The 57,671-nt window shown below is 58.6% G+C and carries 45 protein-coding genes (2 of these 45 only partly in view); 20 read left to right on the top strand and 25 right to left on the bottom strand.

What is annotated here, in order from left to right:
• Window positions 1–1,097, bottom strand: partial view of an allantoinase PuuE gene (gene puuE, locus ACR3E6_RS19070; protein WP_480488776.1) — the 5' portion only. 316 nt of this gene lie to the left of the window's left edge; only the first 1,097 of its 1,413 coding nucleotides appear in the window; the start codon lies at window positions 1,095–1,097; its stop codon lies beyond the left edge, outside the window.
• Window positions 1,098–1,243: 146 nt separating this feature from the next.
• Here puuE and uraH point away from each other — a divergent pair, with 146 nt between their 5' ends.
• Entirely contained in the window at window positions 1,244–1,597 is a 354-nt protein-coding gene (gene uraH, locus ACR3E6_RS19065) for a hydroxyisourate hydrolase (RefSeq protein ID WP_171636440.1), read from the top strand.
• Between the two features lie 5 nt (window positions 1,598–1,602).
• On the opposite strand, the gene ACR3E6_RS19060 is transcribed toward uraH, so the two are convergent.
• Window positions 1,603–2,523 (bottom strand): LysR family transcriptional regulator, encoded by a 921-nt coding sequence (locus tag ACR3E6_RS19060; protein WP_171724587.1) that lies wholly within the window; start codon window positions 2,521–2,523, stop codon window positions 1,603–1,605.
• Between the two features lie 101 nt (window positions 2,524–2,624).
• Between ACR3E6_RS19060 and ACR3E6_RS19055 the strand changes: the two genes are divergently transcribed.
• A complete protein-coding gene (locus ACR3E6_RS19055; protein WP_480488774.1) occupies window positions 2,625–3,857 on the top strand; it encodes a urate hydroxylase PuuD in 1,233 nt (410 codons plus the stop codon).
• A 54-nt stretch (window positions 3,858–3,911) separates the two neighbouring features.
• On the opposite strand, the gene ACR3E6_RS19050 is transcribed toward ACR3E6_RS19055, so the two are convergent.
• A complete protein-coding gene (locus ACR3E6_RS19050) occupies window positions 3,912–4,814 on the bottom strand; it encodes a LysR family transcriptional regulator (RefSeq protein WP_480488772.1) in 903 nt (300 codons plus the stop codon).
• Window positions 4,815–4,969: 155 nt separating this feature from the next.
• Here ACR3E6_RS19050 and xdhA point away from each other — a divergent pair, with 155 nt between their 5' ends.
• The 8 genes from xdhA (at window position 4,970) to ACR3E6_RS19010 (ending at window position 17,331) form a co-directional block, all read left to right on the top strand.
• Window positions 4,970–6,433, top strand: a complete 1,464-nt coding sequence (gene xdhA, locus ACR3E6_RS19045) for a xanthine dehydrogenase small subunit (RefSeq protein WP_480488770.1) — start codon at window positions 4,970–4,972, stop codon at window positions 6,431–6,433.
• A gap of 15 nt (window positions 6,434–6,448) precedes the next feature.
• A complete protein-coding gene (xdhB, locus tag ACR3E6_RS19040; protein WP_480488768.1) occupies window positions 6,449–8,767 on the top strand; it encodes a xanthine dehydrogenase molybdopterin binding subunit in 2,319 nt (772 codons plus the stop codon).
• Between the two features lie 3 nt (window positions 8,768–8,770).
• Window positions 8,771–9,649, top strand: a complete 879-nt coding sequence (gene xdhC / locus ACR3E6_RS19035; RefSeq protein WP_171118080.1) for a xanthine dehydrogenase accessory protein XdhC — start codon at window positions 8,771–8,773, stop codon at window positions 9,647–9,649.
• Between the two features lie 43 nt (window positions 9,650–9,692).
• A complete protein-coding gene (locus ACR3E6_RS19030) occupies window positions 9,693–11,294 on the top strand; it encodes a xanthine/uracil/vitamin C permease (RefSeq protein ID WP_480488766.1) in 1,602 nt (533 codons plus the stop codon).
• Window positions 11,295–11,772: 478 nt separating this feature from the next.
• Window positions 11,773–13,869: a hydantoinase/oxoprolinase family protein gene (locus ACR3E6_RS19025; RefSeq protein WP_480488764.1), complete on the top strand. Its 2,097-nt coding sequence runs from the start codon at window positions 11,773–11,775 to the stop codon at window positions 13,867–13,869.
• Window positions 13,869–15,533, top strand: a complete 1,665-nt coding sequence (locus tag ACR3E6_RS19020) for a hydantoinase B/oxoprolinase family protein (RefSeq protein ID WP_480488762.1) — start codon at window positions 13,869–13,871, stop codon at window positions 15,531–15,533. Before ACR3E6_RS19025 ends, ACR3E6_RS19020 begins: the two co-directional genes overlap by 1 nt.
• On the top strand, window positions 15,530–16,597 hold the full coding sequence (locus tag ACR3E6_RS19015; RefSeq protein WP_480488760.1) for a pyridoxal phosphate-dependent aminotransferase: 1,068 nt from the start codon (window positions 15,530–15,532) through the stop codon (window positions 16,595–16,597). The genes ACR3E6_RS19020 and ACR3E6_RS19015 overlap by 4 nt, the downstream gene beginning before the upstream one ends.
• A complete protein-coding gene (locus ACR3E6_RS19010; protein WP_171724597.1) occupies window positions 16,594–17,331 on the top strand; it encodes a maleate cis-trans isomerase family protein in 738 nt (245 codons plus the stop codon). The genes ACR3E6_RS19015 and ACR3E6_RS19010 overlap by 4 nt, the downstream gene beginning before the upstream one ends.
• A 190-nt stretch (window positions 17,332–17,521) precedes the next feature.
• On the opposite strand, the gene ACR3E6_RS19005 is transcribed toward ACR3E6_RS19010, so the two are convergent.
• A complete protein-coding gene (locus ACR3E6_RS19005) occupies window positions 17,522–18,877 on the bottom strand; it encodes an MmgE/PrpD family protein (protein ID WP_171724598.1) in 1,356 nt (451 codons plus the stop codon).
• Between the two features lie 229 nt (window positions 18,878–19,106).
• Between ACR3E6_RS19005 and ACR3E6_RS19000 the strand changes: the two genes are divergently transcribed.
• Window positions 19,107–19,994, top strand: coding sequence for a LysR substrate-binding domain-containing protein (locus ACR3E6_RS19000; RefSeq protein ID WP_480488758.1), 888 nt, complete (start codon window positions 19,107–19,109; stop codon window positions 19,992–19,994).
• 370 nt (window positions 19,995–20,364) lie between these two features.
• Complete coding sequence (locus ACR3E6_RS18995; protein WP_480488756.1) at window positions 20,365–21,669, top strand: UDP-glucose dehydrogenase family protein; 1,305 nt, start codon at window positions 20,365–20,367, stop codon at window positions 21,667–21,669.
• Between the two features lie 72 nt (window positions 21,670–21,741).
• On the opposite strand, the gene ACR3E6_RS18990 is transcribed toward ACR3E6_RS18995, so the two are convergent.
• Entirely contained in the window at window positions 21,742–22,743 is a 1,002-nt protein-coding gene (locus ACR3E6_RS18990) for a sterol desaturase family protein (RefSeq protein ID WP_480488754.1), read from the bottom strand.
• A 107-nt stretch (window positions 22,744–22,850) separates the two neighbouring features.
• Between ACR3E6_RS18990 and ACR3E6_RS18985 the strand changes: the two genes are divergently transcribed.
• A complete protein-coding gene (locus tag ACR3E6_RS18985) occupies window positions 22,851–23,741 on the top strand; it encodes a LysR substrate-binding domain-containing protein (protein WP_209835089.1) in 891 nt (296 codons plus the stop codon).
• Here ACR3E6_RS18985 and ACR3E6_RS18980 read toward each other — a convergent pair.
• From ACR3E6_RS18980 to ACR3E6_RS18970, 3 genes are read right to left on the bottom strand one after another with little or no spacing between them, the layout of a single operon-like run.
• Window positions 23,714–24,802, bottom strand: coding sequence for a helix-turn-helix domain-containing protein (locus ACR3E6_RS18980; protein WP_480488752.1), 1,089 nt, complete (start codon window positions 24,800–24,802; stop codon window positions 23,714–23,716). The genes ACR3E6_RS18985 and ACR3E6_RS18980 overlap by 28 nt on opposite strands.
• A gap of 38 nt (window positions 24,803–24,840) precedes the next feature.
• Complete coding sequence (locus ACR3E6_RS18975; RefSeq protein ID WP_480488750.1) at window positions 24,841–25,578, bottom strand: hypothetical protein; 738 nt, start codon at window positions 25,576–25,578, stop codon at window positions 24,841–24,843.
• The gene (locus ACR3E6_RS18970; RefSeq protein WP_245218156.1) at window positions 25,575–26,099 is read right to left on the bottom strand and encodes an RNA polymerase sigma factor; all 525 of its coding nucleotides are present in this window, start codon (window positions 26,097–26,099) and stop codon (window positions 25,575–25,577) included. Before ACR3E6_RS18970 ends, ACR3E6_RS18975 begins: the two co-directional genes overlap by 4 nt.
• A gap of 96 nt (window positions 26,100–26,195) precedes the next feature.
• Here ACR3E6_RS18970 and ACR3E6_RS18965 point away from each other — a divergent pair, with 96 nt between their 5' ends.
• Window positions 26,196–27,134 carry a c-type cytochrome gene (locus ACR3E6_RS18965; RefSeq protein WP_171636478.1) on the top strand — a complete coding sequence of 313 codons (939 nt, stop codon included), beginning with the start codon at window positions 26,196–26,198 and terminating at the stop codon, window positions 27,132–27,134.
• A 444-nt stretch (window positions 27,135–27,578) separates the two neighbouring features.
• A complete protein-coding gene (locus ACR3E6_RS18960; protein WP_480488748.1) occupies window positions 27,579–29,363 on the top strand; it encodes an ABC transporter ATP-binding protein in 1,785 nt (594 codons plus the stop codon).
• A 353-nt stretch (window positions 29,364–29,716) separates the two neighbouring features.
• Here the strand turns inward: ACR3E6_RS18960 and ACR3E6_RS18955 are convergent, their stop codons facing one another.
• From ACR3E6_RS18955 to ACR3E6_RS18910, 10 genes are all read right to left on the bottom strand, one after another.
• Entirely contained in the window at window positions 29,717–30,670 is a 954-nt protein-coding gene (locus ACR3E6_RS18955) for an ABC transporter ATP-binding protein (protein WP_480488746.1), read from the bottom strand.
• Entirely contained in the window at window positions 30,667–31,644 is a 978-nt protein-coding gene (locus tag ACR3E6_RS18950; RefSeq protein WP_480488745.1) for an ABC transporter ATP-binding protein, read from the bottom strand. The genes ACR3E6_RS18955 and ACR3E6_RS18950 overlap by 4 nt, the downstream gene beginning before the upstream one ends.
• Window positions 31,645–31,648: 4 nt before the next feature.
• Entirely contained in the window at window positions 31,649–32,551 is a 903-nt protein-coding gene (locus tag ACR3E6_RS18945) for an ABC transporter permease subunit (protein ID WP_152460560.1), read from the bottom strand.
• Window positions 32,551–33,558: an ABC transporter permease subunit gene (locus ACR3E6_RS18940; protein ID WP_171724607.1), complete on the bottom strand. Its 1,008-nt coding sequence runs from the start codon at window positions 33,556–33,558 to the stop codon at window positions 32,551–32,553. The genes ACR3E6_RS18945 and ACR3E6_RS18940 overlap by 1 nt, the downstream gene beginning before the upstream one ends.
• A complete protein-coding gene (locus ACR3E6_RS18935; protein WP_480488742.1) occupies window positions 33,558–34,652 on the bottom strand; it encodes a M24 family metallopeptidase in 1,095 nt (364 codons plus the stop codon). Before ACR3E6_RS18935 ends, ACR3E6_RS18940 begins: the two co-directional genes overlap by 1 nt.
• 68 nt (window positions 34,653–34,720) lie before the next feature.
• Window positions 34,721–36,304 carry an ABC transporter substrate-binding protein gene (locus ACR3E6_RS18930; protein ID WP_171724609.1) on the bottom strand — a complete coding sequence of 528 codons (1,584 nt, stop codon included), beginning with the start codon at window positions 36,302–36,304 and terminating at the stop codon, window positions 34,721–34,723.
• A 298-nt stretch (window positions 36,305–36,602) separates the two neighbouring features.
• Window positions 36,603–38,660: an adenylate/guanylate cyclase domain-containing protein gene (locus tag ACR3E6_RS18925; protein WP_480488740.1), complete on the bottom strand. Its 2,058-nt coding sequence runs from the start codon at window positions 38,658–38,660 to the stop codon at window positions 36,603–36,605.
• A 185-nt stretch (window positions 38,661–38,845) separates the two neighbouring features.
• The gene (locus ACR3E6_RS18920) at window positions 38,846–40,822 is read right to left on the bottom strand and encodes a DEAD/DEAH box helicase (protein ID WP_480488738.1); all 1,977 of its coding nucleotides are present in this window, start codon (window positions 40,820–40,822) and stop codon (window positions 38,846–38,848) included.
• A 387-nt stretch (window positions 40,823–41,209) separates the two neighbouring features.
• The gene (locus tag ACR3E6_RS18915) at window positions 41,210–43,591 is read right to left on the bottom strand and encodes a 1-deoxy-D-xylulose-5-phosphate synthase N-terminal domain-containing protein (protein WP_480488736.1); all 2,382 of its coding nucleotides are present in this window, start codon (window positions 43,589–43,591) and stop codon (window positions 41,210–41,212) included.
• 14 nt (window positions 43,592–43,605) lie between these two features.
• Window positions 43,606–44,805, bottom strand: a complete 1,200-nt coding sequence (locus ACR3E6_RS18910; RefSeq protein ID WP_171724612.1) for a methionine gamma-lyase — start codon at window positions 44,803–44,805, stop codon at window positions 43,606–43,608.
• Between the two features lie 115 nt (window positions 44,806–44,920).
• On the opposite strand from ACR3E6_RS18910, the gene ACR3E6_RS18905 reads away from it, so the two are divergent.
• Window positions 44,921–45,373, top strand: coding sequence for an Lrp/AsnC family transcriptional regulator (locus ACR3E6_RS18905; protein WP_171636498.1), 453 nt, complete (start codon window positions 44,921–44,923; stop codon window positions 45,371–45,373).
• A gap of 319 nt (window positions 45,374–45,692) precedes the next feature.
• On the opposite strand, the gene paaZ is transcribed toward ACR3E6_RS18905, so the two are convergent.
• From paaZ to ACR3E6_RS18875, 6 genes are all read right to left on the bottom strand, one after another.
• Window positions 45,693–47,723, bottom strand: a complete 2,031-nt coding sequence (gene paaZ, locus ACR3E6_RS18900; protein ID WP_480488734.1) for a phenylacetic acid degradation bifunctional protein PaaZ — start codon at window positions 47,721–47,723, stop codon at window positions 45,693–45,695.
• 118 nt (window positions 47,724–47,841) lie between these two features.
• Complete coding sequence (locus ACR3E6_RS18895) at window positions 47,842–49,029, bottom strand: cytochrome P450 (RefSeq protein ID WP_480488732.1); 1,188 nt, start codon at window positions 49,027–49,029, stop codon at window positions 47,842–47,844.
• Window positions 49,029–50,381 carry a TRAP transporter large permease gene (locus ACR3E6_RS18890; RefSeq protein ID WP_171636504.1) on the bottom strand — a complete coding sequence of 451 codons (1,353 nt, stop codon included), beginning with the start codon at window positions 50,379–50,381 and terminating at the stop codon, window positions 49,029–49,031. Before ACR3E6_RS18890 ends, ACR3E6_RS18895 begins: the two co-directional genes overlap by 1 nt.
• Window positions 50,381–50,884: a TRAP transporter small permease gene (locus ACR3E6_RS18885; RefSeq protein WP_152460571.1), complete on the bottom strand. Its 504-nt coding sequence runs from the start codon at window positions 50,882–50,884 to the stop codon at window positions 50,381–50,383. The genes ACR3E6_RS18890 and ACR3E6_RS18885 overlap by 1 nt, the downstream gene beginning before the upstream one ends.
• Window positions 50,885–50,941: 57 nt before the next feature.
• Window positions 50,942–51,961, bottom strand: coding sequence for a TRAP transporter substrate-binding protein (locus ACR3E6_RS18880; protein ID WP_171636506.1), 1,020 nt, complete (start codon window positions 51,959–51,961; stop codon window positions 50,942–50,944).
• A 70-nt stretch (window positions 51,962–52,031) separates the two neighbouring features.
• The gene (locus tag ACR3E6_RS18875; protein WP_480488729.1) at window positions 52,032–54,047 is read right to left on the bottom strand and encodes an FAD-dependent oxidoreductase; all 2,016 of its coding nucleotides are present in this window, start codon (window positions 54,045–54,047) and stop codon (window positions 52,032–52,034) included.
• Window positions 54,048–54,168: 121 nt separating this feature from the next.
• Here ACR3E6_RS18875 and paaG point away from each other — a divergent pair, with 121 nt between their 5' ends.
• The 4 genes from paaG to ACR3E6_RS18855 are packed head-to-tail and all read left to right on the top strand — an operon-like array spanning window position 54,169 to window position 57,317.
• Window positions 54,169–54,954, top strand: a complete 786-nt coding sequence (gene paaG, locus ACR3E6_RS18870) for a 2-(1,2-epoxy-1,2-dihydrophenyl)acetyl-CoA isomerase PaaG (protein ID WP_480488727.1) — start codon at window positions 54,169–54,171, stop codon at window positions 54,952–54,954.
• Between the two features lie 2 nt (window positions 54,955–54,956).
• On the top strand, window positions 54,957–55,382 hold the full coding sequence (paaI, locus tag ACR3E6_RS18865) for a hydroxyphenylacetyl-CoA thioesterase PaaI (RefSeq protein WP_171636641.1): 426 nt from the start codon (window positions 54,957–54,959) through the stop codon (window positions 55,380–55,382).
• 24 nt (window positions 55,383–55,406) lie between these two features.
• On the top strand, window positions 55,407–56,717 hold the full coding sequence (gene paaK, locus ACR3E6_RS18860; protein ID WP_171636512.1) for a phenylacetate--CoA ligase PaaK: 1,311 nt from the start codon (window positions 55,407–55,409) through the stop codon (window positions 56,715–56,717).
• A gap of 3 nt (window positions 56,718–56,720) precedes the next feature.
• Window positions 56,721–57,317 carry a TetR-type transcription factor C-terminal domain-containing protein gene (locus ACR3E6_RS18855; RefSeq protein WP_171636514.1) on the top strand — a complete coding sequence of 199 codons (597 nt, stop codon included), beginning with the start codon at window positions 56,721–56,723 and terminating at the stop codon, window positions 57,315–57,317.
• 99 nt (window positions 57,318–57,416) lie between these two features.
• Here the strand turns inward: ACR3E6_RS18855 and ACR3E6_RS18850 are convergent, their stop codons facing one another.
• Window positions 57,417–57,671, bottom strand: partial view of an aldolase/citrate lyase family protein gene (locus ACR3E6_RS18850; protein WP_480488724.1) — the 3' end only. Its footprint extends 801 nt past the window's final position; only the last 255 of its 1,056 coding nucleotides appear in the window; its start codon lies beyond the right edge, outside the window — the gene reads right to left on this strand; the stop codon is at window positions 57,417–57,419.

Below are 57,671 nucleotides of genomic sequence, written 5' to 3'. Positions count from 1 at the left end.
AGAACGCCAAGGCGCTGCTCGGGCGAGGCGGAACGGAACACACGCGCCAGCGCGTTGTGGACACCAGCGGCATTGTCATGCGTCGGGCCCATTTCCAGTTCATACGCACCTTCGGCAATCCACGGGCTGTGCTCGAACACGCCGCCGAATTCCGACACAAAGGTTGGTCGATCCATTTCGGACGGGGTCAGACATTGCACCGGCGGGTGTTCAATGGCCCAGTGTTCGGCAATCTGCTCGCGCGTTGCGAACCAGACACCTTCGTGTTTCCTGAAATAATCAAGTGCGCGTTTTAGCGCCATGGCGCGACCGGGGCGACCGATCAGACGGCAGTGCAACCCAATCGAGAGCATCTTGGCCGCGCCCGCCTCACCCTCGGAATAGAGCATGTCAAAGCTGTCTTTCAGATAGCTTTCAAACTGTTCCCCATTGGTGAACCCCGCCTGAATTGCAAAGCGCATATCGTTGCAGTCCAGTGTATAGGGCATGATCAGTTGATCCTTGCCCCCTGCCTTGATCCAGTATGGCAGATCGTCGGCGTAGCTGTCGGCGATATAGGCAAAGTCGCCTTCCTGAGCGGCCAATTCGACCGTATTCATCGAACAGCGGCCCGTATACCAACCACGGGGCGGCTGACCTGTAACCTCTGTGTGCAGGCGGATTGCTTCGCGGATCTGGGAACGTTCTTCTTCTGCGCCCATGTTCTTGTGTTCAATCCACTTCAAACCGTGGCTGGCGATCTCCCACCCGGCATGCTTCATCGCCGCAACCTGTGCAGGTGCACGTGCCAAAGCGGTTGCAACACCGTAGACGGTGACAGGCAGATCCTGCAAAAGGCGATGCACGCGCCAGAACCCCGCGCGGCTGCCGTATTCATAGATCGATTCCATGTTCCAATGCCGTTGCCCCGGCCAAGGGGCGGCGCCGGTGATCTCGGACAGAAACGCTTCGGATGCGGCATCGCCGTGCAGAACGTTGTTTTCACCGCCCTCTTCGTAATTCAGCACGATCTGAATGGCGATTTTGGCGTCGTTCGGCCAGTTTGCTTTGGGAACTTGCCCACCGTAACCGGTCATGTCTCGTGGATAAGGCTTCACATCGGTTTCCTTCTTCTTGAATTGATCAATACCCCAGATAATCAAAGATGTTTTTCAAAAAATGCAGAAAGCAGCTTCCCACAGACTGCCTTTGCTCCTGGATGCGAAAACAGACTAGTAACTGTATAACTTGAGGAGTAGCGCAAATGACCGGTTACCTTACAACACATGTTCTGGATACGGCCCGGGGGTGCCCCGCCGAAGGATTGAAAATCGAACTGTTCCGCATTGAAGGTGCAGACCGCCAGTTGCTGAAAACTCTGTTCACCAATGACGACGGCAGGACCAACGAACAAATTCTGCCCGAAGCAGAGTTTTCAACAGGTGACTACGAACTTGTCTTCCATGCCGGGGATTACCTTGATGCCTGCGGCACACCACCTGAAAACCCGCGCTTTCTGAACGTCATCCCGATCCGGTTTGGAATGTCCGAACATTCGCATTACCACGTGCCTCTGCTGCTTTCGCCCTTCGGGTACTCGACCTATCGCGGCAGCTGAGCGACCTACCGGGCCGTATTTGCCGCCGCAATCGACGACCCGATGCGTTCGATTATGAATTCCATGAAAAGCCGCGTTTTGGGGTCCTGCATACGGCGGTGCGTAAACAGACATGCCATCTGAATCGGTTCTGGCGGCGTCTTTTCCGCCACCGGAACCAATGTCCCGGCCTTGAGATGTTGAGCGATCTCAAAAATCGGCTTCAACGCGATACCATGTCCGCCAAGGGCCCAGTCTGTCAGCACGTCGCCATCGTCTGACTCGTAGCGCCCGGAAACCCGGAACCGTTTTGGCCCCGTATCGGTCCTCAAAAGCCATTGAAACTCGGTCGCGCCCGGGAACCGCAAATTGAGACATTCGTGCTCATCGGCGATCAACGCGTCCCCGCTTTCGGGCATCCCGCGCCTTTTGATGTATTTCGGGGATGCACAAAGCACTCTTTCGACATCCGCGATCTTGCGAATACGCAGGTTGCTGTCCTCTGGCTGACCAAGAAAAAATGCCAGGTCCAGACCTTCGGTTGTCAGATCAACCTTTCGGTCGGTCAGCCTTAACCGGACGTTCACCTCGGGGTACTCGGCAAGAAACTTCGGGACCTGCGGCGCAATCAACCGACGCCCGACTCCCAACGGCGCCGCGACATAGAGTGACCCTTTCAGGTTTTCGGTCAGATTGACGATCTGGGCTTCGGCACTTTCGACCGCTTCAAGGATCTCTGCCGCGCCGCGATAGAAAGATTTTCCCTGCTCGGTGGGCGTCAGGCTGCGTGTCGTGCGTTGGAACAAACGCACGCCAAGATGCTCTTCCAGTTGCGATATACGCGCCGACGTGACGGCTGGCGAAACCCTCAGATCACGGCCCGCGGCGGACATGCTGCCCAATTCATAGACCCGGACAAAGGTTCTGATGTTATCAAGGTAGGACATTTTTTTGCATTTTTTGATACTGCTTGGTCTTTACCAGCAATACCAGAACAAAACACACTCGCATAGAGTAACCGGAAGCAAAGAATCTTAGGAGCAAAGCCATGTATGACTTGGCCGTAATGTGGGAGTGGATCGCCTTTTCCGTCCGCTGGCTGCATGTGATCACCGCGATGGCGTGGATTGGGGCGTCATTCTACTTTATCGCGCTGGACCTCATGCTAAAGCCGAACCCAGCCCTTCCGGACGGGGCCTACGGCGAAGAATGGGAAGTACATGGCGGCGGCTTCTACCACACTGTCAAATACCTGGTTGCGCCCTCGCGCATGCCCGAGCACCTGACCTGGCACAAATGGCAGAGTTACACGACCTGGCTGTCTGGTGCGGCGTTGCTCATGATCATATACTGGGTCGGGGGCGAGTTGTTCCTGCTTGATCCGACCAAAGTGGACCTTGCGCTGTGGCAGGGGATTCTGATTTCCGGCGGATCGCTGACCATTGGTTGGCTTCTCTACGATCAGATGTGCAAATCCAAGCTGAGCGATCACCCGACCGTTCTGATGCTGCTGTTGTTCGTGATCCTGGTGATCATGTCCTGGGGTTACAACCAGATCTTCACCGGTCGTGCCGCGCTTTTGCATCTTGGCGCCTTCACTGCAACGATCATGACGGCCAACGTGTTCTTTCAGATCATGCCGAACCAACGGATCGTGGTCGAAGACCTCAAGGCCGGTCGGACACCTGATGCCAAATACGGCAAGATCGCCAAGGTACGATCCACGCACAACAACTATCTGACTTTGCCGGTCGTGTTCCTGATGTTGTCGAACCACTATCCACTTGCTTTCGGCACCGAGTATTCCTGGATCATCGCCAGCCTGATCTTTCTGACGGGCGTCACCATCCGTCACTATTTCAACACGATGCACGCAACTGGGAAAGGCCCGCACTGGACCTGGGGCGTGACGGTTCTGCTAATGGTCGTGATCGCTTGGCTGTCTTCGGTGAGAAACACCGAGACATGGGAAGACGCCGAAGCGCGCGAGCTGACACCATACGAGCAGAAATATGCGTCCGCCGCGGGCTTCGAAGATGCCTATGACACGGTCTTGGGCAATTGCTCGATGTGCCACGCCCGCGAGCCGGTGTACGGCACCATGAAATGGGCCCCGAAGAAAGTTTACCTTGAGACACCCGGAGATGTGGCCCGACATGCTGACCAGATCTATCTGCAAGCCGGGATCAGCCACGCAATGCCGCCACCATCGGCAGTGCAAATGGATGAAGAGGCACGCCAAACCATCATCGCATGGGTGCGTGAAGTCAGAAACCAATAGGCGCGTGCGCGCGAAACCATGACAGCGAACCGGGCCGTGATGCCCGCTTTTTCTTTATGCGAAAAAGCGTTTGCTGTGCTGTGCGATATGTTCGACGAACAGGCGCACCTTGGGATCTTGCAGCTTTTTGTGCGGATAAAGACACCCGAAAATCGTTGGCAAGGGGGGCGTCTCGGGCAGGACCTCGACCAGCCGTCCATCCTCGAGAAACTCCCGCACGTCAAAGCGCGGCTTGTTGACGATCCCACGACCGGACAAGGCCCAGTCGGTCAGAACATCACCATCGTCTGCGTCGTATTTGCCGCCAACTTCAAGCTTTCGCGGCCCCATGTCAGTGCGAAGAGTCCAATAGTATTCCGGAGACCTAGGATAACGCAGCAACAGGCAGTTATGGGGCATGTGCAACAAATCATCCGGTGTTTTGGGCATCCCAAACCGCGACAGGTAATCGGGCGAAGCGCACAGAACACGATCACAATCCGCGAACTTCCGCAGTTTCATGGTTGAATCGCCAGGCTCTCCAATGAAAAAGGCGATGTCCAGACCGTCGGCCAGAATGTCCACCTTGCGATCGGACAGGCGCATGCGAATCTCTGTTTCCGGGTAACGATCCGAGAATTCCGGCACCAGAGGCGCAACGATTCTGCGCCCGACACCCAAAGGCGCGGTGATGCGGATCGCCCCCCGCGGCGCGTCGGAAAAGCTGGCGACACGCGCTTCGGCGTGATCAAGCGCCAGCAGGACCGCCTTGGCTTCATCGTAGAAAACCGTCCCCACTTCGGTTGGGGTCATCGATCGGGTGGTTCGGTTGAACAGCCGCACACCCAGATGGTTTTCAAGCTCTTTCAACCGTTTGCTGGCCACCGCCGGGGTCAGCCGAAGATCACGCCCGCCAGAGGTGATGCTGCCCAGCTCCATCACGCGGACAAAAACACGCAGACTTTCGATGTAAGACATTGGATCCTCCCAGCAGCGAAAGAATGCGGTATAGCCCCATCTTTTTCAACGATCTGTTGAAAGTATTTGCCATTTGCAGCGATTTTCCATCTCAATCTTTGCTCCTATGGTTCCACTGACCACCCTCCGGAAGGCAGGGGCAGAGGGAGAATTCCATGACGCATCGCACCCACATCCAATTTGTCCTCAATGGCAAGGATGTCTCCGTCCCAGACGTGTCGGCAGGCCAGACACTTCTTGATTTCCTGCGCCTGGAACGCCGACTGACAGGAACGAAGGAAGGCTGCGCCGAAGGCGACTGCGGCGCGTGCACCGTGCTTGTCGGACGGCTTGGGCGCTCGGGCCTGCGCTATGCTCCGGTCAATGCCTGTATCCGGTTTCTTGCCTCTGTCGACGGCTGTCATGTCGTGACGGTTGAACATCTGTCCGGGCCTCAAGGCCGGCTGCACCCGGTTCAACAAGCCATGGTCGATCACCATGGCAGCCAGTGCGGGTTCTGCACACCGGGCTTCGTCATGGCCCTTTATGCGCTTTGGATGCAAACTCCGGAACCGACCGAAGTACAGGTTGAAACCGCATTGCAGGGCAACCTGTGCCGCTGCACCGGGTATGAGCCGATCATCCGAGCGGCCATTGCCGTCAGCCGCTACGGCACCCCGTCATCTGATCATCTGAACACCGAACGCGAAACCATGACCGCGCGTCTGGCGGCCCTGAAGGACGGGCGGCGCGTGGTCTCCGGACCCGAAAACAACCTGAGCATTCTGCCATCCAGCGTCGATGATCTTGCCGAATGCCTGCAAGCTTATCCAAACGCCACGATCGTGGCCGGAGCCACCGATGTGGGCCTGTGGGTGACCAAGTTCCTGCGCGACATTGGCCCCGCCATCTTCACCGGTCATCTCGAAGACCTGAAAACAGTCGAAAGACAGGGGTCTCTCCTCCTGATCGGTGCCGGCGCCAGCTACACCGATTGCCAGGACCTTCTGTCTGAACACCTGCCACACCTGTCCTCCTACTGGGATCGCATCGCAGGGTGGCAGGTGCGGAATATGGGAACCGTAGGTGGGAATATCGCCAACGGCTCACCCATCGGGGACACGCCGCCGGTTCTCATCGCGCTCGGCGCGGAAATCACTCTGCGGCGCGGTTCCGAACGCCGAACCCTGCCTCTGGCTGACTTCTTCATCGACTATGGCAAGCAGGACCGTCTGCCAGACGAATTTGTCGAAAGCATCCGCGTGCCCCTGCCCCGACCCAATGATCTGGATGCGGCTTACAAGATTTCCAAGCGCCGAGACGAGGATATTTCTTCTGTGGCCGCCGGGCTGCACATGAGCGTCACAGACGGGATCATCAGCGATGTGCGCATTGCATTTGGGGGCATGGCCGCCACGCCTAAACGCGCATCGACAGCCGAGGCGGCGCTGAACGGCCAACCCTGGGCACGCGAAAGTTTCGAAGCCGCCGCTGAAGCGCTGGCCGAGGATTTCGCGCCTCTCACAGATTGGCGCGCATCGTCGGACTATCGGATGCTGACCGCCCAAAACCTTCTGCGCCGGTTCTTCCTTGAAAACGACCGTGAAACCGACACCCCCGTTCAACTGGCTTGTGCCTGATCAGGAGACGACAACATGAAAGACAACGTTTCCATCATTGGATCGGCTCACACCAATGTAAACCATGACAGTGCGGTCAAGCACGTCACGGGGCAGGCCGACTACACGGACGACATTGCGCTGCCACAAGGCGCGCTGCACGCGTATCTCGGGGTCTCTGACGTCGCGCATGCCAAGCTTTTGGACATCGATTTCACCGACGTTCTGGCCACGCCCGGCGTTGTCGGTGTGCTGACCGCAGACGATGTGCCGGGGGCCAATGATATCAGCCCGACACATCTGAACGATGAACCGGTTTTCCCGACCGATGCCATTCAGTTTCATGGGCAGCCTTTGTTTGCCGTTGTTGCCGAAACCCGCGAAATCGCGCGCCGGGCCGCAGAACTGGCAAAGATCAACTACGAAACCCTGCCTCACGCGCTGGACCCGATTGCCGCGCAGGAAGCCGGATATCCGCATGTCACAGCCCCCCTCAAGCTGGAACGCGGCGACGTCGCCCCGGCGCAGACTGCGGCACCAAACCGGATCAAAGGCCGCATGAATGTTGGCGGTCAGGACCACATGTACCTCGAAGGTCACATCGCCTTTGCCATTCCGGGTGAAGACGATGATGTGGTCGTACATTGCTCCACCCAGCACCCGTCCGAAGCGCAGCATATGGTGGCGCATGTCCTTGGGGTACCGTCCAACGCCGTTGTGGTTAACGTTCGCCGCATGGGCGGCGGATTTGGCGGCAAGGAAAGCCAGATGAACCTGTTCTGCGCGGTTGCCGCCATGGCCGCCAAAAAGTGGAACCGCGCCGTGAAAATCCGCCCTGACCGGGATCAGGACATGACGGCAACCGGTAAGCGCCATGATTTTGTGATCGATTACGACGTCGCCTTTGACGATGATGGCCGCATTCAAGCAGTCGAAGGCAGCTTTGCCGCGCGTTGCGGATTCTCGGCAGACCTGTCGGGACCTGTCACCGACCGGGCGCTGTTTCACGCGGACAACGCCTATTTCTATCCGAACGTCCGTCTGAACAGTCATCCAATGAAAACCAACACGGTGTCGAATACCGCGTTTCGAGGATTTGGCGGCCCGCAGGGTGTGATCGCGGCAGAGCGGATGATCGAAGAGATTGCCTATGCCACCGGGAAAGACCCCCTGGATGTACGTAAGGCGAATTTCTACGGCACCAAAGACCGTAACGTGACGCCGTATCACCAAGTGGTCGAAGACAGCATCCTCGACCGGCTGATCGGAGAGTTGGAAGAGACATCGGAATACCGCCAGCGCCGTCAGGACATAATTGAATTCAACAAGACATCGCCAATCCTGAAAAAAGGCATCGCGCTGACACCGGTCAAGTTTGGCATTTCGTTTACCGCGACCTGGTACAATCAGGCTGGCGCTCTGGTTCATGTTTACAATGACGGTTCGATCCATCTGAACCACGGTGGTACCGAAATGGGGCAAGGTCTCAACACCAAGGTTTCGCAGGTCGTGGCCGAGGCCTTTCAGGTTGACTTCAGCCGGATCAAGATTACCAAAACAACCACCGAGAAGGTTCCGAACACCTCGGCCACTGCAGCCTCCAGCGGGACCGATCTTAACGGCATGGCCGCGTTGAACGCGGTCGAGCAAATCAAAGCACGTCTGGTGAAATTCGCCGCCGAAACCTGGAATGTCGCCCCCGAAGAAGTGGCCTTCCACGCCAATCAGGTGCATATCGGCGACGAGGTTCTGCCCTTCGATGTGTTCATCAAACAGGCCTATCTGGCGCGCGTGCAACTGTCGGCGGCCGGGTTCTACAAGACGCCAAAAATCCACTGGGACCGAGCCAAGGGACAAGGCCGCCCGTTCTACTACTTCGCCTATGGGGCGTCCTGTTCAGAGGTCACGATTGACACTCTGACCGGTGAATACCGCGTGGATCGCACCGATCTGCTGCACGACGTCGGACGTTCGCTGAACCCTGTGCTGGACAAAGGTCAGGTCGAAGGCGCATTCATTCAAGGTATGGGATGGCTGACCACTGAAGAGCTTTGGTGGGACGATGCCGGTCGCCTGCGCACCCATGCCCCGTCGACATACAAGATCCCGCTCGCGTCAGACCGCCCGCGCATCTTCAACGTGAACCTTGCCGATTGGTCGGAAAACCGCGAGCTGACCATCAAACGCTCCAAGGCTGTCGGCGAGCCGCCGTTCATGCTGGGAATTTCGGTGTTCGAGGCCCTGTCGATGGCCGTGGCCTCGGTCGCTGATTACCGGGAATGCCCCCGCCTTGACGCGCCAGCCACGCCCGAACGTGTGCTGATGGCAGTCGCGCGGCTGCAAGCCGGGTCCTGAGCCATGGTTGCCCCGGGTTCTCTGAACGAATTTCTGTCCGCGCAGCATAGCGTGATCCGCGTTGCGTTGACCCGAGTCCGCGGGTCTTCGCCGCGCAATGAGGGGACAGAAATGTTCGTCGCGCCCGGGGCGTTGTGGGGAACCATAGGCGGTGGACAATTGGAATTCCTCGCCATCAACGCCGCGCGGGACATGCTGCGTGACGGTGCGTTGCATCAGGATCTGGACGTGCCACTTGGCCCCGAGATCGGGCAATGCTGCGGCGGACGGGTCGAACTGAACCTGTCCCGTATGCGTGCGTCCGACAAATGGGCCGCGACGGAACGCGCGGCCCGGAACGAAGATGCTTTGCCTCATGTCTATGTCATGGGGGCGGGCCACGTGGGGCGTGCCCTCGCCAATCAGTTTCAGCATCTGCCGGTGCGCTGCATCCTCGTCGATACCAGACCCGAAGAGATCGCGCTTTGCGCCGCAGATGTCGAAACCCGGGTCAGCGCGATTCCCGAAGCCGAAATCTGGCGCGCGCCCGCAGGCAGCGCCTTTGTCGTTCTGACCCATGATCACGGGCTGGATTTTCTGCTGACGACCGCCGCGCTGGAACGAAATGACGCCGCTTATGTGGGGATGATCGGTTCCGCCACAAAGCGGATAAAGCTCAGGAACTGGGCGCAGAAACACTGTGACGGACAGTCCATCGAACATTTGAAATGCCCCATCGGGGCTAGCGGTAGCCGCGACAAGCGGCCCAGCGTCATCGCCGCCTTCGTGGCGGCCGAAGTGATGGCTGAATTGACCTCTGAAACTGCCGCGACCGCCCTGACCGGGGCAAACCAGGCACCCCTGCGGGGCCACCATCACGACCGGAAAGGGAGATCGGCCTGACACCTGTCGGGCCAAACCGGTCACATCAGAGGAGGAGACCGTCATGGACGGGAGGACCTATGAATACAAGCTGTTTACCCGCAGCGATTTCAGCGCTTTCTGGGCGCTGTTTACCGACAACCTTGTCAACCTGCTGATCCTGTCCGGGGTCTGCCAATTCGTTTTTCAAATGCCTGCGGACATCGTCTTTGGCCGCATCGTTCCCGGCGCTGCCATCGCGATTTTGGCCGGTGTCGCTGTCTACACTTACCTCGCCAAACGGGCGGCAAACGCGCAGGGCAAAGACGTAACCGCGTTGCCCTACGGCATCTCGACGCCGGTTATGTTCGTCTACCTGTTCGGGGTGATCGGACCCATCTATTGGGCGACAAATGATCCAATGCTAGCCTGGCAAGTAGGCATCGGCGCCGGGTTCATGGGCGGCATCGTCGCGGCTCTGGGCGCCGTGGTTGGACCGTATCTCAAGCGGATCACGCCACGTGCGGGGATGCTGGGGACGCTGTGCGGCATTGCCCTGGTCTTCATCGGCTCTGTGCCGCTGGCCGAAGTGTTCGAGAACCCCATCATCGGCTTTACGTCGCTGCTGTTCATCCTCTGGGGTTTGATCGGCCGTTTCCGCCTGCCGGGCAATGTTCCGGCCGGCCTTGTCGCGATTGCTGCCGGTACCGTGATCGCCCTTCTGCTTGGCGAGTCCAAAATTGATGTCAGCGGCATCGGGTTCTACCCGCCGATCCCGTATTTCGGTGACCTGATCGCCGGTGTGCAATACCTGTTCGCCAACCCTGAGCTGTTCCTGGTGCTGATCCCCGTGCAGATCTACAATTTCATCGAAACGATGAACAACGTGGAATCCGCCGAAGCGGCAGGCGACCATTACCCTGTCGGGCTCTGCCAGGTGACGGACGGCGCAGGCACGATGCTGGGTGCTCTGTTTGGTTCGCCATTCCCGACAACCGTCTACATCGGCCATCCGGCCTATAAACGGCTGGATGCCCATGCGGGGTATATTGTCGGTGTGGCCGTTGTAATTGCCGCCGCCGCCTTTCTGGGGTTCCTGTCCTTCCTCGCGGGGCTGATCCCGATCGCCGCAGCCGCACCGGTACTGGTCTTTGTATCAGTCAGCCTGATCACCAACACGGCCTGGGCTGTGAAACCGATGCACATGGCTGCGGTATCCTTCGCGATCCTGCCCCATATCTCGGCCTTCCTGATGGTCAAATGGGGATCGTTGATGAACGCGCTGCGCAGCAGCGGTGTCGAAGGGCTGCCATCCTTGGGAGATCCTGATCTGACCTCGGCCCTTCTGATGGAAGGGGCTCATTACGAGGGGCACCTTGCCCTGAGCCAGGGGGCGATCATCACCGGTCTGGTCTGGGGTGCCATCGTGGCCGATGTGATTGACGGGCGCTTCCGGATGGCCGGCGCGTTTGCTGTCGCAGGTGGGCTGATGTCTTCGATCGGCATCATCCATTCCTACACGCTACAGATGCCTCAGTTCGACGGGATAACCATCGGCTATCTGATCATCGGTGCGTTTCTGTACGTCTACCCGGTGTTCGCCCCCAAAGAGGATCTTGAGCATCGCATCATCGTGCCGGACGAGCCCGACCTCATCGATGACGATTCACCCGCTCAGCAGGCCTGATCGGCAACGGGGCAGTCGAATGGCTGCCCCAGAAACCATCCCTTCCCGTTCAATCGTGGCCGTTCAAGAGGCAGAGTTTGCCCTGCGGTCGCTTGCAGATCTTTCTCCCGCCTATCTCAGAGTGACGGCATGTGGTTCGAATGGGTCTTGCAGAGGATCACCCTTGCGAACCACACATCTGCATCGGCTGGGTCACACAAAATAGACGACCACAGGTGATGTGCGAGGGGTCAAGACCCTCAACTGCAAGCCCCGCAATCGGCCAAGCGTGACGAATTTTGTCGTTTGCAGGCATTTTTGTCGCTTTCCGGCTTGTTGCGCTATGCTGGTGTGAACAAGAATACCTACGTATGAAGAGTTGTTTTCCAAATCCCATGGACCGCCGTGCCACCGGCTGTGACCTTGTGATCCCAGCCTGATCTCAGGGCCTCTGGCCCATATGCATCACGCTGTGATTACGGATTTTTCGGATAACCTCATGACAACTCAAGCGCTGCGCCTGGCCATCGATATTGGCGGCACGTTCACGGATACGGTTCTTGTCTCTGGCGAAGAGACGATACTTGCCTCGACCAAAACCCTGACCACGCATCACAACCCCGCCGACGGAGCCATGCAAGGCGCAACGCGCGTGATGCAACAGACAGGGCACCGTCTGAGCGAAGTCACCGGTTTCATTCACGGCACCACGCTGGCCACCAACGCGCTGATCGAAAAACGCGGCGCGGTCGTGGCAACCGTGACCACCGAAGGGTTCAGGGACATTCTGGAAATCGCCTACGAGCGGCGCTATTCGCAATATGACATCAATCTGGAGAAACCTGATCTGCTGGTGCCGCGTGAGCGCGCGCTGACGGTCCGCGAGCGCGTTTCGGCGGATGGCAAGGTGTTGATTTCGCTGGAAGGCACAGCCATCGACGCGTTGTTGAAGGATATCGACGCCAGCGGAGCGGAAGCCATCGCCATCTGCCTGATGCACGCATATGCAAACCCCGAGCACGAGCGCAGGCTGCGCGATACGCTGGCGGACAGGCGCCCCGATCTGACCGTCTCGATTTCGTCGGACGTCAGCCCCGAAGCGCGCGAATTCGACCGGCTGTGCACGACCGTCGCCAACGCCTATATCCAGCCTCTGATGGCAACGTATCTGGCCCGGTTTGTCCGACAATTCGAGGCCCAGGGCGTCACCTGTCCGATCCTGATGATGACAGCGGGTGGTGGAATGTGCACCATGCGAACCGCCGCGCGGTTTCCGATCCGGCTGGTGGAATCCGGTCCTGCCGGTGGTGCCATTCTGGCTGCCCGCGTCGCCGCCCGCGCCGGTCTGGATCAGGTTCTGTCCTTTGACGTCGGCGGTACCACCGCCAAACTATGCCTGATCGACAACGCCCGTCCCCAGACCTCGCGCCAGTTCGAAATTGCCCGCGCCGCTCGGTTTATCAAAGGGTCCGGAATGCCGGTACGAATACCGGTCATCGAAATGATCGAGATCGGCGCCGGAGGCGGTTCGATTGCCGGGGTTGACCGGCTAGGACGGTTGACCGTAGGGCCAAAATCAGCCGGATCCGAGCCCGGCCCCGTCGCCTTCATGCGCGGCGGAACCGACCCCACGGTGACGGACAGTGATATTGCACTGGGATATATCGTACCCGACACGTTTGCCGAGGGGCATATTCAGCTTGATCCCGAAGCTTCGAAACGGGCGCTGAGCCGGGTGATCGGGTCAAAGCTGGATCTGGATGCCGTAGGCGCCGCCGATGGCGTCAGCCGTATCGTCGACGAAAGCATGGCCAGCGCGGGTCGGATGCATGCGGTGGAATCCGGCAAGGACCTTGGCCCACGAACAATGATAGCGTTTGGGGGCAACGGGCCATTGCACGCCAGCCGGGTCGCGCGATCCGCCGGGGTCTGCCGCATCGTGATCCCGCCCGATCCCGGTGTCGGATCGGCCGTCGGCTTCCTGTTCGCTCCGGTGTCTTTCGAGATCGTCCGCTCGCGCTATTCGTTGCTGGGCAGCATGGACCTGAACGGGATCAACACGCTGTTCGAAGCCATGATTTCCGAGGCTAGAGAGGTCGTCTTCCAAGGGGCCGGCGATGTCCCGACCCAGACGCTGCGCACTGCCTTCATGCGCTACAACGGACAAGGGCACGAGATCGAGATCACCCTTCCCGACCGCCCCCTGACCGCCGAAGATATCGTGCCGCTGACCTCTGCATTCGAACAGGAATACCGCAAGCAATTCTCGCGCCCGGTGCCGGGGATGCAGATCGAGATTCTCAATTGGGCGGTACGTGTCGCGACCTGTGACAGCGTCGTGCCGACGGTTCCTGAAACGCCCCGGTTGAAGACAATCTCGGCGCCGGAAACCCGTCCGATCACCTGTGACGTGGACGGAGTGTCGAAACCAGCGGCCTTCGTTGCCCGAGCGGATCTGAAGCCCGGCGACCACCTTCACGGCCCCGCATTGATCACCGAGCCGCAGACAACCACGCTCGTGTCCGCCGACTTCTCGGCCCATGTGGATGCCATTGGAAACCTCGTCCTCGTTCGGGACCAGAAAGGAGGCGCATGATGTCGTCCGATCTTTCACACGATCTTTCGCCCGCCCGATTGCAGGTGATGTGGAATCGTCTGCTGGCCGTGGTCGAAGAACAGGGTCAAACCCTGATCCGCGCCGCCTTCAGCCCGATCGTACGCGAATGCGGCGACATCTCTGCCGGGATATTTGACGCCGATGGCCGGATGCTGGCGCAAGCCGTGACCGGCACGCCGGGGCACATCAACACCATGGCCGAGGCGGTGCAGCACCTGCGCCGGGCTTTCCCGGTTCAGTCCATGAAGCCGGGCGACATCTACATGACGAACGACCCATGGCTTGCCTCGGGGCACCTGAACGATTTTCTGCTGATGATGCCCGCATTCAAGGATGGCAAGGTGGTGGGCTTTACCTCCTGCACGTCGCATCTCGTTGATCTGGGTGGGTTGGGCATGGGCCCCGAAGGTTCCGACATCTATGACGAGGGCCTGCTGATCCCGCCCTGCAAGCTAGTTGAGCAGGGCACCCCCAACGATTTGCTGCTGGACATCATCCGCGCCAACAGCCGCGAACCCGTCGCCAACGATGGCGACATCTATGCACTGATCGCCTGCTGCGAAGCCGGGGTTGCAAGGCTGCTGTCGATGATGGAGGAATTTGGCCTCGACGATCTAGGGACGCTCGGCTCGTACATCATCGACACGTCGCGCCGCGGCACGCTGGAGGCCATCGCCGACGTACCCGAAGGTGTCTACAAGAATGTTCTGAAGATGGACGGCTATGAGAATGAGCTGGAACTGCACGCCACCCTGACCGTAAGGAAGGACGGCATGCATGTGGATTTCTCGGGCACTTCGGGCTGTTCGCGCAAGGGCATCAACGTGCCGCTGAACTATGCCACCGCCTATACGGTGTTTGCCTTGCGCTGCATTGTCGGCGCGGACATTCCCAACAATGCGGGATCGCTGGAGCCGTTTACCATTGACGGGCCAAAGGGCTGCATCCTGAACGCGCAGCGCCCGGTGCCGGTTGCGATGCGGCATACCTTGGGTCAGGTCACGCCCGATCTGGTTCTGGGCTGCCTGCATCAGGCCCTGCCCGATGCGGTCCCGGCCGAAGGTGCAAGTTGCATGTTCGACCTGCCCATGCGTCACGCGCCCGAAGTGGCTCGTGATGGCGGTCGCGAATTCGCGGTGGAACCCGTACACAATGGCGGAACCGGCGCGCGACCTCAGGCCGATGGACTGTCGGCCACGGCCTATCCGTCCGGGGTGTTCGGCAGTCAGGTCGAGATCACCGAAAGCGTCGCACCCGTGACGATCTGGCGGCGCGAACTGCGCCCAGATTCCGGCGGCGCGGGCAAGTATCGCGGCGGGCTGGGGCAGCGGATCGAAATGACCTCGTCCAACGGTGCTCCCTTTATCGTATTCCTGTCGGTCGAACGGCTGAAATACCCGGCGCTTGGCCGTATGGGCGGCAGACCCGGCGCGCCCGGTCGCATCCGTTTCAGGGACGGCGCAAACGATATTCCGGGCAAAGGAGAATTGCGGGTGGAACACGGTGATTATCTGATCTTCGATACACCGGGCGGCGGTGGATTTGGCGACCCTGCCGAACGCGACCCGGATGCGCTGGCGCTGGACATCAAACGCGGGTTCGTAACTGCGCAAGGCGCCAGGATTTACGCGGGTGACGCATGATCCGACCGGTTCCTTACATTGGCGCCATGGCCGCTTATGCGCTGGCTGATCCGAACGGCGCAGACACGGTTTCACTGGCGCAGAACGAAAGCGCCTTTCCCGCAAGCCCCGCCGCCGTTGCGGCCGGGCAGACAGCGCTGGCGGATCTGGCCCTTTATCCCGATCCGGAATGGGCCGAAATGCGCTCGGCCATTGCCGAGGTGCACGGGCTCGTCCCCGCGCGCATTTTATGTGGGGCGGGCTCGATGGAACTGATTGGCTGTCTGATCCGCGCCTTTGCCGGGCCGGGCGATCAGGTGCTGGGCACACAATATGGCTATGCCTTTGTCGCCTCGGCGACAGCTCAGGCACAGGCCGAATATGTGGCAGCGCCCGAGGTCGATTTGACCGTATCGGTGGACGCGCTTCTGGCCGCTGTCACAGCTGCCACCCGCATCGTGTTCGTCTGCAATCCGGGCAACCCCACCGGCACGCTGATCCCGAATGACGAAATTGTCCGCCTGCGATCGGATCTGCCTGGCGATACACTGCTGGTGGTGGATCAAGCCTATGCGGAATTTGCCGATGCCACGAACGATCCTGCGCAGATCTTTGCGCTGGTGGATCGGGGCGACACCGTGATCACGCGTACATGTTCCAAGGCCTACGGGCTGGCTGGGGCGCGAGCCGGCTGGGGCTATTTCCCAAGCGAAATCTCGGGCGAGGTCCGCAAGCTTTTGAATCCCAACAATATCTCGATTGCCTCGCAGGCAGCGGCCGCGGCGGCGATGCGCGATCAGGCCTATATGCGCAACGTGGTCGCACGGACAGCCGAGATTCGGGACCGGTTTGCGCAGGAATGCCGCGGACTGGGCCTGAGCGTGCCGGAAAGCCACACCAATTTCGTGCTGATCCGCTTTGCCTCGACCGCGCAGGCACAGCGCGCCGACACGGCCCTGCGGGCGGAGGGCCTGATGATGCGCGGCATGGGCGGCTATGGTTTGTCGGACTGTTTGCGCGCCACGATCTGTGCGCCCCAGGTGATGGACAAGGCCCGCGACATCTTGAAAGGAGCGCTGACATGACCGAGACCCGCACAGCCGCCAAGATCGGTGTTCTGGTGCCCTTCACCAACACCAATCTGGAACCGGATATGGAGATGCTGCGACCGCCAAACACCACCATCCATTTCCAGCGCATGGGCGGCTATGACGTGGATGAAATTCCCGGCTCGGATCAAATGGCAGGTTTGGGTGCTTCGGATATCAGCCACGATCTGCGGATGATCTCGGGGGTGCGGCCCGATGTGGTGCTGTACGGCTGCACCTCGGCCACCCTGACCCATGGGCCGTCTTTCGACGCTGAGCTGGCGCAACAGATCAAATCGGAATCCGGTGCGCTGTCGCTGACCGCGGCCGGATCATTAATCGCCGCAATCAAGGCACTGGGGGCCACAAAGGTCGGCTTTTCCTCGCCCTATCTGGGCGAAATAAACGTTCAGGCGATGGATTTCATGGCCCAGAACGGAATCGAGACCGTTCGATGCACCGATGTCGGCCGAAAGCTGGGCAATTACGGTCAGGGAGAGCTGACCCCGGACGAGGTTTATGAACTGGCCTGTCAGGCCGATCACCCGCAGGCACAGGCCATAATTCTCAGCTGCACCGACATGCGTTCGGTCGAGGCGATCGACCGAATTGAAGCAACGCTGGGCAAGCCGGTCGTCACCTCAAATCAGGCGATGATGTTCTGCCTTATGCGGGCTCTGAACCTACCGCGTCACGACGCGCTGCCGGGGCGATTGTTCGACCTGCTCTGACCGGATCAGGGCGCAGGGCGACAGTGTAAGGGAGCAAACTCACCTCGAACCGGTCTTGGATCACCCAGACTTGTTCCCAGCTCCAATTCAACCTTTGCAGCAGGCGGCAAGACCGTCGCCGCGCCGTCATCAGGATCAAGGGTGCGGATGTGCCGGTCGGAATGCGTATATACGGCAGCTTCGGCAGATTTTACCTCTGGTCGGCGGGGGCGTAGATCAACGCGCCAAGGTCTGAGAATTTCGAACCTGGCGCGCCCAGCCCCAGAACCGCGTCACGAATTGCGGCAGCACGGGATGCACCCAGTGATGGTGTCGCAAATTCCATGAATTTGTCGATCACTTCTGTCTCATCCATTGGTGCCTCGGGTCCGCCGCGTGCATGTACGTCGCCCGACTCGAGTATCCGCCCGTCGGTCAGGGTGATGCTGACATCGGCGAACCGGCTTTCGGGGAAACGGTCAGAATGGCGTGCGGCCTCTGCAACCGAGATACGCTCGACGATCGAGGCGACCAGCGGGTCGGCCAGGCCCGCGCCGGTGATGTTCTCGACCCCGATCCGGCCATGCGCAACCATTGTCGCGACGGCAAATGGCAGCGAATACTGCGCCTTGGACGTATCATCCGGCATGCCCCTGAAAAGGCAGGCGCTTTCCCGAAACGTGTTTACATGAATCGCGGCAACATCCCGGTGAGTCAGGTCGTTTTCACGCATGAGTGCACGGGTGGCATCAATTGCGGCGTGGGCCCAACGGCAGATCGGGTAGGGTTTGACATATTGATGCTCCATTTGCCAGAAATCGCCCAGATCTTGCCAATGGGGGGCAACGTCTGCCGCTTCGATGGTGATGGCCGGTGCCCCGGTAAAGCCTTTCTCGGCCAATACCGCTGAAGAAATGCCAACCAAAGCGCCCCAGCCCGAACCGTCATGCAGCATGGTGGGATTGGCGATCTCGCGCATCATCTGGCTGCGCGGGCCATGGTATTCGGCGATCCCCATGGCCTGCCGCATCTGTTCGGCCTTCAAACCGCGCAAACGCGCCGCCACGGCCACCACGCCAATCGCGTTCCAAGCTCCGGATGTGTGATAATCGCTGACGGTGTCATGCAAAGAAATGCCCGCGCGTCCCGCGACCTCGTATCCAACGATCACCGCCGCCAGCGCTTCGAGGCCTGAAAAATCTTGAACGGTTTCAGCCAGTGCCGCCAGTGCGGGAACGACGACAACCCCGATGTGGCCTTTGGTCGGATTGTATCCATCATGTCCGTCCAAATTGTCGGTCTGTGTGGCCGCTGCATAGGCCGCACCCGCGACGCTGACGCGACGACCGTCGAAAAGCATGCGCGCGCTCAGCCCCGGATCGCCCGCGCCAAACAGCGCTACCGCACTCTCGCGCGCAATCTGTCCGGCCTGCATCGGCCCCGATCCTATGGTGATCCCCAGCGTATCCAGCAGCATCAACGCCGCTGCCTTGCGTGCGGTGTCGGGAAAATCCTGCGCGGCACGCTTCAGCGCAAAATCTGCAACGGTCTGAAAGGTATCTGTCACGGTGTCCAGTCGAGGTTTTTCTTTCGGGTTCCGGATACAAGAAAAAGCCTATGTGAATTTGCGCACAGCGGCACGAAAACAATCATGGGGCAATGGCCCCGGATTATTTGTGACTAGGACCAGATCGCGTTTCGAGGCAGAACCATACGTGTGAGTCGCTCATGGGCAAGACAGCAAGCCCTGGGCTTATTAGTTCTTTGCAATGTGCCTTGCCTGAGAAACATCCGTCATGATGAATCTTCCACACCTGACCTTTCTGCGTTCGTTCGAAGCGGCGGCACGGCACCTGAGCTTTACCGCTGCAGCCGAAGAGTTGAACTGCACCCAATCTGCCGTCAGCAATCATGTCCGCTCGTTGGAAGAGTTTTTGCAGCGCCCCCTATTCGTGCGCCATCCCCGGTCGCTGTCGCTGACAGATGTGGGTGAGGCCTATCTGCCGTCAGTGCGCCATGCCCTCCAGGAAATCAACGCTGCCACGCAATCGGTCATCGTGCGGTCGCATACCCGCAAAGTGGTGGTATCTTGCCCGGTCAGTCTGGCCGAGAACTGGTTGCCGGATGTGATCCGCGGTTTCAACGCGGTGCATCCCGATATTGATCTGACGGTTCACGGCACTGTCTGGGCTGATGTCGAACCAAATGTTTCGGACATCTCGCTGACGATCAATCATGTCGACGATGTGTTGCCCGACGCCCATCGTTTGTGGGTCGAAAAACTGGCCTTGGTCTGTGCGCCCGACTTTCTGGTCGATGGCGAGCCGCTGACCGACCCCAAGCAATTGCAGAATGCACCGCTGATCCATATCCTGGGCCGCCCCTCCTATTGGGAACACGCGGCGCGGCAGTTCGGATTGTCCGATCTGAGCCAGAAAGGCGGGTTGCGGACGAATGTCTCGAATCTGGCGATGGAAATGGCCGCCAAGTCACTGGGATGCGTCGCCCTGCCCCGGTCGCTGGCCCGGTCCTATGTCGAGCGGGGGCTGCTGATCGAGCCTTTCCGGTTTGATCTGAACAGCCCCTGGACCTATTTCATGCGTCTCAAGGAAAAACCCGTTTCGCCACCGGTCCGGCTGTTTCAGAATTGGCTGTTGCAAGCCGCCGCTAAAATGGACAGCTGATCGACCTGTCATTTGCCGGGCCATGTCACGCGGCCCCTTTTATCCCTTACGCCGTCTTGTTGGTGGCGAGAACGCGCGATCACCCCCGCGTCTCATCAATACTTAAGGCAGGAGCTATTCCAGCCATCAACAACACCCTCTGTTCAACCGAATTTCAACACCAACCGGTCTTCCTGATCCCCGGCTCCGCTAAACAAAACGGACATGGTCGCGGTTTCGAAGGGCTTTGCACAGTCTGCGTTCTTATTGCCTCAATATCCGCAAGAATCTATGGGATGCACCACACAACTGCTGACGGCCATTGAAACCGGCGTCAGTTTCTTTGATTGTGCCCACGCCGTCCGTGGTAATTGGTAAGAAGGATTTTTGGATGCGTATTGCAATGATCGGCACCGGTTATGTTGGCTTAGTGTCCGGTGTATGCTTTTCGGACTTTGGTCATGACGTGATTTGCGTCGACAAGGCTGAGCAAAAGATCGACATGCTCAAGGCCGGAGAAGTGCCGATCTATGAACCGGGCCTGGATGTGCTAATGGCAAAAAACGTTGCTGCTGGTCGCCTGAGTTTTTCAACCGATCTGAAAACAGCAGTTGATGGCGCCGATGCGGTTTTCATCGCGGTCGGAACTCCGACCCGACGAGGAGACGGCCACGCGGATTTGACCTATGTGATGGCGGCGGCGGAAGAGATCGCCCAAGCGGTTACCGGTTACACGGTCATTGTCACCAAATCGACCGTGCCGGTGGGAACAAACAGAAAAGTTCAGGAGGTCGTTGCGGCCGCCAACCCCGCAGCCGAATTCGACGTGGCCTCGAACCCTGAATTTCTGCGCGAAGGCGCCGCAATCGATGACTTCATGCGCCCCGATCGCGTTGTGGTGGGTGTCGAAAACGATCGCGCCGCCGAAGTGATGGCCGAGATTTACCGACCGCTTTATCTGCGTGACTTTCCGATCCTGACCACCGATCTGGAAAGCGCCGAGATGATCAAATACGCCGCCAACGCGTTTCTGGCGACCAAGATCACTTTCATCAATGAAATCGCGGGCCTGTGTGAAAAGGTCGGTGCGGATGTCAAGGAAGTTTCCCGCGGCATCGGTCTGGACGGACGAATTGGCAACAAATTCCTGCACGCGGGGCCGGGCTATGGTGGGTCTTGTTTTCCGAAGGATACCGCCGCGCTGGCGCGGATCGGGCAGGATCATGCATATCCGATGCAGATCACGGAAACCGTCATTCGGGTGAATGACGAGGTCAAAAAGCGGATGATCGAAAAAATCCGCGACGCCTGCGACGACCGCCTTAACGGCAAGACGGTGGCGGTTCTGGGTGTCACTTTCAAACCCAACACGGACGACATGCGCGACGCGCCATCACTGTCCATTATTCCCGCTTTGATCGGCGGAGGGGCCAAAGTGCGCGTCGTCGATCCGCAGGGCAAAGCGGAAGGCAATGCACTATTGCCCGGAGTCGAATGGTGCGACGATCCCTATGCAGCGGTTCAAGGGGCTGACGTTGTGGTGTTGCTGACAGAGTGGAACGAGTTCCGCGCGTTGAACCTGACCCAGCTGGCCGGTTCCATGAACTCTGCCCGAATGGTGGATCTGCGCAATATCTATTCAAAGTCACAGGCGCTGAAATCCGGCTTTGAAACCTATGTCGGCGTTGGACGCTGAACGCACACCGCCTGTTGGATCAAACGCGCCCACCGGACCCGCTTGGGTCCGGCAGGGATCTGCCTTCACGGGCTATTCGGTGGCCCAAATCTTGCGGCGGCGTTCCTTGACCATGTCATTGCCTTCATCGGTGCCGTCGTGGAACGTGTTGAACCATTCATCCCAAGGGGTTTCCCAAGTGCCGTAGTTGCAGTCAAAAAACCGATGATGCAGCTGGTGAAAGAAATCCCCGACCTGGAACTTGGCCTTGTTGCCGAACTTCACATGCTCGAACCCGGCATGAGAGGTCGGAGCGCCGATGCCGTGATGGAACAGCAGGAAAATGGCGTGGATCGGATGAGACGGCAGCAGGAAGAAGATCATCGTATCGAACATCAGAAAGAAACTTTCGACCGGATGCATCGAAAGCCCCGACCAAGGGCCGGTATTGATGTTGCGGTGATGCCAAGCGTGGACTTTTGTATAAAGCACACCCACATGCAGCAGCCTGTGCAGCCAGTAGAAATGGAACCCGGCCCAGATCGGCACGAAGACGGTCATGGCGATGAACCAGATCGGGTTGCCGTCTAACGTGATCATCGTGATCCAGCCACTGGCATAGGAATACAGGATCAGACATTCCCAGAACGTCCAGAACGTCAATGCCGGGCCCAAGGTCCAGAACATGTTGTCCCAGACCTGATTTTTGAATGTGAACACCTTGGCGCCCTTCATCATCGGGCGCATGTCATAGCGGTATTCGTCCTGCTGCGTGCGGAACTTCCAAAGGGCCAGATGCAAACCGCCTGCGACCACCATCAGGATACAGAAATTGCGGAACCAGATTTCCGCAACCCAATCCCAGCCGAAGGTCTCGATCCTGCTCAAAGAAGGCGTCAGATAGGTCCAGCTGATGACCGCAAAGACCAGCAGCAGCGCCCGCAATGCAAGCGGATTCCAGCTTTGCAGCAGGTATTTCAACGCGGCCAGAGGTTTCATCGGCCAATCCCAATAGGGTGCGGTCTGAATCGGCAATTGAGGCGTGTAATTCCAGATCTTGCGCTTGGCTCGTGGCGGCAGGGCGGGGTCTGACATAGAAGGCTCATTTCATCTGTTCACTGATTACAAGCCTAAGGCGGGGGATCAAAAGCTCAGACCTAATTGTCTTGCCGGTGAGGCTAAGTTCTGCTTAGCCTGTCGGAATGAACGCCCGCGTCCCTTCCCTCAACTGGCTGCGCGTATTCGAGGCTGCGGCCCGAACCGAAAGCTTTGCCCGCGCCGCGACCCAGTTGAACATGACGCCTGCCGCCGTCAGCCAGCAGGTCAAGGCGCTGGAGACAAGACTGGGCACACCCTTGTTTCACCGTCACGCGCATGCGGTTACTTTGACCGAGACCGGGCGCGCCTATCTGCCGTCGGTACAGCAATCCTTGCTCATGTTGGAAACGGCAACCGCCGGTCTGTTCGGTGAAACCCGCGAGCAAAGGCTTTACGTGCAGTCGGTGCTGCTGTTTGCACATGGCATTCTGGCCGGGGGTGTTCCCGATTTTCAGGCGGCGCATCCTCAGATCAACCTTTCGCTTTCGACCGGCAATGTCATGTCGGATTTTGCCAATCGGTTCACTGACCTTCAGATCGTGTTCGGAAACCCCGCGCTGTTCGGCTCGGAAAGTGACGAGTTGATGCGCGAACATCTCTATCCCATCGCCCCGCCCGAGATTGCTGCCCGGATCGAGACGGCAAAGGACTTGTTCGACTTCACCTTGATCGAAGTTTCGACCCATCGGGCAAGCTGGCCGCATTGGTTCGAACACCAGCGGCTGCCAGCAGGCCAGGCACGGTATTTTTTTGCCGACAATTCGGTGATGGCGGCCGAGCTCTGCGCCAGCGGATGCGGCATTGCCTTGGCGCGCGCGCCCGCGTCAGATCGCATTATGAAACTGTCGGGCTTGGTCCCTTGTCTGCCGGACATCTCCTGCCCGGGGCAGGAAGCTTATCATCTGGTCTATCCCTCCCGCACGGCGCTGCGCCCGGCAGCGCGTACGTTTCGCGATTGGCTGATGGATTACAGCGCCGCCGTCCAGACGCGGTAACGCCCCTGCCCGGTGACCTCGCGAACCAGACCCCGCTGCGCGAACAGGTCGAAATTGCGCTGTACCGCCGCGCGGGAAGCCTTGGTCAGGTCTTCTGCCAAAGGCGCGGATACCATGGGCCAGGCCGTCAATGCAGTGATCAGGCGCGGCGGGGTGCGGCCGCTCAGATCCTGCGTGACCTTTTTGGCTTTCGCCTCCCACGCGCTGATCCGGTCCAGGTGCAACAACGCTGCAAGGGCTGCCTGCCCTGCGCCGCCGATCCATGCGCTCAGTTTTTCCGCCGGATCCCCCGAGCCGCGCAGCGCACGCGGCCCGGACAAGGCCAAGGGCATAAACTGCGCACCGCCACGCCCCATGGAGGCCGCATGCCGCGCGGCTATGACGGCTGCTTCCGTGTCTTGTCCGATGCCTTGTGACACCGCCCGCCACGCGTGAAACGCAATTGCCGACTGCGTCACAGGATGCAGCCCTTCGGCGTTTTGCATGACCTCGGCCAGATCAATGATGGATTCCGGGGTCGCGTCGGCCCCCTGAGCCAGTCGGTCAAGAAACGCGGTCAGCCCCCGTTCCCAACCGCCGGCAGCAGGCGGCGCGCCCGAACTCAAGCGTCGTACAGCCCATCCGGCCCGGAACAGGGCCTGCACGTCATCATGAGTCGCGCCGATCCGCAAACCGGTCCACAAGGCCAATCGATCCACGCTGATCCGGTCTCCGGTCCACCACCCCAGATCGGACGTCTCCATCAATGCCAAGCGATGCGTCCAGCCTTCGGGGCCCGCTCGCAACCGTTCATCCAGCGCGCCAAAAGTCAGGGCCAGATCTGCAAGTTCCGCAGAAAGGTCGGACTGCGCTGCCCGCCAATCACGCGGATCGAACAGCAGGCGCTGTTCGCGTCGCGGCCCGGGCAAAAAGAATCCCTCGTCTTCCTCGACTTCATCCGGTGGCAAGAACCACAGGTCGTCCTCTTCGGACGGATCGCCGTCATAGATGCTGGCGGGGCCAAGATCTTCGGCCTCGTCTTCAGGAAGGGGCAAGGGTTTCTTCGACGTCATACCCCGCATTCTTCGGGCATTCCCGTTGGTTCACAAGGGGTATTCCGTCAGCCCGCAAAGGTTCGGGTCAGAACATCCAGTTCGCTGCTCAAATCGGTCTGCGGAGAGCTGCCCAGCAGCATGTAACCATAGCCATCCTGCGCCCAGGTCGCTGTTGCCAAACCGCTCAGAATGGCCTGTTTGACCTCTGCCTTCGGGGCGTTCGGCCCCTGACGGATAACACAGAAGGCAAAAGGTTGACCCTGCTCATCGGCGAAAACGACCTGAACCAAGGGCTTTCCCTTGAACGAAAGAACCTGTGCTCGCTTCAACTCCAGCCCAGGCAGGGAGTCCAGCGCTTCACGGTTCAGAGACCTGCCAAGTGCTGCCTCGGCCATCGCGAACTGCTTGTCCAGCGATGCCTCGGAACTGTCCAGCGAGACAATCGTCTCGGGCACATAAAGCGACTGATAGATTGCCGCTTGCTGCGCCCAGCCCGGTTCCGCCGGACGCGTCGCCCAGAATGTCAGGGCGACGGCTGCAACCCCGACGCCCGCGGCCACGACCAGAAGGCGCAGAAACCCAGCATTGGTGTTTTGCGCCACGGGTTCCGGCAAATCGACCTTCGGCGCCGCGGTGGGCAGTTTCTCAAAGACCTGCCCAACGACAGGCGCAAACGGATCCAGCGCCATCAAGCGGCGTTCAAGCTCGACATCATCCTCAACCGCGGCCTCGATGGCGCGGCTCTGAGCCTCATCCAGCGTGCCTTCCAGATACGCCAACAGCGTCTCGTCGGAAAACGTCATTTGCCACTCCGTCGCGCGGTGTCTGCCGCCTCAAACTGCATCACGGTTTTCAGTTTCCGCCGGGCATTCGATAGCCGGCTCATGATTGTGCCGATGGGAACGTCCAGCAATGCAGCGGTTTCGCGATAGCTGTACCCTTCGACGAACACAAGCATGACCGTTTCCCGCTGCGCTTCTGGCAGCTGCATCACTTGAGTAAACACTTCAGCCGCAAAAATATTCGTTTCTGAATCCGGCAAAGTTGCGACCAGTTCCGCTTCCGGGGTCACGGACAGCGCCTGTGCCCGCCGGACGGAACGAGACCGCACTTCGTTCAACCAGATTGACCGGCAGATCGTCATCAGCCAACTGTCCAGACGATCATGCGATGTTACCTGATGATGCCGCTCAAGCGCACGCAGGCATGTAGCCTGCACCAGATCGTCCGCCACATCTGATGCCCCCGACAACGCCAGAGCAAACCGCCAGACGCGTCTTGAGTGCATCTGTACGGCGTCACGAACGGCCTGTTCGGAAGTCATCTCGGCACTCATCGAATAAAACGCGACCTGTGTGTGTTTGTCAGAAACGGACCCGGCCCGCAGGGCCAAAACTGACATAAACCGCGGAGGAAAGAAATGAAACTTCTGTTGAAGGCAGTCACGTTTGCGTCGGCAATTGTTGCAACACCCATTTGGGCAGCAGATTGGACACTGGAGTCCGACCACTCGCATCTGGCCTATGGAACGATCAAGAAAAACGCGGTGGGCGAGGTCAACAGTTTCACCGGCCTGAGCGGACACGTGACACAGGAGGGCATAGCCGAAATCGAAATCGACCTGTCCTCGGTCGAGACCAACATAGATATTCGCAACGAACGAATGATCGAATTTGTATTCCGCCAAGCACCCACTGCGCGCCTGACGGCCGAATTCGACATGGCGAAGGTTTCAGGGCTGGCCGTGGGTGAAACCACCACTCTGGAAGCTGCTTCCGTGCTTTCGCTGGCCGGCACGGAAGTTGAATTTGACGCGGAAATGTTCGTCGCACGCTTGTCCGAGACGTCAGTGCTTGTTTCGACAAACGACATGGTGTTTCTCAGCACGGAAGACGCCGGTGTGAACGCCGGCGTGGACAAGCTTATGGAATTGGCAAGCCTGCCCGGCATCACCCGAACGGTACCTATTACGGCCCGGCTGATCTTTAACACGGATGAAGAGCAGGCCTCGACGGCATCGGAAGCCACAGAGGATGTTGCTGCCGCAGATGTTCAGGGGGACGCGACGGCGGGCAAAAAGGTGTTTCGCAAATGCAGTGCCTGCCACAAATTGAAAGAAGGCAGCCATGGTGTTGGCCCGTCCCTGCACGGTATTATCGGCACAAAGGCCGGACAGGCAGAGGGATACAAGTATTCGACAGCGCTGGAAAGTTCCGACATCGTTTGGACGCATGAGACCCTGAGCGCGTTCCTGACGGATCCCAAAAGGTATCTTCAGGGCAATCGAATGCAGTTTCGCGGCCTGAAAAAGAACGAAGATATTGTTAACCTTCTTGCATATTTGCAAGAAGAGGGGTGAAGGCAACGCCCGAGAGACCTGGCCGCAGCGCTGAATTTCGATTTCCAACAACCGGCCCCGGACAGGATCGGATACGATACTTGTGCCCGTTCCCTGTCTGGTTTTCGGATCAACACGTGTTCAAAGTCAGGAAATACAGCCTTCTGTCAGCGGGTTCATGCCGGACATACGACTCGTTTGTGGCAAAACAGCCCGTGTTTTACGACGTTTTTTTGCGAATCCTGTCGCGCCACCAACCCTGCCTGCGGCCGTACAAAGGGGCAAATCGCAGTTGTCCTTGCGCCTTCCAACTCTTGTCCGATCGTCAACCAGCCATTATTTAGCGGGCGTACAGCTCAGACAGTCGGGATGGGCCGCTCTGCCGCAGCTTGGCATCTGTCCTTTAGGCCCGACAAAATATAGGTTAACTGAGCGTGCGCACAGTTTCACGATTTGGAGAACGCAATGATAAAGCGCGCCTGGAACAAATGGCGATCAGGCTATATGGGCCGCCTTGTAGGTGATAGCTTTTACGCGCAAGGCAAACTGTATGGTATTGCGGTTCTGGCAATGATTGCCGTGGCGGTCACCACGGCCGGCTCCGCATATATGATGGAATACATTGTCGATGCCATGACCAGCCCCGATTTGCAGGGTTGGGCACATGTCATTGCGCTGGGGGTTGTCCTTCTGTTTCTGGTCAAGGCGGTCGCATCCTATATTCAGGCTATCTACCTCGCCCGCGCAGGCAATCGGATCGTGGCGGAACAGCAGGACAAGGTTTACCGAAAACTGCTCAGACATGGGGTCGCGTTCTTTTCGACCAATGAATCGTCGGACCTTCTGATGCGTACAACCCATGGCGCGCAGGCGGCCAGAAGCCTGATCGATGTGCTGGTCACCGGGTTTGTCCGCGACGCCCTGACTCTGGTCGGGCTGGTTGCGGTCATGGTGTATCAGCAGCCCGTTCTGTCCGTCTTGTTCTTTGTCGTGGGTCCGATTGCCCTGTTGGGTGTTCGCTATCTGCTGAAGAGCGTACGCACGATCATGCAGGCCGAATTCAAGTCGCTGGCGGAAATCATTCGGGTGCTGCAAGAGACCTCGGCAGGGATCAAGGTCATCAAGGTTTTCTCCCTCGAAGACCGGATGATCAACCGCATGGACACCGCCATCCGCAAAGTTGAACAGCGGTCGAACGACATCGCCAAGTTGCAGTCCATTGCCAGTCCTCTCATGGAGTTTCTGGCCGGCCTCGCCGTGGCGGGTGTGCTTTTGGTCAGCACGATGGGAATCGCGGGTACGGAACAACCCAGCGCTGGCCAGTTGATGTCCTTTATCACAGCGTTGCTGATGGCCTATGAACCTGCCAAGCGGCTGTCGAAAATGCGCGTTCAGATCGAAACCAGCATGGTAGGTATCAGCATGTTGTTCGGCCTGCTGGATCAGGACGACACGATGGTGGAAAGCCCCGAAGCCCATGACCTGATCAAAGGCCCCGGCCAGATCACGCTGCGCGATGTGACTTTCGGATATCAGGGTGCCGTACCTGTGATCGAAAACATGAACGTCACGTTCGAGGCCGGCAAGACCACCGCGCTGGTCGGTCAGTCCGGCGGTGGCAAGTCTACGATATTCGGGCTGATCATGCGGTTCTACGATCCCGATGAGGGCAGCGTCGAGATCGATGGCCAGGATCTGCGCGAGGTCAGCTTTGCGTCCCTGCGAAAAAAAATCTCTTATGTCGGTCAGGATACGTTCCTGTTTTCGACGTCGATCATGGACAACCTGCGCTGCTCGGCCCCTGACGCAACCGAGGAAGAGGTCATTGCCGCTGCCAAAGCCGCACATGCGCACGAGTTCATCATGGACCTGCCGGAAGGGTACGAAACGCAAGTCGGCGAAAACGGAACCTTCCTGTCAGGTGGTCAGAAACAGCGAATTGCGATTGCACGCGCAATACTGAGAAATTCCGAGATCCTGCTTTTGGACGAGGCCACAAGCGCGCTGGACGCTGAATCGGAATCGCTTGTCAAAAAGGCTCTGGACACCCTGACAAAGGATGTGACCGTCGTCGTCATTGCGCACCGACTTTCGACTGTTCTGGAAGCGGATAAGATTATCGTGGTTCAGGATGGCTCGATCGTGGAACAGGGCAATCTGGACGAGTTGATGAAAAAGAACGGAGCCTTCCGCAACCTGTTCGATCAGCAATTCAAAAAACACGAACCCTCGGCGGAAGTGGCAGAGTAGCCCCTGCATTCGGTCTGGCACATGCCTCCCTTCTCCGGGCAAGACCCGTCCGGAAGAGGGGCGGAGTATTCTTGTCACGCGCGTCCGTGCATCGAAGTCATCAGGCCCAAGCCGCCCAAGGGATATGGCCGCTCGGGCCGCACTTGGGGAAATAGACGGTCCTGTCTTACGTACGGGTTCGAAGATGGCGGTCTCGACGATAGCGACACAAACATGTGGCATGGTCGCCCACGCCGGCGCGCCGTTCCTGCCAGCGCCTGGGCACGGAGGTTCTCCGACAAGAAGTCAACGTCGCTTTTCTTGAGGCCGCCCTGTTTGCCACCGTCTCACACCAACGCAAAAACCTACTTGCATTACAAGGGGTACAGACACGCGACCTGATGCGTTTCTCCGGCCAGTTCAGGCAATGTTGCCCTGCACTGATCGGTTGCCAGCCAACATCTTTGCGCAAAGGCGCAACCTTTTGGAATTTTCATTGGCGACGGCAGTTCGCCCTCAAGCTTGATCCGTTCTTTTCGGGCCATAGGGTCGGCTCGGGGCGTCGTGGACAGCAACGCCTTGGAATAGGGGTGGCGCGGCGCGGCGAACAGCTGTTCTTTGGGCGCCTTTTCAACAGCGCGCCCCAGATACATCACGATCACGTTGTCTGCAAAATGTCGAACCACGGAAAGATCGTGCGAAATAAACAGATAGGCGAGGTCAAGCCGTTCCTGCAAATCCACAAGCAGGTTCAGGATCTGCGACTGGATCGAGACGTCGAGTGCCGAAACCGGCTCATCCAGAACCAGGACCCTGGGATTCAACATGAGCGCGCGTGCAATGGCGATACGCTGACGCTGCCCGCCAGAGAACATATGAGGATAGCGATCATAATGCTCGGGGCGTAATCCCACCATCTCGATCATGTCGCGCGCTTGTGTCTCGCGGTCTGCGGCGGACATGTCCGGGCGATTGATGATCAGCGGTTCCTGCAAGATCTGGCCGATGCGTTGACGTGGATTCAGCGATCCATACGGATCCTGGAACACGATTTGCACCGTTTGCCGCATCTTGCTCCACCGCGACGGGGTAATGTCGACACTATCAATCGTCAGCCTGCCCGACGTCGGCTCTTCAATCATCGTGACCAATCGCGCCAATGTTGACTTGCCACAGCCGGACTCTCCGACGATGGCCAGAGTCTTTCCCGGTTTCAGTTCGAAATCCACCCCAGAAAGGGCCTTTACCGTCGCTGACTTGGACAGCAACCCGCCCTTCACCGTGTAAAACCGGGTCAGATCTTTCGCCTGAACGATGGGGTCGGTCATGCCAATTCTCCGGCCGCAATTTTTTCTACGTGGTGACAACGCGCCTTGCCGAAGGCGTCGGCATGGGGGGTCGGCGGTATTTCAGCGCAAGTTGCATCAGAAAACCGGCATCGGGGGCTGAACAAGCACCCTGCGGGGCGATCGAATTGACCCGGCACAACGCCGGGAATCGTCGGGAGGATCTTGGAGGTCGCGCGCTCGGGCAAGGCGCTCAGCAGGGCCGATGTATAGGGATGACGCGGCGTGCGGAACAAATCACGCACGGGCTGCTCTTCGACTTTTTGTCCGGCATATTGCACCTGAACCCGTTCGGCGGTTTCGGCCACCACCCCCATGTCATGAGTGATCAGCACAAGGCCCATATCGTGCTCGTCCCGCAACCGAACCAGCAGGTCGAGTATCTGTGCCTGAATGGTGACATCCAGCGCAGTGGTCGGTTCGTCCGCAATCAGCAGCTTGGGCTTGCAGGCGATGGCCATCGCGATCATGACGCGCTGGTTCATGCCCCCTGACATCTGATGTGGAAAGGTGGTCAGACGGCTTTCCGGGGCCGGGATGCCGACCTGGTCGAACAGCTCAATCGCGCGCTGGTGGCGGTCCTTGCGGTTCAAACCTAGATGGATGCGCAGAGCCTCTTTGATCTGAAATCCCACCGTGAAACAGGGGTTCAGCGACGACATCGGCTCCTGAAAGATCATCGCCATGTCCTTGCCGATGATCTTGCGGCGATCGCGGGCCGAAAGACCGGCCAGATCCAGCCCCTCAAAGCGCATCTCGTCAGCGGTGATCGTCGCGGTCCAGGGCAACAACCCCATCAGCGCCAGCATCGACACCGACTTGCCCGAGCCGCTTTCGCCGACGATGGCCATCAGCTCGCCCCTGTCGACCGACAGATCGACACCGTCCACGGCGCGGAACTTGCCCGAGGCCGTGGCGAATTCAACAGTCAGGTTGCGGATCTGCAAAAGCCTCATGCGATCAGCTCCGTTTCAGTTTCGGGTCAAGCGCATCACGCAGGCCATCACCCATCAGGTTGATGGCAAGAACGGTGACAAGAATCGCCAGACCGGGGAAAGTAACCACCCACCAGGCGCGCAGTATGAATTCGCGCGCTTCGGCCAGCATGGTGCCCCATTCCGGGGTGGGCGGCTGCGCGCCCATGCCCAGAAAGCCCAATGCAGCTGCATCCAGAATTGCTGTCGAAAAGGACAACGCCGCCTGGACGATGATGGGAGCCAGACAATTGGGCAGCACGGTGATGAACATCAACCGTGACCTGCCAGCGCCTGCCACGCGCGCCGACGTGACATAATCCTTCTGACGTTCCGCCAGAACCGACGCGCGGGTCAGGCGCACATAGTGGGGTTGGAAAACGATGGCGATGGCAATCATCGCGTTCGTCAGCGACGGGCCAAGGATGGCCACCAGCACCAGTGCCAACAGCAGCGACGGAAAGGCCAGAACGATATCCATCACCCGCATGATCAGCGTATCGACCCATTTGGGGGCAAAGCCCGACAGCAGGCCAATCATCACGCCGCCCGACACCGCCACACAGACGACGACGATTCCAACAAAGAAGGAATAGCGCGAGCCCATGATCAGGCGCGACAGCATGTCCCGACCCAGCGGATCGGTACCCAACGGGAAAGCCCAGCTTCCGCCCTCCTGCCAAGCAGGCGGTTGCAGGATATGATCGCGGAACTGTTCGGTTGGGTCATAGGGGGCCAGAAGGGGCGCAAAAGCTGCACAAAACACAAAGGCTGCAAAAACCCAAAGCCCGATGACAGCGCCGCGGTTTTCGCTGAAGTAGTACCAGAACTCTCGCAGGGCGCTGGGGCGGTCTTCCGTTCTGGGCGGGGTTGAAGATAGTTCGGCCATCACCGCCTCCGAATTTTGGGGTTGATGATGCCATAAAGGACATCGACCAGCAGGTTCACCAGCATCACGATCACCGCGATCATCAGCAATCCGCCCTGAACAACCGGGTAGTCACGGCGAAAGATGCTGTCGACCATCCACTTTCCTATGCCCGGCCAACTGAAGATGGTTTCGGTCAGGATGGCCCCCGCCAGCAACGTGCCCACCGACAGGCCGATCACCGTAACAACCGGAATCAAAGCGTTTCGCAGCGCGTGCAATCCATTGATCCGCGAAGGTGACAAACCCTTGGCGCGCGCGGTGCGGATGTAATCTTCGCCCAGAACTTCCAGCATCGCCGACCGGGTCTGGCGTGCGATAACCGCCAGCGGAATCGTTCCCAGCACAATCGTCGGCAGGATCAGATGGCGCACGGCTGATCCGAATGCTCCTTCCTGACCCGACAACAGGCTGTCGATCAGCATAAAGCCCGTGACGCTGGGAAAATAATACAACAGGTCGATGCGGCCCGAGACCGGCGTCCAGCCCAGATTGCCCGAGAAAATGATGATCAACAGCAGCGCCCACCAGAAGATGGGCATCGAGTACCCGACCAGCGCCGAGGACATCAGCGCCCGGTCAAAGAACTTCCCTCGGTTCACCGCCGCGATCACACCTGCGGGCAGACCCAGCGCAACGGCAAAGATCATGGCGCAAAGGGACAACTCCAGCGTTGCGGGGAACAGCGAAAAGAACTCATCCCATACGGGTTTCCTTGTGACAAAGCTTTCGCCCAGATCACCCTGAAGCACTCCGGTGAGGTAATCCCAATACTGCTGCAACACCGGCTTGTCGAAACCCAGCTTTTCGACCATTTCCTGATAACGTTCTTCCGTCATGCCGCGTTCCCCGGCCATCACGATGATCGGATCGCCGGGCAGCACCCGGATGAACATGAACGAAATCAACGTCACGCCCAGAAATGTCGGAACAAACAGGCCAAGACGGGTAAGGAAATAGCCAAGCATCAGCGACCTATGATTGTAAGTTCTTTGGGAAAGCGGGTCAGTGACCGACAGCCATCCCCGGTGACGAGAACGTCATCTTCTATGCGAACGCCGAACTTGTCCAATGCATACAGACCGGGTTCGTTGGTCCAGACCATGCCCGGCAGGATTTTTTGGCTGTTGCCGCGCATGATATACGGCGCCTCATGCACATCCCGGCCCAGACCGTGACCTGTCTTGGTCCGGATACGATCGGCAAAGGGCGAGGCCTCAAGCACGCCTGTGACGGCGTCGTCGATGTCATGCGCTGTCACGCCGGGGCGGCAGGCTTCGAACCCGGCTTTGTTGGCGCGCAAAACCGTGTCGTAGACATCCCGGCCTTCGTCCGGGACGTCCTGAACGAAAAAAGTTCGCGTAATGTCGGCCGCAAAACCATGTTTTCGAGCGCCAAAGTCGAACAGCAAGGCATCGCCTGCTTTGATCCGGTAGTCGGCGCGCGCCTTTCCGTGCGGTCGTGCCGAGTTGTCCCCCGCAGCCACGATGGGGGAAAAGGCCAACGACTCGGCGCCTTCCGCAAAAAGCGCCTGTATCAGCGCCTGCTCGATCTGTTTTTCGGTCTGACTTGCACGAACACCTGCAATCACACGCTCCAACGCGCGTTCCGAAATATCGATGGCCGCTTGCAGCGCGGCGATGTCTTCTTCGGTTTTGATGATGCGAAGGCCTGAGATTTCGCGCTCGCCGTCCACAATCCGCAGATCCGGAATTGCGCGGGCAAACGCGTCTGACACGAAAAACCGCATCACCTGACCTTCGACGGCCAACGATCTGATCGGACGATGCGCTGCCAGCGCGGAAAATGCGCGGTCATAGCCGGTCTGATCGCGCCAGTCGAATACGGCACCCTCAAATCCAACCAGATCCCATGAGGCGAGTTCCAGATTGGGCACGATCGCCGCCGGATCACCCAGGGCCGGAATCACCACGACAAAAGGGCGCTCGTGGCTCATGAAGGATTTGCCCAATGCGCGGGTGAAATTCGGACCCGGCACCAGGGCCACTGCGTCCACTGACATATCCATTGCCAATTGGCGGTATTCGGACAAATCCGGCATTCTGCCCGACCTCCTCAATAAGAAAGCCGGAGCCACCAATCAGGTGGCTCCGGTTTGTGAGTGGTGGTTTATTCGACGCTCACACCATAGAAGATGTGACCGCCCAGAGGGTGCACCTTATAGCCTTGCACCTTGTTGCTCATGGGCATGTAAACGACCGAATGCGCGATGGTTGCCCACGGAGCCTGCTCTTTGAACACAACCTGCGCTTCTTCATACAGTTTGGTCCGCTCGGCCTGATCCGTGCTTTGCTTGGCCTTCAGGATCAGGTCTTCGAATGGCTGATGGCACCATTGCGCCCGGTTGGATGCTTCGACCCCGTCACAGCCCAGCAAAACCGCCAGGAAGTTGTCCGGGTCGCCATTGTCCCCGGTCCAGCCCAGCAGAACGGCACCGTCCCGGTTCAGTTCTTTCGAGCGGGACAGGTATTCACCCCATTCGTACGAGACGATTTCGACGCCCACACCGATCTTGGCGAAATCCGCCTGGATCAATTCGGCCATGCGACGGGCATTGGGGTTGTAGGGGCGCTGGACGGGCATGGCCCAGATTTTCATCGACAGGTCCGAAACACCTTCGGCCTCAAGCATCGCCTTGGCCGCTTCGGGATCATAGGGATCGTCCACGATGGCGTCGTTGTAGCCCCACATGGTAGGCGGGATCGGGTTCTTGGCCACCTGGCCCGAGCCCTGGAAGACCACGTCGATGATCGCCTGCTTGTCGATCGCCATGTTCAGCGCTTTGCGCACCTTCGGATTGTCGAATGGCGCCATGGTGGTGTTGTAGGCCAGATAACCAACGTTCAGGCCCTCTTGTTCCAGCATGTTGATGTCCGGATCATCCTTCATTGCCTGAATGTCGGCAGGGTTCGGATAGGGCATCACATGACATTCGCCTGCTTTCAGCTTTTGATAGCGCACAGACGCATCCGGCGTGATGGCAAAGATCAGGTTTTCGACCTGCGCCGGGTCGTTCCAATACGCATCATTGGCCGCGTAACGGATCACCGCGTCTTTTTGATATGCCACGAACGAGAAAGGTCCGGTGCCGATGGGTGCCGTATTCAGTTTTTCCGGCGTACCGGCTTCCATCATTGCCGCAGCGTATTCCGCCGACACGATTGAGGCAAAGTCCATCGCCATATTGGCGACAAACGGTGCTTCGGGCTTGGACAGGGTAAATTTCACCGTGTAGTCGTCGATCTTTTCGATGGACTCGACCAGATCAGGCATCCCCATACCCTGGAAATATTCCCAGGTTCCGCCTGACACTTGATGATAAGGGTGGTTTTCGTCTTTCTGACGCATGAAGGAGAAAATCACGTCATCCGCGTTGAAATCGCGGGTCGGCGTGAACGCGTCATTCGAGTGGAACTTGACGCCCTGGCGCAGCTTGAAAGTGTATTCCAGACCATCATCGCTGGCCTCGACACTTTCGGCCAGGCCGGGGACCACATTGGTCGTGCCCGTTTCAAATTCAAGCAACCGATTGTAGATCGGATGTGAAGACGCATCAAAGGTCGTCCCCGCGGTGTACAGCGCAGGATCGAACCCTTCAGGCGATCCTTCGGAACAATATACAAGTGTATTTGCCTGCGCCACGGCGCCCGTCAGGGCGATCGCAGTGGTTGCGGCCAGAAGTTTGAGGTTCATGATTTTCTCCCAGAAAAGGACTTTGAAAGACAATCGCATGGCTCTTTGTCGCCAGAGCATTCAGTGACAGCATAGGTCGTCGCGATCCCTCTGCCTAATGTATCCAAAATACAATATCTAATGTCAACAGTGTCTTTCTGCCGAAATCTTTGAGGAGTCTTTCTACCGTTGCACCCTGATTTCCGGATCTCATTCTCATCTTCGCTGCGAAATCGATACGACGACCCGAAACCCTCTCCCGGGCACTCAGACCTTTCTGTTAATGGGTGCTGTTAGCATGCGCTCATTGCCTGCACTCTCACGTCTTGTTCGTATGCGTAACCGCGCGCCAATCCCCCGAGGGAGGGTTGGTCAAAAGCTTGTTTGCGCGCAGCTTCATGGCGACGGACACAGGGTCCCCGCCCCGCGTTTTGTCCGCGGCCTCAAACGCAGCTATCGCCTGCTCGAACCGGCCGGAACGATAATGCGCAAGACCTTGTTCGTAGGTCTCGATCCAATCAAGGGATCCTTCAAAACCGTCGGCCATCGCAATCAGCTCATAGACCACCAGCTCCTCGGTCCGGCCAAAGACCGCGAGCGTGTCCAGCTCTCGGACGACAATTGCATCGGCGGCTTCGTGCCGGGTCTCGGGACCGATCAGAATGCGCGTACCATACTCCTTGTTGGCCCCTTCCAATCGGCTGGCCACATTCACGACGTCACCGATCGCCGTGTAGTTCAACCGCTGCTCTGACCCAATGTTGCCAACCAGAGCTTCACCGCTGTTCAACCCGATCCTGACACGCAGGGAATTTCCGGCCTCGTCTTTGATGCCCGCATCTTCCACGGTCGCGACAAGATCCAGCGCCGCGCGGCAGGCATTTTCGGCATGGCGAGCATCCTTGCGAGGTGCCCCCCAGATCGCCATGACCGCGTCACCCATGAATTTGTCGATCGTCCCGTCATGGCGCGCGACGGCAGCTGCGGCCGCAGAGAAAAAGGGCTCCATCAACTGGATGATTTTGGGGCCGAGTTTTTCCGACAACCCGGTGAATCCGGTCACATCGCAAAACAATACGGATATCTGCTTCATGTCGCCACCGGGCTGCGTTTTGATGCCTTCAGCGACCAGCATTTTCACAAGATCGGTCGGCACGTATTTTCTGAACGCGGACAATCCTGCTGCCATGCTGGCCGTTGCCGCAGACAGATTGGCAAGCTCGGAAAGGTTTGAAGGCCGGCGTGGAATGCGTTCGACGTCGAAGCGTTCGATCTTGCTCAGATCCTCGGCAATGCGCGCCAAAGGATTGGCTACAATTCGACGGATCAACCAGATCGCCAGAGCGGTTGAGACGATCACGACCCCGATCAGGATATAGATCAGGTCTATCAAGGTTGCATTGATACCCGACAAAAACGCCGCCTCCGGAATGACCGTAGCGACGCGCCACCCGTAAAAACCCAAAGGTGTCAGGGCCACCGCATAGGGGACGCCATCGATCACCACGCGCTTCGTCGAACTGCCCGCTGTCTTTCCATCCGGATCGCCCAACAGTTTTTCCCCCGAGATCTTGGCAACCTCGTACAGTTCACCCTCGCCCATGCGCGCCGGTGTAACTTCGTCCGCTTTTGCGTCGGGAACGGCAATTACTTTGCCATCAGCATCCAGAATAAAGGCAGCTCCAAATTCGCCGGGCTCGAGCGTCGCCAGAAAGCGTGACAAACGGTCGGTTTCTATTGCGACCGCAAGGACACCCTGCCGTGCCCGGTTGACATCGATCGGCCCCGCAAATGCGTATACGGTCTTGTCACTGCCCGGAAGATCGCGCGCTTCGATCCATCCCATCGTGTCCAGGGACATGAAATTGTTGAACCAGGCATGATCGCGAGGATCATAAGAGGTCGGAACAAAGGTCCTTTCTTCGAACTGAATATCCCCGGGAACAAAAATGTATCGATCGGTTCGCAGGTTCCGGTCGCGGATGGCCTTGTCGATCTCGATCATCTCAAGCCCGCTGTCGCCCAACCGATGCGACGCGAAAAAATTGCCGTCCGGCCAACCGAAGAAAATCCAGGAAATATTCGGCTGCGCCTGCAACTGAGACAGAAACACGAACTCTCGTTTATCGGCCTGCCGTGTTGCGATGACATTCTGTACAAAAATCGTGCGCACCGCCGACCATGCGGCTTCGGCGGATCTGAGGGTTGCCCCGACTTCGATACGGACCGCGTTTGCAATCTGGCTGTTGATCTCAGCGGCAAGCATGCGGCTGTTGTCACGCGCGGTCGTCCACCACAGCGAATGAACAACAAAGGTCGACACGCCGATGGATACGGCGACCAGCATAGATACAGCAATGCCGACACTGAACCGCATGAAAACCCCGAAAAGAATGTCCTGTACCACAGTATTCGGTTGAGATGGCAAGAAGAGCAAAGCTTAGTTTGCTCCAACCCCTAAAAATCACGCAACTGTTAAGCACATGTGTATGCCGGGACCGAAATCAACAGCACCTGGTCACTTGCCAATGGCCAGAGGACAAACCTTGTCCGTGGCGGAAATCAACTGCCCTTGGGTCCGGGTTTGCGACGTTTTGGAACTGCGTTGCCACCCTTGGCGGATTTGACGGCCGCCGCGCGTGCACGATTCTTCTTGCTGTTTGGCTTGCCCTTCGGTGGCGGCGGACCTTTCGGCGCGTCTCCGGCTTGTTTGGAACGACCCCTCTTTTGCTCGACGCTGTCGGGCTTGCGCTTTTTAGGTTTTGCGCCCGAAGCCCTGAACTGGCTTTTTGCGTCGTCATCCGACGCTCGGCGGGTTTCGGTCGCGGGCACGGTCTGGGCAGGCGGAGCCTCGGGCTTGGATTGGCGGCGGTGGGCTTTCCGCTCAGCCGGAGAGTTTTCCTTTTTGTGTCCCGTAGGTCTGCCTTTGAACTTACTTTTGAGACCGGACCGACCGGTTGACGACAGATCCGGTGCTTTATCCAACCGCACAAGGTCTTTGGTTTCTTCGATTTTCATCTCTGGACCAATGGCGGTCAGAAAGCGGTCGACACTGGCTTCACTGATTTCGAAATAAGTTACGTCCTCGGCAATCCGAATGGCACCGATGTCGTCTTTTGTCAGATCGCCCGCCTTGCAGATCATCGGCAGCATATGACGGGGGGACGCATTCTGATTGCGCCCTTCGGACAATGAAAACCAGACGCCGGGCCCAAAGGATGCCCGTGGTCTTGGGGTGGTCTGATCGACCGCCGACAGCTCTTCCGGGGCGGAATGGCGCAGTTTGTATTGCCTGAGGTAAGCGGCCGCGATTTGTTCGGGCGTGAAGCGAGCAATGAGTTTTTCAACAGACGGCCGTTCGCTTTCCGTAATCTCTACCTGCCAGTCCTCTGATGCCAGCATCCGAACCTGGTCACGCTCGTTCACGTCGTCGGCAGACGGGGCCGATCCCCATTCTGCTGTCAGCTTGGCAAATTTCAGAATGCGCTCTGCCTTTTTTCGCGATGATGGCGCGACGATCAGGGCGCTGACGCCCTTGCGCCCGGCGCGACCTGTGCGGCCAGACCGGTGCAGCAGTGTTTCATGGCTGTTGGGCAGTTCGGCATGGACCACCAGATCAAGGTTGGGCAGATCGATGCCGCGGGCCGCAACATCGGTTGCGACACAGACCCGGGCCCGTCCATCACGCATGGCCTGCAACGCGTTGGATCGTTCGCTCTGGGTCAGCTCACCGGACAGGGCCACGACAGAAAACCCCCGGTTCGACAGGCGAGCGGTCAGGCGCGAAACCATTGCTCGGGTGTTGCAGAAAACGATGGCATTGGGGGCCTCGTAATATCGCAGCACATTGATTATCGCGTTTTCACCATCACGCGGCGCCACCGTCATGGCCCGATACTCGATATCCGCGTGCTGGGTCTGTTCACCGACCGTGCTCACACGTACCGCGTCGCGCTGATACCGCTTGGCCAGATTGGCAATTGCGCGTGGCACAGTGGCAGAAAACAACAAGGTCTGACGATCTGCGGGTGTTTCATCAAGGATGAACTCAAGATCCTCGCGGAACCCCAGATCCAGCATTTCGTCCGCTTCGTCCAGGACAACCGCTCGGATAGCTGTCAGATCGATTGACCCTCGATTGATATGATCGCGAAGTCGTCCCGGAGTGGCCACAACGATATGGGCGCCTCGGGCCAACGCGCGACGTTCATCCCGAATGTCCATGCCCCCAACGCACGAGGCCAGAAACGCTCCCGCTCCGGAATACAACCAACCAAGTTCCCGTTTCACCTGAAGTGCCAGCTCGCGGGTCGGTGCGACAACCAGCGCCAACGGCGCTTCGGGTTTGCCGAGCGTTTCTTCATCGCCCAGCACCCTGTGTGCTATCGCCAGACCAAACCCAATGGTCTTCCCTGATCCGGTCTGGGCCGAAACCAACATGTCGCGCCCTTCCAGTTCGGGCTGGGTGACGGCTCGCTGAACTTGGGTCAATGTATCATAGCCCTTGCGCGCTAGCGCATCTGCAATGGTTTGTTTCACGGTGGTGGTTCTTTGTATCGGCCAGGTGATAGGCGCTGTGCGGAATTGCGATCAGCGGATCATCCAAGGGTAAAGACAGCCCCTTACCGGCTGCCATCCCGGTTGTATAGACGGGAAAACGGGCATTTTCGCCGAAAAGCTTCCAATAAGGGAACACCCTGACAGGTCAGACCCTGACGCAACCGCCAGGGCCGGGCCGCGTCAAGCCTGGGTCAACGCGGGTACGCAATTCGACATCTTGCTGGCAAATGCCTGCCGTTGGGCGTCGGAGAAACGCACCGGACACACACAATCTTGCCGATCATTTCGATGACGTGACCGTCGTCGATGCGACATGGGTCAAACAAGAGCCCGAGCGGGTTCGTTCCTGATCTTGTTGGCCCGATCTCAAGCCCCTGTTGCCCTAAGAAGTACTCTGCCACGGGTCAAACCATTCACTTTTTCGATGATGGCATCGGCATCAATGCAGTGGTGGCGATAGAGATCACCGATCGTTCCTGTCTGGCCAAAATGTTCGACCCCCATCGGAATGGTCTGATGACCGCGCACAGCGCCCAGCCACGACAATGTTGCAGGATGCCCATCAATCACGGTGACCAGATTGCAATGCGCCGGCAGGCCAGACATCAGGGCCTCGATGTGGGAAAGTGCGGCGGGGTTGCCCCGCGACCGCACGCGTTGTGCAGCCGTCCAACCGGCATTCAGCCGATCCGCGGACGTCACGGCCAGAACGCCGATATCGCGACGGCCCTCGCCGATGATACCGGCGGCCCTGATTGCCTCGGGCGCGACGGCACCTTGATAGGCGATTACAACTTCGCAATTGGGCCCCGGTTTTCGCAACCAATAGGCCCCATCGATGGCACCTTGGCGGAACTCATCGTCGACACGCTTTCCAGGCTGTTCAATCGGGTTGGTCGTCAGACGCAGATAGACGGAACCGCCGGTTTCATCGCGCAGCCATGTGCGCTCGTCCGGTTGCCCTTCACCGTCGCGTTGCAGATAGTCGAAGGCCCATTCCATGATCACCGCCAGTTCATCAGCAAAGGCGGGTTCGAATGCGGCCAGCCCGTCCTGGCTCATGCCGATCAGGGGGGTACCAACGGATTGATGCGCTCCGCCTTCAGGTGCCAGTGTCACGCCCGATGGCGTACCGACGAGAATAAAGCGTGCATCCTGATAACAGGCATAGTTTAGCGCATCGAGGCCGCGACTGACAAAGGGGTCATAGACGGTGCCGATCGGGATCAACCGTTTGCCAAACAGGGAATGCGACAGACCCGCCGCTCCCAGAAGTAGCATCAGGTTCATTTCGGCGATACCAAGCTCGATATGCTGCCCTTCCGGAGTGAACTCCCATTTCGCCGTCGAAGGGATCCGATGTTCTATGAAGGCATCGGCTTGCATGGATCGGGCAAACAGCTTGCGCCGGTTAACCCAAGGCCCGAGGTTCGTCGTGCCGGTGACATCCGGAGAGGTTGTCACGATGCGTTCGGTCAACGGGCCATCACCTTTTGACAGATCGTCAAGGATCTTGCCAAACGCCATCTGGGTCGAGATTTCACGGCTGGTGTCGACCTCGATCCGTGGCACGTCCAGCTTGTCATCGAAATAGCGGCGCGGACCCTTGGCAAAGAACGGTGCCTTTGCCAGAAAATCCTTGAATGCGGCTGGGTCCTGCACTGTCGCAAGCGGCTCCCATTCCTCGCCCTTCGGCACGCCCATATGCGACTGCCACGCGGCGAACTGGCTGTTGTTCATCAGCCCGCCGTGATTGTCCTTGTGACCTGCGATGGGGGTGCCCCACCCTTTGACGGTGTAGGCCAGGAAACAGGTCGGGCGATCATGATCGATGGCGGCAAATGTCCGGGCCATGGTCTCGACGCAATTGCCGCCAAGGTTTTCCATCAGGGCAGCCAGCTCTGCATCCGTCCGCCGTTCGATCAGGGCGGTCACATCCCCCTGATCCCCCAGATCGTCCATGAGACGCTGCCGCCAGACTGCGCCACCCATGAAGGTCAAAGCCGAATATTCCTGATTGGGGCACGCATCGATCCAGTCGCGCAGGCGATCGCCACCCGGTTCTTCAAAGGCCGCGCGTTGCAGAACCCCATATTTCACGCGCACGACATCCCAACCGAACGCATCGAAGATCTTTTCAATCCGTTCGAACAGCCCTTCGCGGACGATGCCATCCAGGGATTGCCGGTTGTAGTCAACGATCCACCACGTATTGCGCAGGTCATTCTTCCAGCCTTCCTGCAAAGCCTCGTACACATTGCCTTCGTCCAGTTCTGCGTCGCCTACAAGGGCCACCATCCGCCCCATCGGAGCATCCGAGCCCCAGCGCTTGGCCTTGATGTAATCCTGAATGATCGAAGCAAACGAGGTGATCGCGACACCCAAACCCACAGACCCGGTAGAAAAATCGACGTCGTCGATATCCTTGGTCCGGCTGGGATAGCTTTGCACACCGCCAAAACCACGGAAGTTTTCCATCTTCTCGCGCGTTTGATTGCCCATGAGATACTGCATCGCATGGAAAACCGGCGAGGCATGGGGTTTGACCGCCACCCGGTCTTCAGGGCGCAGGGCCGAAAAATAGAGCGCAGTCATGATCGACACCATCGAAGCAGACGACGCCTGATGGCCACCAACCTTGATCCCATCCACCTTTGGTCGGATCTGGTTGGCATTGTGGATCATCCAATGCGACAACCATAGCAGACGTTGTTCAACGATCTTCAACTGAGTGGGATCAATGTGCATGGCGGTCTCCGGATTCAGGCGGCGCTGCGGGCAGGATACGGCAAAGCTTGCTCCAGGTCTGCGAGGATATCTTCGACATCCTCAAGCCCGACGGACAAACGGATCAAACCATCGCTGATCCCATGCGCGGCCCGTTCTTCCGGGGTATAGGTCGAATGCGTCATGGATGCAGGGTGCTGGATCAGCGTTTCGGCATCGCCCAAGGACACCGCGCGCTGGATCATGTTCAGGCGGTTCATGAATTCGATCCCACCGGACAGGCCGGACTTGATCTCGAACGCGATCATGGCGCCGGGTTGGGACATTTGCCGCTGCGCGACATCATGCTGGGCAAAGCTTTTCAGCCCGGGAAAATAAACCTCACCGACGGCGGGGTGCGCCTCGAGGAAATCAGCGACGACCTTGGCTGACGCGCAATGACGATCCAGACGCAGGTTCAGTGTTTTTAGACCACGCAGGATCAGCATCGCGTTGAAAGGGGCCATGACCGCACCGGTCATATCCTTCATTCCGACCAGGCGGATTTCGGCGATCTGTTCGGCGGTGCCGACAACCAGACCAGCGACCACGTCGCCATGCCCACCGAGATATTTGGTGGCAGAATGCAGAACGATATCCGCCCCGTGCTCGATCGGGCGGGTCAGATAGGGGCTGGCATAGGTGTTGTCGACGACAGCCGTTGCACCGACCGAATGCGCAATTTCGGCGCTGGCGGCGATGTCCACCAAGCGCATGTTCGGATTGGCCGGAGTTTCGAAATAGACAACGCGGGTTTTGTCAGAAACGGCAGCTTTCAGGTTCTCTGGGTCTGTCATGTCGACATGGGTGATCGTGACCCCCCATTTTGCCAGACCGTGGCGCATGAAGGCGAAGGTGCAGCCATAGAGCGTTTTGTCCACGATGACTTCGTCCCCCGGCGACAGCAGGGTCCAGAGCACTGCCGTGATCGCCCCCATGCCGCTGGAAAGGGCCAGTCCGGCCTCGGCCCCTTCAAGCACCGCAATGCGTTGTTCCAGAAGGTCACATGTGGGGTTCGAAATACGGCTGTAGATATGACCTGCGCGTTCACCGGCGAACATCTCTCCACCAGCCTCTGCGGTTTCAAAGGTAAACGTGGACGTCAAATGCAGCGGTGGGGTAAGGGCGCCGTCATTTTCCAGAGGGTTGTAAGCGTGGTGAATGGCGCGGGTGGCAAATCCGGTTGAACGAGTCATTGCAAGCTCCTGTTTCAAGCTGACGCCAGTTTGCACCTTTACTTTGGGCTTGTGCTTGCAAATAGTATCAAGACAGCGATCTATATTGGCAGATTCTGCCAATTTTAAGGTTGAAATGGACGATAAAGACAGACAGATCATTCGGGCGCTGCAAAAGGACGGGCGCATGACGAACCAGGACCTTGCCGACGAGGTGAACCTGTCTCCGTCGCCGTGTCTGCGCCGGGTCAAGAACCTCGAAGCGCGCGGGATCATAAAGGGTTACAGCGCAGATGTGGACGCCGCCGCATACGGCATAGGCATTACCGTTTTTGTGCGGGTCCGGTTGGAGCGACACAATGAAACGGACGTACAGAATTTCGAAAAACGCGTTCGGATGATCGACGAAGTTCTTGAATGCCACGTGCTGACCGGGGCGATGGACTACCAGCTGCGGGTGTTGGTATCGGATCTCGAGGCATATGAAGAATTCATACGAAACAGAATTCACCCGATCGGTGGGATTGCTTCGATCGACACCAGCTTTGTTTATGGAACGGTAAAGAAGACCGCCGTTTTTCCACCCTGATGGAACGCGCCCGGCCAATCTGCGAACTCAGGTTGATGTGCATGTTTAACGCGCGCCGGGATAAGGTTTCACAGCCAACTCATGGCGGCGCGGGCGAGAGGACCTTTGAGCCTCGGTCGCAAAGGGTCGTGGCGCGCCGCCAGCCCTTGATTCTGTCGAACAATATCTTGACGCGATTGCGCCGCTTAGCGTGCTTTGCAGGCAACCCGCACTGTTTGCGCCCCCGGATTCTGGCACGCATCCCGAAGATCAGACATGTTCACCGCTCGTTTTTCGAACCGTGAACACGCTGACCTGCCGAATTCAATGGGTTCCCGGCCTAGTAGGCGACCATCGTCAAAAGCTCATATTCCGCAACCATTTCATCATCCTGTTGGGTCAGGGTGACATGCCAGCGGACTTCGCCGTATTCTTCGTTCCGTTTGGTCTTGGCCTTGACCGTCAACCGCACCTTGATGGTATCACCCGCCTGGACGGGCTTCATGAATCGCAACCCGTCAAGACCCGTGTTTGCCAGAACCGGGCCTTCGTTCGGTTCAACAAACAATCCGGCTGCAAATGACAGAAGCAGATACCCATGGGCCACACGGCCCGGGAAGAACGGGTTCCGTTCCGCCGCTGCCTGATCCATATGCGCGTAGAACGTATCGCCGGTGAAATTGGCAAAGTGTTCGATGTCTTCCATCGTGATTGTACGGGGCGCCGTGTGGAGGGTCTCGCCAATCGCCAGCTCGTGGAACCGGCGCGTGAACGGATGGGCTGGCCCTGCGACCTCGGTCGCGCCGGGAACCCATTTGTTCCCGATCGCGGTCAGCAAATCGGGTGACCCCTGAATGGCTGTCCTCTGCATGTAGTGCTTCACGCCACGCACACCGCCCATCTCCTCGCCGCCACCAGCGCGTCCGGGTCCGCCGTGAACCATATGCGGCAGAGGAGAGCCGTGGCCGGTGGATTCCTTCATCGAGTCACGATTGTTGAAATACAGCCGCCCGTGATAGACCCCGGCCCCAAGGGCAACTTGCCGCGCCACATCCGCGTCACGAGTTATGACCGATGCCACCAGCGACCCCTGCCCGCGGTTCGCCAGATCGATCGCATGGTCAAGATCGCGATACCCCATCACCGTGCTGACCGGGCCAAAAGCCTCGGTGTCATGGACGCGTCGGGCCGCATCCGGATTGGCACAGTGGTACAACATCGGCGGCAGGAACGCGCCTTTCTCGGCATCCGCCCCATCAACCTGAAAATCGTCAGGGTTGCCGAAAACGCGCTCGGCTTCCTGCCCGATGATTGCCGCCTTTTCCAGAACATCGCGTTTCTGACCGTTCGAGACCAGCGCGCCCATGCGTGTGGTTTTCAGCCGCGGGTCGCCGATGACCGTTTTTGCCAACCGCGCGGACAGGGCTTCGATCACCGCCTGCACCTGAGGCTCTGGGGCAATGATCCGGCGGATCGCCGTACATTTCTGCCCGGCCTTCGTGGTCATCTCGCGCTGGACTTCTTTGACGAAAAGGTCGAATTCCGGCGTTCCGGGCTCGGCATCAGGGCCCAGGATCGAGCAGTTCAGACTGTCCTGCTCGGCTACGAAACGAACAGAATTCTCCAGGATGACCGGGTTGGAACGCAGTTTCGACGCCGTTTCCGCGGATCCGGTGAAACTGACCACGTCCTGCATGGTCAGACGGTCCAGCATATCGCCCAGACCACCCGAAACCAGCTGCAACGCGCCCGCAGGCAAAATGCCGGAGTCCAGCATCAGCCGGACGCATAGTTCGGTGACGTAGCACGAGTTCGTCGCCGGTTTTACGATGGCCGGAACGCCTGCCAGAAGGGTTGGAGCCAGCTTTTCCAACATCCCCCAGACAGGAAAGTTGAACGCGTTGATGTGAACCGCCACCCCATGCAACGGGGTGCAGATGTGCTGCCCCAGAAAAGTGCCATTGCGCGACAACTGCTCGACCTCACCGTCCAGATAGACATATCCGTCCGGCATCTCGCGTCGACCTTTCGAAGCGAAGACGAACATCGTGCCGATACCACCGTCTATGTCGATCAAGTGGTCGGACTGGGTCGCACCTGTGCTGAAAGACAGGTCATACATTTCCTGTTTGTGCTGACCCAAATGAACGGACAGCGCCTTGAGCATCTTGGCCCGCTGGTGGAACGTCATCTGCCGCAGCGCCGGCCCGCCGACATTGCGCGCATAGTCCAGCATCCCCTGCACATCCAACGCGCTATTGCCGGCCGTGGCGATCACCTCGCCGGTGACTGCGCTTGTAATATTGCGGGCACCCGCACCGGGCGCAACCCATTCACCGGCCGCGAAGCTGGAAATCTGTTGGATTGTCATGAGCGTCTCCTCATTTGTTGTGTGAACTTCGCGCGGCCATATGCCCGTCTCACGAAATCATAATATAAACCGTACGGTCGGTCAATAAATTGGCGAATTGTCACCCAAACCGCACATCTCAGACTTGCGCTGGCAGTCGCGCGAAACCCCGAAACCGGATGCGCCCGCCCCGTTCGGCGCCGTCAGTGATGCGATAGGTCGGGAATCGCGTAAGAAACCGTCCGACGGCCACGCGCCCCTCCATACGGGCCAGGGTCAGGCCGACGCAGGTATGGGGACCTCCGGCAAACGCGTGATGCTTGTTGGGGCGCCGATCCAATACAACCTCATTAGGTTGTTCAAACTGCCGCGGATCGCGATTGGCCGCGCCGATACACAGGTGAATGTCCGTACCGGCCGGAATGGTCTGACCGTGGAACGTTACATCTTCGGTGGTCAGACGATTGCCAAACTGATTTGGGCTTTCCAGCCGCAGAAACTCGTCCACTGCCGTGTTGATCAGATCCGGATTGGCCAGAAGATCGGCCCGCTTGTCGCGGTGCTGTTCCAACAGTTCCAATGCGTTGCCGATCAGGTTGGTGGTGGTCTCGTGCCCTGCGTTCAGAATGAAGATGCAGTTCTGGTACAGCTCGACCTCGGTCAAGCCACCGTCGGTGTCATCCTGCATCAACCGTGTCAGGACATCCGTCGCAGGATCTCCGGGGATGGCCCGGCGATCTTCGATGACATGCCGAAGATAGTCCTTGAAATCAGATACCGACCGGTTGCCCCACTCTTCCTGCTCGGGCGTCAATTGGGGTTCCAAAGCGCCCAGAATAGCCAAAGACCAATCCCGCAAAGGGCCACGTTCCGATCTGGGAATGCCAAGCAGGTTGCCGATGATCTCGATCGGGATGGCACCGGCGAAATCCTCGATCAACTCTACCGAGCCCTTGGCCTGCATCTCGTCCAGCAGCCCATCCACAAGTTCAATCAGGCCCGGTTCCATCTGCGCCAGCGCCCGTGGGTTCATAGCGCCGACCATGACCTTGCGGACGCGGGTATGCAGGGGCGGATCGTTGAACACAAGGCTGGTGGTATGGTGTTCGTACAGCGGGCTATCGATACCGTATTTGGGGCCGAAAACCGCCTTTTTATCCGAAATGAAACGCTCGGTATCCCGGTACACCAGATCCAGATCGTCATACCGCGACAGGACCACCGAACCATCGGGCTGCCAGCAGACGGGCGTGTCTTCGCGCAACGCGGCGTAGGTTGGATAGGGATCCGCATGAAACCCGTCCGAAAGCGCAGTCAGAGAGAACATCAGTGACCCATCGCTCCCATTTGTTCGGGAAGGACCAGAACCAGCCACGGCACCAGAACGATCAGAGCCAGACGGAAGATGTCTGCCACCCAGAACGGTGTGACCCCCTTGAAGATTGTTCCGGTCGATACGTCCCCGACCACGCCTTTCAGAATGAACACGTTCAGACCCACGGGCGGCGTGATCAAACTGATCTCGGTCACGACGACGACAACGATGCCGAACCAGATCGGATCGTATCCCAATGACGTGACCAGAGGGAAAAAGATCGGAACCGTCAGCAACAGCATCGACAGCGATTCAAAGACGCATCCCAGAATGATGTAGATCCCGAGGATCATCAGGATCACGACGAAGGGCTCCACCTCATATGCGGTGACCAAGGCGATCAACGCTTCGGGCAGACCGGCCAGGTTGATGAAATTCGAGAAGATCTGCGCGCCGATCAGAACCGAGAACAGCGCTGCGGCGGTGAAGCTGGTTTCCTTCAGCACTTCAAAGGTCGATCTAAGGGTCAGCCCGCCGCGCGACAATGCGATCAGGAACGCCCCCATCGCGCCCATACCAGCGGCTTCGGTCGGGCTGAAGGTCAGGTTCAAAGGATGGAAATCGAACACTCCGTACAAGCCGCCGATCACCAGGAAGAACAACAGCAACACCGCCCAGACCGAGCGCAGGGCCGACAGGCGTTCGCCCCAGCCGTGGCGTTCACCGGCGGGGCCGGCCTCGGGCCTGCGCCAAACGGTCCAGCGCACCGCGAACAGATAGAAGAGGATACCAAGTACACCGGGAATTATGCCCGCAACGAAGAGTTTGCCGATCGATGTTTCGGTCAACAGGCCGTAGATCACCAAAATGACCGACGGTGGGATCAGGATACCCAGCGTGCCACCGGCGGCAATCGACGCGGTCGACAACTCATCCGCGTAGCGGTACCGGCGCATCTCGGGCATCGCGACTTTGGACATGGTCGCAGCCGTTGCCAGCGAGGAACCGCAAATGGCCGAAAAGCCGCCGCATGCGGCAACCGTCGCCATGGCGATACCACCTCGGAAGTGGCCCAGGAAGGCGTTTGAAACCGCGTATAATTCGCGCGCGAGCCCGCCCTTGTTCACGAACAGACCCATGAGGATGAACAGTGGCACGACCGAAAGGCCATAGTCCTGTGCCGTATCGGTAATCTGGCGACCCACCATCGACATGGCGGCCTTCAGCCCGCGCTCGGACAGGATGCTGCCACCGCGTTCATATGCGAACCCAAGCGTCCCCACGAGGCCCATCGCAAACACAATGGGCAAGCGTACCAACACAAGAACCAGGACAAGGGCGAAACCGATCAGTGCGGCAGTCATCAGGCGTGCTCCGACAAGGTTTGGGGGGCAAAAATGTGCAAAAGACCGGTGATGACCATCGCAACGGCCGTTATTGCAGTGAAGGCGGCGATGAACCAGCCGACATAGAAGACAGGGATCGACAGGTATTCGGTGACGTCCCCGTAATCCCGTGCACGTTCAGCCAGAACCCAAACGCGCTGAATCGGCCAGATCAGCATGATGCCAGACACCAGATAGACAATTGCATCGCGTGCCCTGCTCAGCCGCAGGCGGGAAAAAATTCCATCGGTCAGGTCAACGGCGATTTGCCCTTTCCCGGCCGAAATCATCGGCAGAACCGAGAACACAAGGATCGCCATCAGAATCCGCGTCAGTTCGGTTGCCGCCTCGATCGGAGCATTGAAGACTGAGCGCAGGATGACGTCAAAAAAGGTCATCACCATCAGGATGAACAGCGCCACACAGGCCAGCACCGTCGGAATGATACTGACGCGACGCGCGAAGGTCACGATAGATTGCATGATTGGCCCCCAACGGGTGAAGATGGCTGGCGGGTCAACCCCGCCAGCCGGGCTGTGTTACTGGGCAGCCATTTCGTTAACGATCATGTCATAAGCGGCTTGCGCATCAACACCGGTGCCATTGACCTCTTCGATGACCTTGGCACGCACATCGGCAGCGATCGCGTTGAACTTTTCCAGATCTTCAGCAGAGGCTGCATTGATCGCGTTGCCCTCGGTCTGTTCGGTCGCCTCACGGCCGATCGCGTCGATCTCATCCCAGATTTTACCGATTTCGCGGCTCAGCGGTTCGCCGAAGACCTTTTCTTCCAAAGCGGCCTGCACATCGGCGGGAAGATCCGCAAAAGTGTCTTCGTTCATGATGAACGCAAATGAACCGCGATACAGGCCACCCGGAACTTCATATACGTTCTGCGCCACTTCAGTCAGCTTGAAACCCTTACGGGATTCAAATGGCATAACCACACCATCAGCAGCTTTCGACGCGAGTGTCTCGTATACTTTCGGCGCGGGAACCTGGATTCCGGTTGCGCCCAGCGCCGTGCCGACATCTCCGCCAACGCCGCCCGGGATACGCACCTTGAGGCCTGATACCTCGTCGAGGTTGGTCACGGAGCTGCTGGAATGAAGCTGTGCCGGGCCGTGTGTGTGCAGGGCGATCACTTTCACACCGCGATGTTCGTCCGCTGCCTTGAGATACTTGTCGTATGTACGCCAATACGCGACCGAGGCCGCTTCGGCCGAGCCCTCATATCCGGGCAGCTCAATCATCTTGGTGGTGACGAAACGACCGGGCTGGTAACCATGGAAGATGATCGACGCATCCGCCGCGCCATCCATGATCAGATCCATCTGCGCCGGCGGCGGGGCAATTCCCAGCTTCAGTTCAGCAGTGACTTTGCCGTCGGTGGCTTCTTCGACCATTTCCACGAATTTCGGCCACATCTTCGCGTTGATGCCGTGGGTTGGCGGTGCCCAGCTGGAAATCGTCAGCGTATAATCCGCCGCCAGCGCCACTGTGCCCGAAACAGCCAGCGCGGCCGAGGCCAAAAGAGTGCTCAACTTGGTGAACTTCATGGTTTTGTCTCCTCCCTGTGAAACATGACTCGAGAATGCGTTAATGGTCACTTTTGTAACCATCAACATGTTAATTGTTTTCCAATTGGCCCGCGAGGCGCCACGAACCTGGGCTTTCTTTCACTACGGTTAGCATATTTGCGGCGCACCGGCTGACGCCGATTTCGTTGCAATAGTTCATCGGTCCTCCTCTCCAGCGGGGAAAGCCATATCCATGGATTTGAACCATATCGACAGCTTCGGCGTTTTCCGCGATCCCCTCTTCAATGATCAAAGCGCCCTCGTTGGCCAAGACCGCCAGCAACCGCGAACAGATTTCCTCGTCCGAAAAATCCCTGCGGGTGATGCCCTGCTGGTCGGAATAAGCTTCGATCAATGCCTCAATTTCGGGATCACGAACCGGATCACGACTGCCCTCTTCGTAGCGGTACCACCCTTTGCCGACACGCTGGCCGAAACGCTCACGCTGACAAAGCTGGTCCGCGATGGTGACATAACGTTCGTTCGGGTCGCGGTTGGCGGCATTGCGTTTGCGGTTCGCCCAGGCAATTTGAAGACCGGTCAGATCCTGAAGCTCGTAAGGCCCCATGGGCATCCCGAACGCCCGCATTGCACGGTCCACCTGATAGGGAAGCGCCCCATCTGCCAGCAGATAATCGGCCGCGCGCCGATAGGCGGCCAACATGCGGTTGCCAATGAACCCATCGCAGATACCCGACAGCACCGAAACCTTGCGAAGCTTCTTCCCAAGCGCGACCGCAGTTGCGACCACTTCAGCAGAGGTTTGCGGAGCTACCACGACCTCGAGCAGTTTCATGACATGGGCCGGGCTGAAGAAATGCAGCCCGATGCATCGGGCCTGATTGCCGACGTCCGCGAAAATTTCGCGCGGGTCCAGATAGGACGTATTGGTGGCCAAAATCGCATCGCTGCTCATATGCCTTGCCAGCTCGTCAAATACCTGTTGCTTGACGGGCAAGTCTTCAAAGACGGCCTCGATCGCCAGTTCGGCATCCGCAGCGCCTGCATAACTGTTCACCGCACGAAACGCAGCAAAGCGATCCCGAAGCTGCGCCTCGGACATCTTGCCTCTCTTGACCGCGCCTTGCAGCAGACCCTCGACCCGATTGTGCGCTGCGGCCGCGGCGTCAGCGTCTCGCTCGATCAACGTCACGGACAGCCCGCCGCTCAGGGCCGCAGTTGCGATCCCTGCCCCCATCAACCCACCTCCGACAACGGCGATCCGTGTTATGTCACGGGCGGCCACGCCTTTGATCAACGAAGGTTTGGACACGGCACGTTCAGCAAAAAACGCGTAGCGCAAAGCGCGGCTTTCCGGGCTTTGGCGCAACTCCAGATGGCGCGCGCGCTCTTTCGGTTGTGCGGTGGCAAATGGCTCAACCGACCAACCAAGCGCCGTCAGGTTTTCCAACGGTGATTTCTGACCCTTGGCGCGTTTCTTCAAAGCCTCGCGGCTCGTCTCCAACAGATCCGGCGCAAATTCCGCCACAGCACGCTGGCTGACAGGTATTGGGCGTTCGGGCAGGTCGGCAATCAACTCCAGGACAGCAGCCCTGGGGTCTTCGGCGACGCGGTCGACGCCGCCAAGCTCGGCCAGTGTCTCTGCCTTGAAAATTTTGCCCGAACAAGCCATGTCAATTGCAGCCTGCATCCCGACAAGACGCGGCAATCGTTGTGTGCCCCCTGCCCCGGGGATCAAGCCCACATTGACTTCCGGCAGACCAAAACCCGTTCCCGGCGCTGCGATCCGCCACGCACAGGCCATGGCGATTTCGAACCCACCACCCAGCACGTTGCCATGCATGCAGGCAATGAACGGAACCTCGCTGTCTTCGATTTTCTGAACCACGTCGGGCAAGTGCGGCTCGACCGGCGGCGCATCGAATTCGGACATGTCGCCGCCTGCGACAAAGGTTTTTCCAGCGCAACACAGCACCGCCACCCGCGCCCCCTTGACCGCATCAACGGCGTCAGACAGCCCTTGGCGAACTCCTGTCGACGTCGCGTTTACAGGCGGGTTGCCAATGGTGACCCACGCCACGTCGCCCTTAAATTCAACGCTCACCAGCGACGACTGCGACATTTGCAATCCCTTTGATCGGTTCAGATTCGGTTCGGGTTTATATATTGACCAACCGTTCGGTTAATGCAATGATTAAGTTGAAACGAGACCAGATGAGACAGTCATGAGCGATACGATTCTTGTACAAGACAACGGGAACTGGGCCGAAATCACCCTGAACCGCCCGGACAAGCTGAACTCGTTCAATGAAGAAATGCACCTGGCGCTACAGGATGCGCTGAAAGCCGCGCGCGACGGCGGGGCCCGCGCGATATTGCTGACCGGTGCCGGACGAGGCTTTTGTGCCGGTCAGGACCTCGGCGATCGCGACCCGTCGAAAATGGAAGGCCCGCCGGATTTAAGCAAAACGGTACGCAGATTCTATGCCCCTCTTGTCCGGTTGATCCGGTCAGTGAATATCCCGGTGATCTGCGCCGTGAACGGAGTAGCCGCCGGGGCGGGTGCAAATCTGGCGCTGGCCTGTGATATGGTTCTGGCCGCGGAAAGTGCAAAATTCATTCAGAGCTTTTCCAAGGTGGGCCTGATTCCCGACACGGGCGGCAGTTGGCACTTGCCGCGCCTGTTGGGCGAGGCGCGCGCCAAGGGGCTGGCCCTGACAGCCCAACCCCTTCCGGCCAAGCAAGCCGAAGATTGGGGGCTGATCTGGAAGGCGGTGGCCGATGATCAATTGATGACCGAAGCGCGCGCACTTGCCGCGCAATTGGCAAACGGCCCAACCCTCGGGCTCGGGCTGACAAAACAGTGCATTCAAACCGCTGCCACCACGTCGCTCTCGGATCAGCTTGAGATCGAAGCAGACGCAATGAAGACCTGCGGGGAAAGCGCGGATTACGCCGAAGGCGTATCCAGTTTTCTTGAAAAGCGGACACCGAATTTCCAGGGACGCTGATGATGACACCCAAGGAACGTGCCACGAAATCCGCTGAAGCGATGTGGGCGAATGACCAAGCCAGCAAATGGTTCGGGATGGATCTGGTCGAAGTCGACGAAGGCCGTGCAGTTCTGACCCTGACAGTCGGGGACCATCACTGCAACGGGCACGGCATTTGCCACGGGGGCGTCACTCATGCCCTGGCCGACAGCGCCTTTGCCTTCGCCTGCAACAGCCGCAACGTGGCAACCGTCGGCCAGCATACGATGATGAGCTACCTCGCGCCCGGAAAAAAAGGGGACCATCTGACCGCAACCGCGACAGAGGTTGCCGTCACCGGCCGCAGTGGCATCTATGACGTGCACGTCACCAACCAAGACAACACCCTGATCGCCGAGTTTCGCGGAATGTCCCGCGCGGTCGGCGGGCAGAATTTTCAGGAATAGCTTCGCGACTGGAGGAGTGACGCGATGGAAGACCTTTCCCCAAACAAAGCGGATCTGGACCCGATCGAGATCGCCTCGATCGACGAAATCCGCGCGACGCAGCTTGAACGCCTCAAATGGTCCGTTCGCCACGCCTACGAGAACGTTCCGATGTACAAGCAACGGTTTGACGAATCCGGTGTGCATCCCGACGATCTTCAGCAGCTTTCGGATCTGGCGAAGTTTCCGTTCACGTACAAGAATGATCTGCGTGACAACTATCCGTTCGGCCTGTTCGCCGTTCCACGCAGCCAGATCATTCGTCTGCACGCCTCGTCCGGTACGACGGGCAAGCCGACGGTGGTGGGCTACACGAAAAACGACATCGACAATTGGGCGGATCTGGGCGCAAGGTCCCTGCGCGCATCGGGGTTGCGCAAGGGGGACATGGTGCACAATGCCTATGGTTACGGGTTGTTCACCGGCGGTCTTGGCGCACATTACGGGATCGAGCGGCTTGGCGCGACCGTCGTCCCCATGTCCGGCGGGCAAACCGAAAAGCAAGTCAACCTGATCAACGATTTCCGGCCCGACGGGATCATGGTTACACCTTCCTATATGCTCAATATCCTTGAACAGTTCCACAAGGCCGGGCTCGACCCGCGTGAAAGCTCGCTGAAGGTTGGCGTGTTCGGTGCCGAGCCCTGGACGGACGCCATGCGCGCCGAAGTCGAGGATGCGTTTGATATGCATGCGGTCGACATCTATGGCCTGTCCGAAATCATGGGGCCCGGGGTGGCCAATGAATGCGTTGAAACCAAGGATGGCCCGGTGATCTGGGAAGATCACTTCCTGCCTGAAATCATTGATCCCACGACCGGAGAGGTCCTGCCCGATGGCGAAACCGGCGAGTTGGTGTTCACGACCCTGACCAAGGAAGGTTTGCCGATGATCCGCTATCGCACGCGCGATCTGACCTGCCTGCTGCCGGGGACAGCACGATCCATGCGCCGGATGGCCAAAATCACCGGTCGCAGCGACGACATGATGATCCTGCGCGGGGTCAACGTCTTTCCCAGCCAGATTGAAGAACAGGTCATGGCGACGGGGGGCCTTGCCCCTTATTATCAGATAGAGCTGTACAAATCTGGCCGCATGGACGCCATGCGGGTTTATGTTGAATCGTCCCCGGATTCCACCGACGAACTGTCCAAGACGGCCGCGGCACGGATGCTGACCAAGCGGATCAAGGACGTCGTTGGCGTCTCAACGGAAATTGTTGTAGGTGACCCCGGCGACGTCGAACGCTCTCAGGGCAAGGCGAAGCGCGTCGTCGACAATCGCGATAAGGAATAAGCCGTGGCCCGTACAATCGCCAAAGATCACGACCAGAAGCGGAAGCAAATCCTGAAAATGGCCGCCAAAGTGTTCGCCGACCAAGGGTTTGATCGCGCCTCGATGACCCTGTTGGCAAAAGAGTGCGGGATTTCCAAGGCAAACATCTACCACTATTACGACAGCAAGGATGCCATCTTGTATGACATCCTTGAAACCTACCTGCGCGAGCTTCGCGACCGTATCTGCAATGTGGATCTGAACGGTCTTACGTCTGAACAGAAGCTGCGGAAAGCGGTGCGCGAAATCCTGTTTGCCTATCAAGGCGCAGATGACGAACACCGGGTGCAGATCAGCGGCATGAGCGCCTTGACCGAGGAACAGCAGAAACTTCTGCGCGGGTATCAGCTGGAATTGGTAAATTTTGTGCGCGACATCCTGAAAGAGCTGGCCCCGACAGCCTTCAATGATGACAAGGACAAGCTGCGCGGCACCACGATGTCAGTTTTTGGGATGCTGAACTGGTATTACATGTGGAACACCGGCGCGGGCCCCAAAGCCCGCGAAGACTATGCCGATCTGGTCAGTACGCTGACCGTCCATGGTATCCACAAGCTCTAGTTGTGGCCTTTCGGGCAAAACCGTTTCAAATCCAACGCAGGTGTGCCTGCCTTTGTCCTGTTGCCACAGAGCCGGATTCAGGGCCGCAACGTGTTTTCCTCATCCTGACCAATCAATGCGGAACTCTTCCCGAAACGCAAAACGCGCCAGATGAGCCTCGATGACCTGTTGCCATCGGGCCAGATCACCGCGCGCCCGGGTGGCGGCGGTTACGGTCAGGCTGGTATCACCTGCCGAAAGCGTGACGCGGTTCCCGTCCGGAAAGCTCACGCTGCCTTGCGTTTCATCAAATGTTACCTGAGCCTTGCGCGACCAGTGTTTGCAAAGCTGTTGCAGGTATTTCGACGCCGCGCC

Source organism: Ruegeria sp. AL3 (genome assembly GCF_056536065.1).
This window is presented reverse-complemented; position numbering and strand designations above follow the sequence as displayed.

Coding starts and splice junctions, on each gene's coding strand:
- uraH (WP_171636440.1), top strand. CDS start 1,244: ATGACCGGTTACCTTACAACACATGTTCTGGATACGGCCCGGGGGTGC.
- ACR3E6_RS19060 (WP_171724587.1), bottom strand. CDS start 2,523: ATGTCCTACCTTGATAACATCAGAACCTTTGTCCGGGTCTATGAATTG.
- ACR3E6_RS19055 (WP_480488774.1), top strand. CDS start 2,625: ATGTATGACTTGGCCGTAATGTGGGAGTGGATCGCCTTTTCCGTCCGC.
- ACR3E6_RS19050 (WP_480488772.1), bottom strand. CDS start 4,814: ATGTCTTACATCGAAAGTCTGCGTGTTTTTGTCCGCGTGATGGAGCTG.
- xdhA (WP_480488770.1), top strand. CDS start 4,970: ATGACGCATCGCACCCACATCCAATTTGTCCTCAATGGCAAGGATGTC.
- xdhB (WP_480488768.1), top strand. CDS start 6,449: ATGAAAGACAACGTTTCCATCATTGGATCGGCTCACACCAATGTAAAC.
- xdhC (WP_171118080.1), top strand. CDS start 8,771: ATGGTTGCCCCGGGTTCTCTGAACGAATTTCTGTCCGCGCAGCATAGC.
- ACR3E6_RS19030 (WP_480488766.1), top strand. CDS start 9,693: ATGGACGGGAGGACCTATGAATACAAGCTGTTTACCCGCAGCGATTTC.
- ACR3E6_RS19025 (WP_480488764.1), top strand. CDS start 11,773: ATGACAACTCAAGCGCTGCGCCTGGCCATCGATATTGGCGGCACGTTC.
- ACR3E6_RS19020 (WP_480488762.1), top strand. CDS start 13,869: ATGTCGTCCGATCTTTCACACGATCTTTCGCCCGCCCGATTGCAGGTG.
- ACR3E6_RS19015 (WP_480488760.1), top strand. CDS start 15,530: ATGATCCGACCGGTTCCTTACATTGGCGCCATGGCCGCTTATGCGCTG.
- ACR3E6_RS19010 (WP_171724597.1), top strand. CDS start 16,594: ATGACCGAGACCCGCACAGCCGCCAAGATCGGTGTTCTGGTGCCCTTC.
- ACR3E6_RS19000 (WP_480488758.1), top strand. CDS start 19,107: ATGATGAATCTTCCACACCTGACCTTTCTGCGTTCGTTCGAAGCGGCG.
- ACR3E6_RS18995 (WP_480488756.1), top strand. CDS start 20,365: ATGCGTATTGCAATGATCGGCACCGGTTATGTTGGCTTAGTGTCCGGT.
- ACR3E6_RS18990 (WP_480488754.1), bottom strand. CDS start 22,743: ATGTCAGACCCCGCCCTGCCGCCACGAGCCAAGCGCAAGATCTGGAAT.
- ACR3E6_RS18985 (WP_209835089.1), top strand. CDS start 22,851: ATGAACGCCCGCGTCCCTTCCCTCAACTGGCTGCGCGTATTCGAGGCT.
- ACR3E6_RS18980 (WP_480488752.1), bottom strand. CDS start 24,802: ATGCGGGGTATGACGTCGAAGAAACCCTTGCCCCTTCCTGAAGACGAG.
- ACR3E6_RS18975 (WP_480488750.1), bottom strand. CDS start 25,578: ATGACGTTTTCCGACGAGACGCTGTTGGCGTATCTGGAAGGCACGCTG.
- ACR3E6_RS18970 (WP_245218156.1), bottom strand. CDS start 26,099: ATGACTTCCGAACAGGCCGTTCGTGACGCCGTACAGATGCACTCAAGA.
- ACR3E6_RS18965 (WP_171636478.1), top strand. CDS start 26,196: ATGAAACTTCTGTTGAAGGCAGTCACGTTTGCGTCGGCAATTGTTGCA.
- ACR3E6_RS18960 (WP_480488748.1), top strand. CDS start 27,579: ATGATAAAGCGCGCCTGGAACAAATGGCGATCAGGCTATATGGGCCGC.
- ACR3E6_RS18955 (WP_480488746.1), bottom strand. CDS start 30,670: ATGACCGACCCCATCGTTCAGGCGAAAGATCTGACCCGGTTTTACACG.
- ACR3E6_RS18950 (WP_480488745.1), bottom strand. CDS start 31,644: ATGAGGCTTTTGCAGATCCGCAACCTGACTGTTGAATTCGCCACGGCC.
- ACR3E6_RS18945 (WP_152460560.1), bottom strand. CDS start 32,551: ATGGCCGAACTATCTTCAACCCCGCCCAGAACGGAAGACCGCCCCAGC.
- ACR3E6_RS18940 (WP_171724607.1), bottom strand. CDS start 33,558: ATGCTTGGCTATTTCCTTACCCGTCTTGGCCTGTTTGTTCCGACATTT.
- ACR3E6_RS18935 (WP_480488742.1), bottom strand. CDS start 34,652: ATGCCGGATTTGTCCGAATACCGCCAATTGGCAATGGATATGTCAGTG.
- ACR3E6_RS18930 (WP_171724609.1), bottom strand. CDS start 36,304: ATGAACCTCAAACTTCTGGCCGCAACCACTGCGATCGCCCTGACGGGC.
- ACR3E6_RS18925 (WP_480488740.1), bottom strand. CDS start 38,660: ATGCGGTTCAGTGTCGGCATTGCTGTATCTATGCTGGTCGCCGTATCC.
- ACR3E6_RS18915 (WP_480488736.1), bottom strand. CDS start 43,591: ATGCACATTGATCCCACTCAGTTGAAGATCGTTGAACAACGTCTGCTA.
- ACR3E6_RS18910 (WP_171724612.1), bottom strand. CDS start 44,805: ATGACTCGTTCAACCGGATTTGCCACCCGCGCCATTCACCACGCTTAC.
- ACR3E6_RS18905 (WP_171636498.1), top strand. CDS start 44,921: ATGGACGATAAAGACAGACAGATCATTCGGGCGCTGCAAAAGGACGGG.
- paaZ (WP_480488734.1), bottom strand. CDS start 47,723: ATGACAATCCAACAGATTTCCAGCTTCGCGGCCGGTGAATGGGTTGCG.
- ACR3E6_RS18895 (WP_480488732.1), bottom strand. CDS start 49,029: ATGTTCTCTCTGACTGCGCTTTCGGACGGGTTTCATGCGGATCCCTAT.
- ACR3E6_RS18890 (WP_171636504.1), bottom strand. CDS start 50,381: ATGACTGCCGCACTGATCGGTTTCGCCCTTGTCCTGGTTCTTGTGTTG.
- ACR3E6_RS18885 (WP_152460571.1), bottom strand. CDS start 50,884: ATGCAATCTATCGTGACCTTCGCGCGTCGCGTCAGTATCATTCCGACG.
- ACR3E6_RS18880 (WP_171636506.1), bottom strand. CDS start 51,961: ATGAAGTTCACCAAGTTGAGCACTCTTTTGGCCTCGGCCGCGCTGGCT.
- paaG (WP_480488727.1), top strand. CDS start 54,169: ATGAGCGATACGATTCTTGTACAAGACAACGGGAACTGGGCCGAAATC.
- paaI (WP_171636641.1), top strand. CDS start 54,957: ATGACACCCAAGGAACGTGCCACGAAATCCGCTGAAGCGATGTGGGCG.
- paaK (WP_171636512.1), top strand. CDS start 55,407: ATGGAAGACCTTTCCCCAAACAAAGCGGATCTGGACCCGATCGAGATC.